General features: G+C 60.5%; 53 protein-coding genes and 2 pseudogenes (2 of these 55 only partly in view). 30 read left to right on the forward strand and 25 right to left on the reverse strand.

Going from position 1 to position 55,817, the window contains the following annotated elements; all coding sequences use genetic code 11:
• The 3 genes from CAF79_RS15385 to algW all read right to left on the reverse strand — a co-directional run.
• Positions 1 to 422: the 5' portion of a DUF4198 domain-containing protein gene (locus CAF79_RS15385; protein ID WP_085698472.1), read on the reverse strand. 298 nt of this gene lie to the left of the window's left edge; the window shows 422 of its 720 coding nt (coding positions 1–422); its start codon is at positions 420 to 422; its stop codon lies off the left edge, out of view.
• Between the two features lie 12 nt (positions 423 to 434).
• On the reverse strand, positions 435 to 2,540 hold the full coding sequence (locus CAF79_RS15390) for a TonB-dependent siderophore receptor (RefSeq protein ID WP_085698473.1): 2,106 nt from the start codon (positions 2,538 to 2,540) through the stop codon (positions 435 to 437).
• 87 nt (positions 2,541 to 2,627) lie between these two features.
• On the reverse strand, positions 2,628 to 3,785 hold the full coding sequence (gene algW, locus CAF79_RS15395; protein ID WP_085698474.1) for a Do family serine endopeptidase AlgW: 1,158 nt from the start codon (positions 3,783 to 3,785) through the stop codon (positions 2,628 to 2,630).
• A 103-nt stretch (positions 3,786 to 3,888) separates the two neighbouring features.
• On the opposite strand from algW, the gene CAF79_RS15400 reads away from it, so the two are divergent.
• From CAF79_RS15400 to cysN, 3 genes are all read left to right on the forward strand, one after another.
• Entirely contained in the window at positions 3,889 to 4,647 is a 759-nt protein-coding gene (locus CAF79_RS15400; RefSeq protein WP_085698475.1) for a Nif3-like dinuclear metal center hexameric protein, read from the forward strand.
• Positions 4,648 to 4,896: 249 nt separating this feature from the next.
• Positions 4,897 to 5,814, forward strand: coding sequence for a sulfate adenylyltransferase subunit CysD (gene cysD, locus CAF79_RS15405; RefSeq protein WP_007953546.1), 918 nt, complete (start codon positions 4,897 to 4,899; stop codon positions 5,812 to 5,814).
• Between the two features lie 9 nt (positions 5,815 to 5,823).
• The gene (gene cysN / locus CAF79_RS15410; protein ID WP_085698476.1) at positions 5,824 to 7,722 is read left to right on the forward strand and encodes a sulfate adenylyltransferase subunit CysN; all 1,899 of its coding nucleotides are present in this window, start codon (positions 5,824 to 5,826) and stop codon (positions 7,720 to 7,722) included.
• 163 nt (positions 7,723 to 7,885) lie between these two features.
• On the opposite strand, the gene CAF79_RS15415 is transcribed toward cysN, so the two are convergent.
• From CAF79_RS15415 to CAF79_RS15425, 3 genes are read right to left on the reverse strand one after another with little or no spacing between them, the layout of a single operon-like run.
• Positions 7,886 to 8,791 carry an acyltransferase gene (locus tag CAF79_RS15415; RefSeq protein WP_085698477.1) on the reverse strand — a complete coding sequence of 302 codons (906 nt, stop codon included), beginning with the start codon at positions 8,789 to 8,791 and terminating at the stop codon, positions 7,886 to 7,888.
• Positions 8,792 to 8,795: 4 nt separating this feature from the next.
• Positions 8,796 to 10,895: a phosphate acetyltransferase gene (pta, locus tag CAF79_RS15420; protein WP_085698478.1), complete on the reverse strand. Its 2,100-nt coding sequence runs from the start codon at positions 10,893 to 10,895 to the stop codon at positions 8,796 to 8,798.
• Between the two features lie 60 nt (positions 10,896 to 10,955).
• Entirely contained in the window at positions 10,956 to 11,294 is a 339-nt protein-coding gene (locus tag CAF79_RS15425) for a DUF3565 domain-containing protein (protein ID WP_227234467.1), read from the reverse strand.
• Here CAF79_RS15425 and CAF79_RS15430 point away from each other — a divergent pair.
• From CAF79_RS15430 to CAF79_RS15440, 3 genes are all read left to right on the forward strand, one after another.
• A complete protein-coding gene (locus CAF79_RS15430) occupies positions 11,263 to 11,748 on the forward strand; it encodes a peptidylprolyl isomerase (RefSeq protein WP_085698479.1) in 486 nt (161 codons plus the stop codon). The genes CAF79_RS15425 and CAF79_RS15430 overlap by 32 nt on opposite strands.
• A 122-nt stretch (positions 11,749 to 11,870) precedes the next feature.
• The gene (locus CAF79_RS15435) at positions 11,871 to 12,353 is read left to right on the forward strand and encodes a glutathione peroxidase (protein WP_007959082.1); all 483 of its coding nucleotides are present in this window, start codon (positions 11,871 to 11,873) and stop codon (positions 12,351 to 12,353) included.
• A 157-nt stretch (positions 12,354 to 12,510) separates the two neighbouring features.
• Positions 12,511 to 13,614, forward strand: a complete 1,104-nt coding sequence (locus tag CAF79_RS15440) for an NADH:flavin oxidoreductase (RefSeq protein ID WP_085698480.1) — start codon at positions 12,511 to 12,513, stop codon at positions 13,612 to 13,614.
• On the opposite strand, the gene CAF79_RS15445 is transcribed toward CAF79_RS15440, so the two are convergent.
• Positions 13,583 to 14,803, reverse strand: a complete 1,221-nt coding sequence (locus tag CAF79_RS15445; protein WP_085698481.1) for a glycosyltransferase family 1 protein — start codon at positions 14,801 to 14,803, stop codon at positions 13,583 to 13,585. The genes CAF79_RS15440 and CAF79_RS15445 overlap by 32 nt on opposite strands.
• A 42-nt stretch (positions 14,804 to 14,845) precedes the next feature.
• Positions 14,846 to 15,598, reverse strand: a complete 753-nt coding sequence (cysZ, locus tag CAF79_RS15450; protein WP_085698482.1) for a sulfate transporter CysZ — start codon at positions 15,596 to 15,598, stop codon at positions 14,846 to 14,848.
• Positions 15,599 to 15,908: 310 nt separating this feature from the next.
• Between cysZ and trxB the strand changes: the two genes are divergently transcribed.
• Positions 15,909 to 16,871: a thioredoxin-disulfide reductase gene (trxB, locus tag CAF79_RS15460; RefSeq protein WP_085698483.1), complete on the forward strand. Its 963-nt coding sequence runs from the start codon at positions 15,909 to 15,911 to the stop codon at positions 16,869 to 16,871.
• Between the two features lie 186 nt (positions 16,872 to 17,057).
• Here the strand turns inward: trxB and CAF79_RS15465 are convergent, their stop codons facing one another.
• The 6 genes from CAF79_RS15465 to CAF79_RS15490 all read right to left on the reverse strand — a co-directional run bounded on the left by CAF79_RS15465 (position 17,058) and on the right by CAF79_RS15490 (position 20,044).
• Entirely contained in the window at positions 17,058 to 17,396 is a 339-nt protein-coding gene (locus CAF79_RS15465) for a HopJ type III effector protein (protein ID WP_085698484.1), read from the reverse strand.
• The gene (locus CAF79_RS15470) at positions 17,389 to 17,685 is read right to left on the reverse strand and encodes a DUF1244 domain-containing protein (protein WP_085698485.1); all 297 of its coding nucleotides are present in this window, start codon (positions 17,683 to 17,685) and stop codon (positions 17,389 to 17,391) included. The genes CAF79_RS15465 and CAF79_RS15470 overlap by 8 nt, the downstream gene beginning before the upstream one ends.
• A 68-nt stretch (positions 17,686 to 17,753) precedes the next feature.
• Entirely contained in the window at positions 17,754 to 18,125 is a 372-nt protein-coding gene (gene folX / locus CAF79_RS15475; protein WP_007957207.1) for a dihydroneopterin triphosphate 2'-epimerase, read from the reverse strand.
• Positions 18,126 to 18,686: a GTP cyclohydrolase I FolE gene (folE, locus tag CAF79_RS15480; RefSeq protein WP_085698486.1), complete on the reverse strand. Its 561-nt coding sequence runs from the start codon at positions 18,684 to 18,686 to the stop codon at positions 18,126 to 18,128.
• 21 nt (positions 18,687 to 18,707) lie between these two features.
• Complete coding sequence (folM, locus tag CAF79_RS15485; protein ID WP_085698487.1) at positions 18,708 to 19,418, reverse strand: dihydromonapterin reductase; 711 nt, start codon at positions 19,416 to 19,418, stop codon at positions 18,708 to 18,710.
• A 56-nt stretch (positions 19,419 to 19,474) separates the two neighbouring features.
• On the reverse strand, positions 19,475 to 20,044 hold the full coding sequence (locus CAF79_RS15490; protein ID WP_085698488.1) for an antibiotic biosynthesis monooxygenase: 570 nt from the start codon (positions 20,042 to 20,044) through the stop codon (positions 19,475 to 19,477).
• 221 nt (positions 20,045 to 20,265) lie between these two features.
• Between CAF79_RS15490 and CAF79_RS15495 the strand changes: the two genes are divergently transcribed.
• Complete coding sequence (locus CAF79_RS15495) at positions 20,266 to 21,225, forward strand: MerR family transcriptional regulator (RefSeq protein ID WP_085698489.1); 960 nt, start codon at positions 20,266 to 20,268, stop codon at positions 21,223 to 21,225.
• A 3-nt stretch (positions 21,226 to 21,228) separates the two neighbouring features.
• Here CAF79_RS15495 and CAF79_RS15500 read toward each other — a convergent pair whose 3' ends face one another.
• Positions 21,229 to 21,834 (reverse strand): hypothetical protein, encoded by a 606-nt coding sequence (locus CAF79_RS15500; RefSeq protein WP_085698490.1) that lies wholly within the window; start codon positions 21,832 to 21,834, stop codon positions 21,229 to 21,231.
• A gap of 54 nt (positions 21,835 to 21,888) precedes the next feature.
• Positions 21,889 to 22,365: a PAS domain-containing protein gene (locus CAF79_RS15505; RefSeq protein WP_085698491.1), complete on the reverse strand. Its 477-nt coding sequence runs from the start codon at positions 22,363 to 22,365 to the stop codon at positions 21,889 to 21,891.
• A 152-nt stretch (positions 22,366 to 22,517) separates the two neighbouring features.
• Here CAF79_RS15505 and CAF79_RS15510 point away from each other — a divergent pair, with 152 nt between their 5' ends.
• The gene (locus CAF79_RS15510) at positions 22,518 to 22,973 is read left to right on the forward strand and encodes a flavodoxin (protein WP_085698492.1); all 456 of its coding nucleotides are present in this window, start codon (positions 22,518 to 22,520) and stop codon (positions 22,971 to 22,973) included.
• Here CAF79_RS15510 and CAF79_RS15515 read toward each other — a convergent pair.
• A complete protein-coding gene (locus tag CAF79_RS15515; protein WP_085698493.1) occupies positions 22,963 to 23,850 on the reverse strand; it encodes a LysR family transcriptional regulator in 888 nt (295 codons plus the stop codon). The genes CAF79_RS15510 and CAF79_RS15515 overlap by 11 nt on opposite strands.
• A gap of 97 nt (positions 23,851 to 23,947) precedes the next feature.
• Between CAF79_RS15515 and CAF79_RS15520 the strand changes: the two genes are divergently transcribed.
• The 5 genes from CAF79_RS15520 to CAF79_RS15540 all read left to right on the forward strand — a co-directional run bounded on the left by CAF79_RS15520 (position 23,948) and on the right by CAF79_RS15540 (position 27,891).
• Positions 23,948 to 24,334, forward strand: a complete 387-nt coding sequence (locus tag CAF79_RS15520) for a CidA/LrgA family protein (RefSeq protein WP_085698494.1) — start codon at positions 23,948 to 23,950, stop codon at positions 24,332 to 24,334.
• On the forward strand, positions 24,324 to 25,010 hold the full coding sequence (locus CAF79_RS15525; protein ID WP_085698495.1) for an LrgB family protein: 687 nt from the start codon (positions 24,324 to 24,326) through the stop codon (positions 25,008 to 25,010). The genes CAF79_RS15520 and CAF79_RS15525 overlap by 11 nt, the downstream gene beginning before the upstream one ends.
• Positions 25,011 to 25,142: 132 nt before the next feature.
• Entirely contained in the window at positions 25,143 to 25,925 is a 783-nt protein-coding gene (locus CAF79_RS15530; protein WP_085698496.1) for a class II aldolase/adducin family protein, read from the forward strand.
• Complete coding sequence (locus CAF79_RS15535) at positions 25,925 to 26,827, forward strand: alpha/beta fold hydrolase (protein ID WP_085698497.1); 903 nt, start codon at positions 25,925 to 25,927, stop codon at positions 26,825 to 26,827. The genes CAF79_RS15530 and CAF79_RS15535 overlap by 1 nt, the downstream gene beginning before the upstream one ends.
• Positions 26,828 to 26,979: 152 nt before the next feature.
• A complete protein-coding gene (locus CAF79_RS15540) occupies positions 26,980 to 27,891 on the forward strand; it encodes an SDR family oxidoreductase (RefSeq protein ID WP_085698498.1) in 912 nt (303 codons plus the stop codon).
• Between the two features lie 43 nt (positions 27,892 to 27,934).
• Here the strand turns inward: CAF79_RS15540 and CAF79_RS15545 are convergent, their stop codons facing one another.
• Positions 27,935 to 28,702, reverse strand: coding sequence for an N-acetylmuramoyl-L-alanine amidase (locus CAF79_RS15545; RefSeq protein ID WP_085698499.1), 768 nt, complete (start codon positions 28,700 to 28,702; stop codon positions 27,935 to 27,937).
• Positions 28,703 to 29,351: 649 nt separating this feature from the next.
• Here CAF79_RS15545 and CAF79_RS15550 point away from each other — a divergent pair.
• From CAF79_RS15550 to CAF79_RS15565, 4 genes are all read left to right on the forward strand, one after another.
• The gene (locus tag CAF79_RS15550) at positions 29,352 to 31,145 is read left to right on the forward strand and encodes a DUF1302 domain-containing protein (RefSeq protein ID WP_085698500.1); all 1,794 of its coding nucleotides are present in this window, start codon (positions 29,352 to 29,354) and stop codon (positions 31,143 to 31,145) included.
• Between the two features lie 23 nt (positions 31,146 to 31,168).
• Positions 31,169 to 32,536: a DUF1329 domain-containing protein gene (locus CAF79_RS15555; RefSeq protein WP_085698501.1), complete on the forward strand. Its 1,368-nt coding sequence runs from the start codon at positions 31,169 to 31,171 to the stop codon at positions 32,534 to 32,536.
• 139 nt (positions 32,537 to 32,675) lie between these two features.
• Entirely contained in the window at positions 32,676 to 35,222 is a 2,547-nt protein-coding gene (locus tag CAF79_RS15560; protein ID WP_085698502.1) for a LuxR C-terminal-related transcriptional regulator, read from the forward strand.
• Positions 35,223 to 35,404: 182 nt separating this feature from the next.
• Entirely contained in the window at positions 35,405 to 38,854 is a 3,450-nt protein-coding gene (locus CAF79_RS15565) for a dermonecrotic toxin domain-containing protein (protein ID WP_085698503.1), read from the forward strand.
• Positions 38,855 to 38,866: 12 nt separating this feature from the next.
• Here CAF79_RS15565 and CAF79_RS15570 read toward each other — a convergent pair whose 3' ends face one another.
• On the reverse strand, positions 38,867 to 39,649 hold the full coding sequence (locus tag CAF79_RS15570) for an IclR family transcriptional regulator (RefSeq protein WP_085698504.1): 783 nt from the start codon (positions 39,647 to 39,649) through the stop codon (positions 38,867 to 38,869).
• A 163-nt stretch (positions 39,650 to 39,812) separates the two neighbouring features.
• Between CAF79_RS15570 and hmgA the strand changes: the two genes are divergently transcribed.
• The 4 genes from hmgA (at position 39,813) to CAF79_RS15590 (ending at position 44,580) form a co-directional block, all read left to right on the forward strand.
• A complete protein-coding gene (hmgA, locus tag CAF79_RS15575; protein ID WP_085698505.1) occupies positions 39,813 to 41,108 on the forward strand; it encodes a homogentisate 1,2-dioxygenase in 1,296 nt (431 codons plus the stop codon).
• Between the two features lie 3 nt (positions 41,109 to 41,111).
• Complete coding sequence (gene fahA / locus CAF79_RS15580) at positions 41,112 to 42,416, forward strand: fumarylacetoacetase (RefSeq protein ID WP_085698506.1); 1,305 nt, start codon at positions 41,112 to 41,114, stop codon at positions 42,414 to 42,416.
• Between the two features lie 12 nt (positions 42,417 to 42,428).
• Positions 42,429 to 43,064 (forward strand): maleylacetoacetate isomerase, encoded by a 636-nt coding sequence (gene maiA / locus CAF79_RS15585; RefSeq protein ID WP_085698507.1) that lies wholly within the window; start codon positions 42,429 to 42,431, stop codon positions 43,062 to 43,064.
• Between the two features lie 145 nt (positions 43,065 to 43,209).
• Positions 43,210 to 44,580: an aromatic acid/H+ symport family MFS transporter gene (locus CAF79_RS15590; protein WP_085698508.1), complete on the forward strand. Its 1,371-nt coding sequence runs from the start codon at positions 43,210 to 43,212 to the stop codon at positions 44,578 to 44,580.
• Positions 44,581 to 44,630: 50 nt separating this feature from the next.
• Here the strand turns inward: CAF79_RS15590 and CAF79_RS15595 are convergent, their stop codons facing one another.
• On the reverse strand, positions 44,631 to 45,434 hold the full coding sequence (locus CAF79_RS15595; RefSeq protein ID WP_007957252.1) for a SirB1 family protein: 804 nt from the start codon (positions 45,432 to 45,434) through the stop codon (positions 44,631 to 44,633).
• 185 nt (positions 45,435 to 45,619) lie between these two features.
• Between CAF79_RS15595 and CAF79_RS15600 the strand changes: the two genes are divergently transcribed.
• A complete protein-coding gene (locus CAF79_RS15600) occupies positions 45,620 to 46,639 on the forward strand; it encodes a Glu/Leu/Phe/Val dehydrogenase dimerization domain-containing protein (protein ID WP_085698509.1) in 1,020 nt (339 codons plus the stop codon).
• Positions 46,640 to 46,822: 183 nt separating this feature from the next.
• Here the strand turns inward: CAF79_RS15600 and CAF79_RS15605 are convergent.
• A pseudogene (locus CAF79_RS15605) lies at positions 46,823 to 47,080 on the reverse strand (YebG family protein); the annotation flags it as partial.
• Positions 47,081 to 47,373: 293 nt separating this feature from the next.
• Here CAF79_RS15605 and CAF79_RS15610 point away from each other — a divergent pair.
• Positions 47,374 to 47,874: a phosphate-starvation-inducible protein PsiE gene (locus tag CAF79_RS15610; RefSeq protein WP_007957255.1), complete on the forward strand. Its 501-nt coding sequence runs from the start codon at positions 47,374 to 47,376 to the stop codon at positions 47,872 to 47,874.
• On the opposite strand, the gene CAF79_RS15615 is transcribed toward CAF79_RS15610, so the two are convergent.
• From CAF79_RS15615 to CAF79_RS15625, 3 genes are all read right to left on the reverse strand, one after another.
• Complete coding sequence (locus tag CAF79_RS15615; protein WP_085698510.1) at positions 47,871 to 48,188, reverse strand: DUF3509 domain-containing protein; 318 nt, start codon at positions 48,186 to 48,188, stop codon at positions 47,871 to 47,873. The genes CAF79_RS15610 and CAF79_RS15615 overlap by 4 nt on opposite strands.
• A gap of 199 nt (positions 48,189 to 48,387) precedes the next feature.
• Complete coding sequence (locus tag CAF79_RS15620) at positions 48,388 to 49,689, reverse strand: HAAAP family serine/threonine permease (RefSeq protein ID WP_085698511.1); 1,302 nt, start codon at positions 49,687 to 49,689, stop codon at positions 48,388 to 48,390.
• Between the two features lie 63 nt (positions 49,690 to 49,752).
• Positions 49,753 to 51,129, reverse strand: a complete 1,377-nt coding sequence (locus CAF79_RS15625; RefSeq protein WP_085698512.1) for an L-serine ammonia-lyase — start codon at positions 51,127 to 51,129, stop codon at positions 49,753 to 49,755.
• Positions 51,130 to 51,264: 135 nt separating this feature from the next.
• Between CAF79_RS15625 and CAF79_RS15630 the strand changes: the two genes are divergently transcribed.
• Positions 51,265 to 52,212, forward strand: coding sequence for a LysR substrate-binding domain-containing protein (locus tag CAF79_RS15630; RefSeq protein ID WP_085698513.1), 948 nt, complete (start codon positions 51,265 to 51,267; stop codon positions 52,210 to 52,212).
• 200 nt (positions 52,213 to 52,412) lie between these two features.
• Complete coding sequence (locus CAF79_RS15635; protein ID WP_085698514.1) at positions 52,413 to 52,820, forward strand: HPF/RaiA family ribosome-associated protein; 408 nt, start codon at positions 52,413 to 52,415, stop codon at positions 52,818 to 52,820.
• Positions 52,821 to 52,891: 71 nt separating this feature from the next.
• Here the strand turns inward: CAF79_RS15635 and CAF79_RS15640 are convergent.
• Positions 52,892 to 53,286: pseudogene (locus CAF79_RS15640) on the reverse strand (TonB-dependent receptor domain-containing protein); the annotation flags it as partial.
• Between the two features lie 132 nt (positions 53,287 to 53,418).
• On the opposite strand from CAF79_RS15640, the gene CAF79_RS15645 reads away from it, so the two are divergent.
• The 4 genes in view from CAF79_RS15645 to CAF79_RS15660 are tightly spaced (at most 1 nt apart) and all read left to right on the forward strand, a layout consistent with a single transcriptional unit that may run on beyond the window.
• Positions 53,419 to 53,724: a DUF3649 domain-containing protein gene (locus tag CAF79_RS15645; RefSeq protein ID WP_085698515.1), complete on the forward strand. Its 306-nt coding sequence runs from the start codon at positions 53,419 to 53,421 to the stop codon at positions 53,722 to 53,724.
• The gene (locus CAF79_RS15650; protein WP_085698516.1) at positions 53,721 to 55,310 is read left to right on the forward strand and encodes a PepSY domain-containing protein; all 1,590 of its coding nucleotides are present in this window, start codon (positions 53,721 to 53,723) and stop codon (positions 55,308 to 55,310) included. Before CAF79_RS15645 ends, CAF79_RS15650 begins: the two co-directional genes overlap by 4 nt.
• Positions 55,311 to 55,637 (forward strand): DUF3325 domain-containing protein, encoded by a 327-nt coding sequence (locus tag CAF79_RS15655; RefSeq protein WP_085698517.1) that lies wholly within the window; start codon positions 55,311 to 55,313, stop codon positions 55,635 to 55,637.
• 1 nt (position 55,638) lies between these two features.
• A protein-coding gene (locus tag CAF79_RS15660; protein ID WP_085698518.1) for an RNA polymerase sigma factor crosses the window boundary here: on the forward strand, positions 55,639 to 55,817 show its start. The gene runs 388 nt beyond the window's last position; the window shows 179 of its 567 coding nt (coding positions 1–179); its start codon is at positions 55,639 to 55,641; its stop codon lies off the right edge, out of view.

Here is a 55,817-nt window from a genome sequence, read left to right on the forward strand (position 1 = left end):
AATTTGATCTGATCCAGTTTGGGCAGCTTCGCTCCCGGCTGATAAATCGCCAGGCTGTACTTGAGGGTCTCGGTCGACTCAATGGCGCCCGGGACTTTACTGCGACCCTCGTTGATCCATTTTTTGTCAGCGGTTTTCGACCACATGCCATTGTTCAGGGCCACGGCCAACACAGCCGGCGGCTTCAACGGTTGCAGGCGGGCATGATCCGCCAGGCGCTGCACGCTGACGGGAATCATCTTGCCGCTTGCGTCATAGGCCCACGCTCCGCTGACTTTCTGCGGTTTGAACGCATTGTCCTCGGCACCGTGGCCGTAGACGACTTCGATATTGCCGCGCCGTTGTTCGGTCCACAAACCATGGGCCGAGGCGTGAGTGGCGAAGAGCGCGGCGATGAACAGCAGGGATTTGCCGTATTGCATGGAGACGTCCTTTTACAGGTTGAGTGTCAGGCTGACCGTGAAATTGCGCGGCTCGCCGGGGTTGACCCAGTAGTTGCTGTACGAGCGCTCGTAATACTTTTCGTCGAACAGGTTGTTCAGGTTCAGGCCGAGAGTGACGGTGTCGCTGGCCTTGTAATGGGCCAGCAGGTCGACGGTGTGATAGGCCGGCAGCTCGAAATCGCTGCCGGACTCACCCGAGCGGTCACCGACGTAAGTGAACGCCGCGCCGATATCCGAGCCGCGCAAGCGGCCGTCCTGAAACTCGTAGACACCCAGCAGGCTGCCGCTGCGTTTGGCCACCCCGAGGATGCGGCTACCGGCAGGAATCGCGGCATCACCCTTGGTGACTTCGGCGTCGATCCAGGCGAAGGCGCCGATAACCCTGACGGCGTCGGTGACTTGCCCGGTGACTTGCAGATCGAAACCCCGGCTGCGGGCCTTGCCCATGGCGCGGCTGGTGTCGGTGCCCGGGTCGAGGGCGAGGACGTTTTCCTTGTCGATATGGAAGAAGGCGAGGGTGCTGCTTAACCGTTCGTCGAACAGCTCGTTCTTGATGCCGATTTCGTAACCCACACCTTCCTCCGGATCGAAGGATTTGCCAGTCGCATCGAGGCCGTTGTTCGGTTTGAATGAGGTCGAGGCGTTGGCGAACAGGCCGATGTCCGGTGTCAGTTGATAGAGCAGGCCGGCACGTTGAGTGAGCGCATCGTGGGTCTGGCGGCTGGTGGTGTTGCGGCTGTGGTCATCGATGTTTTGCTCAAAGTGCTCCAATCGCGCCCCGATCATCCCACGCAGTTTTTCGCTGAAGACGATTTGATCCTGCAGGTTCAGCGCACGGCTTTCGACGTGTTCGAAGAAGTCCGTGCCGGAGCGTGCACCGTTGGGTTTGGGCTGGCCGTATACCGGGTTATAGATATCGATGGCGTAAGGCCTGCCGGCGATGTTGGTGACGCGCTCGTTCTTGCGGAAGTTCTCGTACTCGCTGCCGATCAGCAGTTCGTGCTGCCAGGTGCCAAGGTCGAACAGACCGCGCAGTTCCAACTGGGTGATGCTGTCGTGCCAGTTGGTATCGCGTTCGCGATAGCGGCGGTTGACTGAGTGGCCATCGGCATTCAAAGGACGGCTTTCAGAGGCGAATCCCCAGAGTTTGCCTTCCTTGTAGTGGCTGGCCAGGCGCAGTTTCCAGGCATCGTTGAGGTGGTGCTCAAGCGTGGCTTGCAGTCTGTTGTTGTGGTTGTCGATGTTGCCGTCGTTCGGTTCACCCAGGAATGTCGAACGCGAGACGCCGCTCCATTTATTGTTTGGCGCAACAATGCCGCGGTCGAAGGTCGAGCTATGACGTACGAATTCGCTCTCCACCAGCAGGCTGGTGTCCGGGTTCAACCGCCAACTGAAAGAGGGGGCGACGAATACACGTTTACTGTCGACGTGGTCGCGAAAACTGTTGTTGTCCTCGACCGCGAGGTTGATCCGCGACAGCACATCTCCCTGATCATCCAGCGGCGTGTTGACGTCCAGCGCAGTGCGATAACGATCCCAACTGCCGGCACTGGTTTGCAGGGTAGTAAACGCTTCGGGCTGCGGTTTTTTGGTGACGATGTTTACCGTGCCACCCGGATCGCCTCGGCCGTACAGGCTGGCGGCTGGTCCTTTGAGCACTTCGATGCGCTCGATGTTGGCAGCGTCAGGTGTGCTCGGGTAGCCACGGTTGGCGCTGAAGCCGTCCTGGTAAAACTCGGAAGTAGTGAAGCCGCGCACACTGTATTCGTAAAGCGTCAGGCCGCCGAAGTTGTTTTGCTTCGACACGCCGCCGGCGAATTCCAGCGCACGTTCGACGCTGGTACTACCCAGATCCTTGAGTACGGTGGCGGGCACCACGCTGATGGCCTGTGGAATATCGCGGATTGCGGTGTCGGTTTTGGTGGCGCTGGACGAGCGCGTAGCGCGGTACCCTTTGACCGGACCGGTAGGGGATTCGTAATCGGAGGTGACGCTGATGGTATCGAGTTCAAGCGTTTGCGGTTCATCGGCAAACACGGGATCGCCAAGCAGGCCAAGGGTCAGGCCGAGCAGAGAAGCCTTTTTTCGAGACGACATGTTATGTTGTTCCAATGTATTAATTGAAACAATATAACATGCCCGTTGAGAATGTCTGTTATTCGCGCCATTGGCGCGAACAAAGTCTTACTGTTCTTTCTCTTGCACCGGCGCTGGCGGCGGACGCAGGCCGATTTCAGCGGTCAGCTTCAACTCCTTGCCATTGCGCATCACCTGAATCGTGACCTTGTCGGTCGGTTTGATTCGCGCTACCTGGTTCATCGACTTACGGCCATCACCGGCCGGTTCGCCGTCGATGCTCAGGATCACATCACCCAGTTGCAAGCCGGCCTTCTGTGCCGGGCCGTCGCGGAAAATGCCCGCCACCACGATTCCCGGGCGCCCGGACAGGCCAAACGACTCGGCCAGTTCCTGGGTCAGCGGCTGCACTTCAATGCCGAGCCAGCCGCGAATCACCTGACCGTGCTCGATGATCGATTTCATCACTTCCATCGCCAGTTTCACCGGGATTGCGAAGCCGATGCCTTGCGAGCCGCCGGACTTGGAGAAGATCGCGGTGTTGATGCCGGTGAGGTTACCGTTGGCGTCTACCAGCGCGCCGCCGGAGTTGCCCGGGTTGATCGCGGCGTCGGTCTGAATGAAGTCTTCGTAGTTGTTCAGGCCCAGTTGATTGCGGCCGGTGGCGCTGATGATGCCCATGGTCACGGTCTGGCCGACGCCGAACGGGTTGCCGATGGCCAGTGCGACGTCGCCGATGCGGATGTTGTCGGAACGGCCGACGGTGATCGACGGCAGGTTTTTGAGATCGATCTTCAGGACGGCGAGGTCGGTTTCCGGATCGCTGCCGATCACCCGGGCCAGGGTTTCGCGACCGTCCTTGAGCGCCACGACGATCTGGTCGGCGCCACTGGTAACGTGGTTGTTGGTCAGAATGTAGCCTTCCGGGCTCATGATCACGCCGGAACCGAGGCTGGACTCCATGCGTTTCTGCTTCGGCGAATTGTCACCGAAGAAGCGGCGAAACTGCGGATCCTCGAACAACGGATGCGCCGGTTTGGCGATGACTTTGGTGGTGTAGAGGTTGACCACTGACGGCGCGGCGATGGTCACCGCGTCGGCATAGGACACCGGCCCCTGCTGCACGCTGGTGGTCTGCGGGGCCTGTTGCAGGTTGACGTCAAGGCTTGGAAGCCCGACCCACTGCGGGTAACGCTGAATAATCAACAGAGCGATAAGTACGCCGGCCAACAGCGGCCAGCCGAAAAAACGCAGCGCCTTGAGCATTAAGCACGTCCTGGAAAAGTTGCAGGCGGGGTCAGACCGCCCATAATGTCGCGCATTATACGAGGCCGCGCGCGCCTCTGAACGGGATTTTCAGGAGTCTTTCATGGCCGTTGCCCTCAGTACCCTGGTCGAAGAAGCCGACCGTTACCTCGGCAGTGCGAAAATTGCCGATTATTGCCCCAACGGTCTGCAGGTCGAAGGCCGTCCGCAGGTGATGCGCATCGTCAGCGGCGTCACCGCCAGTCAGGCGCTGCTCGATGCTGCCGTCGAGGCCGAAGCCGATCTGGTGCTGGTGCATCACGGTTATTTCTGGAAGGGCGAGAACCCGTGCATCACCGGCATGAAACAGCGCCGTCTGAAGACGCTTCTCAAGCACGATATCAGCCTGCTCGGTTATCACCTGCCGCTGGATCTGCACCCGGACGTCGGCAACAACGTGCAGCTTGCGCGTCAGCTGGACATCACCGTCGAGGGGCCGCTGGATCCGGACAACCTGAAGGTCGTCGGTCTGGTCGGTTCACTGAGCGAGCCCATGACCCCGCGCGACTTCGCCCGCAAAGTGCAGGAAGTCATGGGCCGCGAGCCGCTGCTGGTCGAGGGCAGTGCGATGATTCGTCGGGTCGGCTGGTGCACCGGGGGCGGTCAGGGCTACATAGACAATGCCATCGCCGCCGGCGTCGATCTGTTCCTCAGCGGCGAAGCCTCCGAGCAGACATTCCACAGCGCCCGGGAAAACGACATCAGCTTCATCGCCGCCGGCCACCACGCCACCGAACGCTACGGCGTGCAGGCGCTGGGCGACTATCTGGCGAAGCGGTTTGCCCTTGAGCACATCTTCATCGACATCCCGAACCCGATCTGAATTCACCCAAATCCTGTGGGAGCGAGCTTGCTCGCGAAGAGACAGTATCAGTCGCCATCATTGTTGAATGGCAGACCGCTTTCGCGAGCAAGCTCGCTCCCACATTGGCTTTCATCACCCGAACGGGCGGGCATATTCATATGCCCTTTCGATCTAGTTGGCGTCCTGATTAGAAGAGGTCGCTGTGCTAGGATTCGACGCTCGAACACGGCCCGCTGGCCGTTCATAAGAAAGCTTTCGTGAGTAGCCATGGTCGACAAACTGACGCATCTGAAACAGCTGGAGGCGGAAAGCATCCACATCATCCGCGAGGTGGCCGCCGAGTTCGACAACCCGGTGATGCTGTACTCCATCGGTAAAGACTCCGCCGTGATGCTGCATCTGGCACGCAAGGCGTTCTTCCCGGGCAAACTGCCGTTTCCGGTGATGCACGTCGACACCCGCTGGAAATTCCAGGAGATGTACAAGTTCCGCGACAAGATGGTCGAAGAGCTGGGCCTGGATCTGATCACCCACGTCAACCCGGATGGCGTTGCGCAGGGCATCAACCCGTTCACCCACGGCAGCGCCAAGCACACCGACATCATGAAGACCGAGGGCCTGAAGCAGGCGCTCGACAAGCATGGTTTCGACGCAGCCTTCGGCGGTGCCCGTCGCGATGAAGAGAAGTCCCGCGCCAAGGAGCGCGTCTACTCGTTCCGTGACAGCAAGCACCGCTGGGACCCGAAGAACCAGCGTCCCGAGCTGTGGAACGTCTACAACGGCAAGGTCAACAAGGGCGAATCCATTCGTGTGTTCCCGCTGTCGAACTGGACCGAGCTGGACATCTGGCAGTACATCTACCTCGAAGGCATCCCGATCGTACCGCTGTACTTCGCGGCCGAACGTGAAGTGATCGAGAAGAACGGCACGCTGATCATGATCGACGACGAGCGCATCCTCGAGCACCTGTCCGACGAGGACAAGGCGCGCATCGTCAAAAAGAAAGTGCGTTTCCGTACCCTTGGCTGCTACCCGTTGACGGGCGCGGTGGAGTCCGAGGCCGAAAGCCTGACGGACATCATTCAGGAAATGCTCCTGACGCGAACTTCCGAGCGCCAGGGCCGGGTCATCGACCACGATGGCGCAGGCTCGATGGAAGACAAGAAACGTCAAGGCTATTTCTAAGGGGCTGTCATGTCGCACGCATCTGATTTGATCAGCGAGGACATCCTCGCCTACCTGGGCCAGCACGAACGTAAAGAGCTGCTGCGCTTTTTGACCTGCGGTAACGTCGATGACGGCAAGAGCACCCTGATCGGGCGCCTGCTGCACGACTCGAAAATGATCTACGAAGATCACCTGGAAGCCATCACCCGCGATTCGAAGAAAGTCGGCACCACCGGTGACGACATCGACCTGGCATTGCTGGTCGACGGCCTGCAGGCCGAGCGCGAGCAGGGCATCACCATCGATGTCGCGTACCGCTATTTCTCCACCGCCAAGCGCAAATTCATCATCGCCGACACCCCCGGCCATGAGCAGTACACCCGCAACATGGCCACCGGTGCGTCCACCTGTGACCTGGCGATCATCCTGGTCGACGCCCGTTACGGCGTGCAGACCCAGACCCGTCGCCACAGCTTTATCGCCTCACTGCTGGGCATCAAGCACATCGTTGTCGCCATCAACAAGATGGACCTCAAGGGCTTCGATCAGGGCGTGTTCGAGTCGATCAAGGCCGACTACCTGAAGTTCGCCGAAGGCTTGAAGATGAAGCCTACGAGCATGCACTTCGTGCCGATGTCCGCCCTGAAGGGCGACAACGTGGTGAACAAGTCCGAGCGCTCGCCTTGGTACACCGGCCAGTCGCTGATGGAAATCCTTGAGACCGTGGAAGTGGCGGGCGACCGCAACTTCACCGATCTGCGTTTCCCGGTGCAGTACGTCAACCGTCCGAACCTGAACTTCCGCGGTTTCGCCGGCACCCTGGCCAGCGGCATCGTCAAGAAGGGCGACGAAGTCGTGGTCCTGCCGTCGGGCAAGAGCAGCCGCGTGAAATCCATCGTCACCTTCGAAGGTGAACTGGAACACGCAGGTCCTGGCCAAGCGGTAACGCTGACCATGGAAGACGAGATCGACATTTCCCGTGGCGACCTGCTGGTGCACGCCGACAACGTCCCGCCAGTGACCGACAGCTTCGAAGCGATGCTGGTGTGGATGGCTGAAGAGCCGATGCTGCCGGGCAAGAAATACGACATCAAGCGTGCTACCAGTTACGTGCCGGGCTCCATCGCCAGCATCGTCAACAAGGTCGACGTCAACACCCTCGAAGAGGGCCCGGCGAGCGCGTTGCAGCTCAACGAAATCGGCAAGGTGAAGATCGCGCTCGACGCGCCGATCGCCCTCGACGGTTACGACAGCAACCGCACCACCGGCGCGTTCATCGTTATCGACCGTTTGACCAACGGCACCGTCGGCGCCGGCATGATCGTCGCTCAGCCAGTGACCCACGGTACGGCCACGCACCACGGCAAAATGGCCCATGTAGCGACCGAAGAGCGCGCTCAGCGTTTCGGTCAGCAACCGGCTACCGTGCTGTTCAGCGGCCTGTCGGGCGCTGGCAAGAGCACCTTGGCGTACGCCGTCGAGCGCAAGCTGTTCGACATGGGTCGCGCGGTGTTTGTACTCGATGGCCAGAACCTGCGTCAGGATCTGAACAAAGGTCTGCCGCAGGATCGCGCCGGGCGTACCGAGAACTGGCGTCGTGCCGCGCACGTGGCGCGTCAGTTCAACGAAGCCGGTTTGCTGACCCTGGCGGCGTTCGTTGCGCCAAGTGCCGAAGGTCGCGAGCAGGCCAAGGAACTGATCGGCAAGGATCGCTTGCTCACGGTCTACGTGCAGGCCTCGCCGACAGTGTGCGCCGAACGTGATCCGCAAGGGCTGTACGCCGCTGGTGGCGACAACATCCCGGGCGAATCCTTCCCGTACGACGTGCCGCTCAACGCCGACCTGGTGATCGACACGCAGTCGCTGAGTCTGGAAGAAAGCGTCAAGCAAGTGCTGGAGCTGTTGCGGCAGCGCGGCGCGATTTAAGCACTGAAGCAGCGACAAGCTTCCAGTTTCAAGCGGCAAGAAAAAGCCCGTCGATGAGCAATCATCGGCGGGCTTTTTTTGTGCCGGGTGATCGTTCCCACGCGGAGCGTGGGAATGATCAAACGATCAACTGTGGGAGCGAGCCTGCTCGCTCCCACAGGGGTCAGTGTTTGGGTGGATATTCGCGGTGCATCTGCTCCAGCAACGCATCCTTGTCCAGCCACAGCTGATTGATCCAGCCCTGAAACTGCAATCGATACTCGCCGTCCTGGTCGTAGTTCTTGCCGATGAAGGCCGGCGGGATTTTGATTTCCTCAAAATGCACCACCACATCGCGCACATTGCCGCAGAGCAAATCCCAGAACCCTGGACGCCCCGCTGGATAATGAATCGTCACGTTGACGATCGATTCCAGCTGTTCGCCCATCGCATCCAGTACAAACGCAATGCCGCCGGCTTTTGGTTTGAGCAAGTATTTGAACGGCGATTGCTGCTGTGCATGTTTGCCTTCGGTGAAGCGCGTGCCCTCGACGAAGTTGAAGATGCCTACCGGGTTGTCGCGGAATTTCGCGCAGGTCTTGCGGGTGGTTTCCAGGTCTTTGCCTTTCTTTTCCGGGTGTTTTTCCAGATAGGCTTTCGAATAGCGTTTCATGAATGGAAAGCCCAGCGTCCACCACGCCAGACCGATCACCGGGACCCAGATCAGCTCCTGTTTAAGGAAAAACTTCAGCGGCTGGATGCGTCGGTTGAGCACGTATTGCAGCACCAGGATGTCGACCCAGCTCTGGTGATTGCTGGTGATCAGGTACGAGTGTTGATAGTCCAGACCTTGCAGGCCGCTGAGGTGCCAGCGGGTGCGGCGCACCAGGTTCATCCAGCCTTTGTTGTTACTGATCCAGGCTTCGTGAGTGTGGCTCATCAGCCAGCGCGATGCGCGGCGTGCGAGGTCGAACGGCAGCACTTTGATCAGTGCCACGAGAAACAGGAACGAGCACAGCACAATGGTGTTCAGCGCCAGCAGCAGCGCGGCGATCACGCCGCGCAAGTTGGCAGGGAGAAAAGCCAGCATCGGGTCAGATATCCAGAGGTCGGTTGGCAGCCTGAATCGCGGTCAGGGCAATGGTGTAGACGATGTCGTCGACCTGCGCGCCGCGCGGCAGATCGTTCACCGGTTTGCGCAGGCCTTGCAGCATCGGGCCGAGGCTGACGCAGTCGGCACTGCGTTGCACGGCCTTGTGGGTGGTGTTGCCGGTGTTCAGGTCAGGGAACACGAACACCGTGGCGCGACCGGCCACCTGGCTGTTCGGCGCCAGTTGCCGGGCCACGTTTTCGTTGGCGGCGGCGTCGTACTGCAACGGGCCGTCGATCAGCAGCGAGTGCTGTTGTTCGTGGGCGAGCAGGGTGGCTTCGCGAACCTTTTCGACTTCTTCGCCGGTGGCGGATTCGCCGCTGGAGTAACTGATCATCGCCACCCGTGGCGTGATGCCGAACGCGGCGGCCGAGTCGGCGCTTTGCAGGGCGATTTCGGCCAGTTCGCTGGCGCTCGGGTGCGGGTTCATCACGCAGTCGCCGTAGACCAGCACTTCTTCGGGAAACAGCATGAAGAACACCGACGACACCAGCGTGCAGCCCGGCGCCGTTTTAATCAGCTGCAAGGCCGGGCGGATGGTGTTGGCGGTGGTGTTGATAATGCCGGAAACCAGTCCGTCGACTTCATCCAGCGCCAGCATCATGGTGCCGATCACCACGGTGTCTTCCAGTTGCTGCTCGGCCATCGGCGCATTGAGGCTTTTGCTCTTGCGCAGGGCGACCATCGGTTCGACGTAGCGCTCGCGGATCAGATCCGGATCGAGGATTTCCAGCCCCGGCGGCAGGACGATGCCCTGAGCCCGGGCGACGGCTTCGACATCCGCCGGTTTGGCCAGCAACACGCAACGGGCAATCCCGCGTTCCTGGCAGATCGCAGCCGCTTGCACGGTGAGCGGCTCGCTGCCTTCGGGCAGGACAATGCGCTTGTTGGCAGCCTGCGCGCGTTGAATCAATTGATAGCGGAACACCGCCGGCGACAGGCGCATTTCCCGCGGTGTACCGCAGCGCTGGTGCAGCCAGTTGGCGTCCAGGTGACTGGCGACGAAGTCGGTGATGATCTCCGCGCGTTCACGGTCATCGACGGGAATTTCCTTGTTCAGGCCGTTGAGCAGGTTCGCGGTGTCGTACGAGCCGGTGCTCACCGACAGCACCGGCAAGCCAGCCTGCAACGCGCCACGGCACAGGTCCATGATGCGCGGATCGGGCAGGGTGTCGCTGGTCAGCAGCAGGCCGGCCAGCGGCACGCCGTTGATCGCGGCGAGGCTGACGGCGAGGATGATGTCGTCGCGATCGCCGGGAGTCACCACCAGCACGCCGGGCTTGAGCAGATCCACGGTGTTGCGCATGGTGCGCGCGCAAATGATGGTCTTGGTCATGCGCCGGGTTTCGTAGTCGCCGGCGTTGAGCACCTGGGCGCCCATCAGGTCGGCGACGTCGCGGGTGCGCGGGGCGTTGAGTTCCGGCTGGAACGGAATGCAGCCGAGCAGACGGAAATCACCGGTGCGCAGCAAGGGCGAATGCTCTTTCAGGCGCGCAGCGAAGGCGTCCATGCTCTCGTCGGTCTTGACCTTGTTGAGGATCACGCCGAGGACTTTCGGGTCCTTCGGCCCGCCGAACAGTTGCGCCTGCAACTCGACGCGGCCGGAAAGTTCGGTCAGCACTTCGTTTTCCGGGGCCGAGACCAGTATCACCTCGGCATCCAGGCTCTTGGCCAGGTGCAGGTTGACCCGCGCGGCGTAGCTGGCGCTGCGGGTAGGCACCATGCCTTCGACGACCAACACGTCTTTGCCGATGGCTGCCTGCTGGTAGAGGGTGATGATTTCTTCGAGCAGCTCGTCGAGCTGACCGTCGCCGAGCATCCGCTCGACATGGGCCAGACCCAGTGGCTGTGGCGGTTTCAGGCCGTGGGTGCGGGCCACCAGTTCGGTGGAGCGCTCAGGGCCGGTGTCGCCCGGATGCGGCTGGGCGATCGGTTTGAAGAAGCCGACTTTCAGCCCGGCCCGTTCCAGCGTACGCACCAGCCCGAGGCTGATGGAGGTCAGACCCACACCAAAGTCGGTGGGCGCGATAAAAAAAGTTTGCATGCGGATTCTCTAAGGGTGCATGGCAATGGCGATCGTCTCTGTGTGCCGATCTGCCGAGATTCAGTCGCCAAGGTTATCGCTAACCGAGGCTTGAGCGCACCAACCGCAAGCAAAGGGTTGGCCTATTTTTTCAATGCGTTGCGTGGCGTCCAGAACCCACGCCCGGGACTGCCAGGGCGGGAGGTGGCGCAGGTGCTGGGTATGGCCGCAGGACAGCTCGGCGACCCAGTGGCCGTCCTCGTCCTGATGGAATCCGGTGACGGTCACGGGCGCCAATCGATCCCGTCTGTCCGGGTTCTGTTCGCTTTCGGGCAAATCCTTGTTTAGACTTGTCCGTTCTTCATTCTTATGCAAAAGGTCTCGCCCCATGCTGATCGCCGCCAATAAGGCTGTCTCCATCGACTATACCCTGACCAACGACGCTGGTGAGGTCATCGACAGCTCCGCCGGCGGCGCTCCGCTGGTCTACCTGCATGGCGCAGGCAACATCATCCCGGGCCTGGAAAAAGCCCTGGAAGGTAAAGAAGTCGGCAACGAGCTGGAAGTGTCCGTCGAGCCGGAAGATGCCTACGGCGAATACGCCGCTGAACTGGTCAGCACCCTGAGCCGCAGCATGTTCGAAGGCGTTGACGAGCTGGAAGTCGGCATGCAGTTCCACGCTTCGGCGCCGGACGGCCAGATGCAGATCGTCACCATCCGTGACCTGGACGGCGACGACGTTACCGTCGACGGCAACCACCCACTGGCCGGTCAGCGCCTGAACTTCAAAGTGAAGGTCGTTGCCATCCGTGACGCCAGCCAGGAAGAAATCGCTCATGGTCACGTCCATGGCGAAGGTGGCCATCACCACTGATTTTCTGCGCTAAGCTCAGAGAACTGGAGAGGCGCCCGAGGGCGCCTTTTTAGTCCGCGGCTGTCCTTGGTGCCCTCGCCAAGTGGCTGTTTCGAGTAGAACACGGGAATCTGGAGTTCGTCATGAGTGCTTTTCACGACCTTAAGTTGACAGCCCTGGATGGTCAGGAGCTACCGCTGGCACCCTTCAAGGGCCAAGTCGTGCTGGTGGTCAACGTCGCCTCCAAATGCGGCTTGACCCCACAGTACGCGGCGCTGGAAAACCTTTATCAGCAATACAAAGGCAAAGGCTTCAGTGTGCTGGGCCTGCCGTGCAACCAGTTTGCCGGTCAGGAACCGGGCAGTGAGCAGGAGATCCAGGAATTCTGCAGCCTCAACTATGGCGTGAGTTTTCCGTTGTCGAAAAAGCTCGAAGTCAACGGTCACGACCGTCATCAGCTGTACCGCCTGCTGGCGGGCGAGGGCGCGGAGTTTCCCGGTGACATCACCTGGAATTTCGAGAAATTCCTGCTCGGCAAGGACGGTCGGGTACTGGCCCGCTTCTCGCCGCGCACGGCGCCGGATGATCCTTCGGTGATTACGGCGATTGAAAAAGCCTTGAGTTGAAACACGAAAATCGCAGCCATTGAGCTGCGATTTTTTTCGCCTGCCTTTTGACCCTTAATCATTCAGATCAATAGTGCTATCGGGCGTTTGAAACTCCCCATATTATCGCCGTCATATGAATTGCGTGCCCGTCGATCAATTTTTCGTGGAGCTTCCCATGCCCGTGCAAGCCCTGTTCAAACCGTTCCAGCTCGGTGCCCTCGAACTGCCGACCCGCGTGGTCATGGCGCCGATGACCCGTTCGTTCTCTCCGGGCGGCGTGCCCAATTCCAAAGTGATCGAATACTACCGTCGTCGCGCGGCGGCCGGTGTCGGCCTGATCATTACCGAAGGCACCACCGTCGGCCATCAGGCATCCAACGGTTACCCGAACGTGCCGCACTTCTACGGCGAAGCAGCCTTGGCCGGCTGGAAGAAAGTCGTGGATGCGGTACACGCCGAAGGCGGCAAGATCGTTCCGCAACTCTGGCACGTCGGCAATGTGCGCCGTCTGGGCACCGAGCCGGACGCGAGCGTGCCGGGTTATGGCCCGTCGGAAAAACTCAAGGACGGTCAGGTCGTGGTGCACGGCATGACCAGACAGGACATTCAGGACGTGATCGCAGCCTTCGCCCAAGCGGCGAAAGATGCCCAAAGCATCGGCATGGACGGCGTGGAAATCCACGGCGCCCACGGTTACCTGATCGACCAGTTCTTCTGGGAAGGCAGCAACCAGCGCACGGACGAATACGGTGGCAGCTTGGCCAACCGTTCGCGTTTCGCCATCGAGCTGATTCAGGCTGTGCGTGCGGCGGTGGGCGAAGGCTTCCCGATCATCTTCCGTTTCTCGCAGTGGAAACAGCAGGACTACACCGCGCGTCTGGTGCAAACCTCTGAAGCGCTGGGGGAATTCCTCAAGCCGTTGTCCGACGCCGGGGTGGATATTTTCCACTGCTCGACGCGCCGTTTCTGGGAGCCTGAGTTTGACGGCTCCGACCTGAACCTGGCCGGCTGGACACGCAAGCTGACCGGCAAACCAACCATCACCGTCGGCAGCGTCGGCCTCGATGGCGAGTTCCTGCAGTTCATGGTCAACACCGACAAGGTCGCGCAACCGGCCAGTCTGGAGAAACTGCTGGAGCGTCTGAACAACGACGAGTTCGATCTGGTGGCAGTGGGGCGTGCGCTGCTGGTCGATCCGGACTGGGCGCAGAAAGTGCGCGAAGGCCGCGAGCAGGACATTCTGCCGTTCAGCCGTGAGGCGTTGATGACGCTGGTTTGATCGATGTGGGAGGCTTGTCGTGCAGGTTGCGGCAAGCCCCCAGCAAATGGTTTTCAAACTGTTCGACGATGGCCGCCCAACCCTGGCGGCTGGCGTGCTGGCGTGCGTTCAGGCGTACGCAGCGCAACCTTTCGTCTTCTTCCAGCAGCCATGCGGCTGCCTCGCAGAACGCCTCTTCATCTCCGGGCATTGCCAGTACGCCGTTGTATCCATGGCGAATATGCTGGGCCGCCGCGGCCTGATCGTAAGACACCACCCCAAGGCCTGAGGCCAGCGCTTCCAGCACGACGTTGCCAAAGGTCTCGGTCAGGCTCGGAAACAGAAACACATCCCCCGACGCATAGTGCGCCGCCAGCGCTTCGCCCCGTTGCGAGCCGCAGAAAATCGCCTCGGGCAGTTCGTTTTCCAGTGCCATTCGTTGCGGTCCGTCGCCGACCACGATCAGCTTCAGGTTGCGCTGTGGATAAGTGCCGGCGAGCTTTTCGAAACTGCGCTTGAGCAAGCCGAGATTTTTCTCCGGCGCCAGGCGTCCTACGTGAATGACAGCAATGTCCCGTTCGCCAAGACCCCATTGCTCACGCAAGGCATTCAGGCGTTTGGCCGGGTGGAACAACTGACTGTCGACACCCCGGGACAGCAGCGCCAGGCGCTCGAAGTGCCGACGCTCCAGCTCCAGGCGCTGGCTGACGCTCGGCACCAGGGTCATGGCCGAACGATTGTGAAACCAGCGCAGATAGTGGGTGAGCAAGCGCGTCAGCAAGCCCAGCCCGTACGGGTGGGTGTATTGCTGAAAGTTGGTATGAAAACCACTGACCACGGCAATCCCCAGGCGCCGTGCCGCGCGTAACGCCGACAGCCCGAGCGGACCTTCGGTGGCGATATAGAGCACGTCGGGGCGATGGCGCGTCCAGCGTCGCAACAGCTTGTGCATCGACGACTGGCCCCATTGCAGCCCCGGATATCCCGGCAACGGCCAGCCCCGGCACAGCAGCAGGGCGTCGTCTTCACTGCGCTGCGGATCGTCAGCCTGACGCGGTCGCACCAGTTCCACCCGATGCCCGCGTGCGCGCAAACCGTCGCACAAGCGGCCAAGGGTATTGGCCACGCCGTTGATTTCCGGTGGGAAGGTTTCGCTGATGAGGGTGATATGTAGAGCTGTCGTCATGGCCTCAGTGTCGGCTGAGGCCATGTCGTGGTTGTGACGTTCCGATGATGGATTTGTGACGCGGTCTCAGCGTTGCATCACCAGATTCTCGGCCCCGCGCTCACGCACCCAGAACAGCGTCGCGCCAGCCACGGCGGCCGGCATCATCAGGATGTTGACCAGCGGAATCAGCAACACCAGATAAACGATCCCGCCGAAGCTCATGCTCTGCCAGCGCTTCTGGCGCAGCCAGGCGAGCATCTCGTTCCAGCCCAGCTTGTGGTTGTCCGCCGGGTAGTCGATGTACTGGATCGCCATCATCCACACCCCGAACAGCAGCCACAACGGCGCGGCGACGATGTTCACCACCGGGATGAACGACAGGATGAACAGGCCGATCGCGCGGGGCAGGAAATAACCGAGTTTGCGCATTTCCCGTGCCAGGGTGCGCGGGATCATGGCGATCAGTTCGCCCCAGCTGAAGGCCGGGAAGTCGTCGGTGCCGCGCACCACCACTTCAACCTTTTCCGCGAGGAAGCCGTTGAACGGCGCGGCGATCACGTTGGCCAGCATCGTAAAGGTGAAGAACACCATCAACGCCACCAGCACCACGAACAGCGGCCACAGGATGTAACTGAGGAAACTCAGCCATTCAGGCAGCGACGGCATCAGCGTGTCGACCCACAGGCTGAACTGGTGACCGGCCAGATAGATCAATCCGACGAACAGCACCAGGTTGATGGCCAGCGGCAGCAGCACGAACAGGCGCAGGCCGGGACTCAAGACCAGTTTGAGGCCTTCGCGCAGGTATTGCGGGCCGGACAGAACAGGGGCGGGCATAAGGTGCTCCGAGCAAGGGAAAACGCGCCGACCTTACCGACTTTGCAGAACCTGTGAAAGCGCGGCAGCGGGATCGACATTCACTGTAACAAAGACATCCATCTCGTCAGTGTGAAGGCATAGAGACCACCTATGAGCTGGATTGTTAAACCGTATTTCCTTAATCTTGCCCCCCTCGATACGCTGCACCCAACTTTTTACAGGACTGTCGAGCTCACGCCTTCCCCAAGGTTATCCACAGTCCTTTTTTATTCCCGCCGGCAGTCCGGCGTCCGGCCAGGTGTCTTGGCCGGTCAACAGGAGCAGGTTCATGTCTGAAGTCCGTCATTCGCGAGTGATCATCCTCGGTTCCGGCCCTGCCGGTTACAGCGCTGCCGTCTACGCTGCCCGTGCCAACCTCAAGCCGCTGCTGATCACCGGCATGCAGGCCGGCGGTCAATTGACCACCACCACCGAAGTCGACAACTGGCCGGGCGACGTCCACGGCCTGACCGGCCCGGTGCTGATGGAGCGCATGCGCGAGCACGCCGAGCGTTTTGAAACCGAGATCGTCTTCGATCACATCAACGCCGTGGACTTCGCTTCCAAGCCCTACAGCCTGACCGGCGACAGCGGCACCTACACCTGCGACGCGCTGATCATCGCTACCGGCGCCAGCGCCCGTTACCTGGGCCTGCCGTCGGAAGAAGCGTTCATGGGCAAGGGCGTTTCGGCCTGCGCGACCTGCGACGGTTTCTTCTATCGCAACAAGCCGGTGGCCGTGGTCGGTGGCGGCAACACTGCTGTCGAAGAAGCCCTGTACCTGGCCAACATCGCCAGCAAGGTCACCCTGATCCACCGTCGCGAAACCTTCCGCGCCGAGAAGATCCTGATCGACAAGCTCAACGCCCGTGTGGCCGAAGGCAAGATCGAGCTGAAACTGAACGCGACCCTGGACGAAGTGCTGGGCGACAACATGGGCGTGACGGGTGCGCGTCTGAAGAACAACGACGGCAGCTCCGACGAAATCAAGGTCGACGGCGTATTCATCGCCATCGGCCACACCCCGAACACCTCGTTGTTCGAAGGTCAGCTGGAATTGAAGGACGGCTACCTCGTGGTTCAGGGTGGCCGTGAAGGCAACGCCACCGCGACCAGCGTCGAAGGAATTTTCGCTGCCGGCGACGTGGCCGACCACGTTTACCGTCAGGCCATCACCTCGGCCGGCGCTGGCTGCATGGCGGCACTGGACACCGAGCGTTACCTGGACGGTCTGCAGAACGCTTCGTTCTAAGATCGCAGACACAAAAAAACCGGCCAATTGGCCGGTTTTTTGTGCCCGATTTTCAGAAACCACACAGTTCCAGTGTGGGAGCGGGCTTGCTCGCGAATGCGTCGTGTCAGGCAGTATTTTGGGTGACTGACACACCGCTTTCGCGAGCAAGCTCGCTCCCACAGGGGATTGTGATTGGCTTTGGAATCAGCGGCGGGTCAGCGGTTGCGCATCGAATTTCACGCCCGCCAGACCGTGCTGGATCAGTGCACGGATATTGCCGTGATCGCTGCCTTCAGGCGTTGCCACGACCGAGCGGTAGTGTTCGCCGAACGCCAGCAGCGCTTCTTCATCGCTCAAGCCTTCCAGCAGCGCCAGACCCAGGGTCTTGCACGAACCTTCGTTCTGCCCGGCTGCGTTTTCCACGCCGCCGTTGTTGAACGCCTGAGGCTGGTAGTCGTAACCGGCGGCGATGAAGGCCAGGGTTTCGGCAAAAGCATGTTCGCCGCTCTTGAGGCTGGCGCGCAGGGTGTTCAGATCACTCATTGGGTTTTCCCTTGGCGAACGCCGCTTGCTGTTCGGCGCTGGCTTCATGCTGATATTGGGCTTTCCAGTCGGCGTACGGCATGCCGTAAACCACTTCACGGGCATCGTCGAGGCTGACCTCGATCTGGCGCTCGTCGGCGGCTGCCTTGTACCACTTCGACAGGCAGTTGCGGCAGAACCCGGCGAGGTTCATCAGGTCGATGTTCTGCACGTCCTTGCGGCTGTCCAGGTGGGCGACCAGCTGGCGGAAGGCGGCGGCTTCGAGTTCGAGGCGTTGTTGCTCGGTCATGATGGGCTCTGTGCAGTCAAATCGTGGCGCGGATGATAAAAGCCTGACGCCCGGAGCGCCAGACACGTTCAGCGGCTGGCGGCGAGGGTGATCGACACCGATTCGGCAAAACGCAAGGCATGCGGCTTGTCGACTTCGACTTCGGCGTAAAGCACCGATTCGTTGGCCATCACCAGATCCAGCAGCTCCTGGGTCAGGCGTTCGAGCAGCGCGAAACGGTTGCCTTCCACGTGGGCGATGATCGCCTTGGTGATCGTGCGGTAGTTCAGCGCGTGGTCGATGTCGTTGTCACGCACCGCTTCCTGCGCGGCGTACAGGATGGTCAGGTTGATCAGCACATCCTGCTTGTTGAGGATTTCGTCCTCGTTGATCCCGATAAAGGTGCGCAGGCGCAGATCCTTGACCCGGATGCGCGCCATTCCCGGCTGAAGTTGAGGCATTTACTTGCTCCGTCCAATCAATTGCAGGAACTCCTGACGGGTGTTGCTCGACTCGCGGAAGGCGCCGAGCATGACCGAGGTGTTCATGGTCGAATTCTGTTTCTCGACACCGCGCATCATCATGCACATGTGTCGGGCTTCGATGACCACCGCGACACCGGCGGCATCGGTGACTTGCTGGACCGCCTCGGCGATCTGGCGGGTGAGGTTTTCCTGGATCTGCAGGCGACGGGCGAACATGTCCACCAGTCGCGCGATCTTCGACAACCCCAGCACCTTGCCCGTCGGAATATAAGCCACATGGGCCTTGCCGATGAAGGGCAGCAGGTGATGTTCGCACAACGAGTACAGCTCGATGTCGGCGACGATGATCATCTCGTCGCTGTCGGAGGCAAACAGCGCGCCATTGACGATTTCCTCGACGCTCTGTTCGTAGCCGTGACACAGATACTGCATGGCCTTGGCCGCCCGCACCGGTGTGTCGAGCAATCCTTCGCGGTCAGGGTCTTCACCGAGACCGATCAGGATCTCGCGGTAACTCTCGGGCAGGGAACGGGTCATGGAGCATCCTCGCGGGGCGTATTACTTGACGTGCCGCCCGCCATTGACGGTCAGGGTCGTGCCGGTGACGTAAGGGTTGTCGAGCAGATAACGCAGGCTCTGATAAATCACTTCGCTGCCGGGTTCGATGCCCAGCGCGGACTTGGCCAGCGCTTTGGCGCGGTACGCTGCGTCGTCGTCGGGATTGAACAATAGCAGGGCCGGCGCGATGCCGTTGACCTTGATTGAGGGCGCGTAGCGCGCCGCGAAGGACAGCGTGAGACTGTCGAGCCCGGCCTTGCTGGCGCAATAGCCGATGTGTTTGCTGCTGCCCTTGCGGGTGACGTCATCGCTGATGTGGATGATGTCGGCAGGACTCGAACGTTGCAGCAATTCGGCGCAATGCAGGTTGATCAGGTACGGCGCCAGCATGTGGACGTTAAACATGCGGCAGAACGCTTCGGCTTCGCCGTCGTCGGTTTCCGCCAGCCACTGCGAGGCGTTGTGCACGATAGCGCGCAGGCTGTCGGTGTGGGTCTTCAGTTCGGTGATGAATGCGAGGATCGAGGCTTCGCTGGAAAAGTCCGCGTGCAGCCCGAGGGCGCCCAGATCCCGCAAAGACTTCACTCCCGGTCGTTCGCTGCGGTAGGTGAAGATCACCCGATGGCCGTCGTCCAGCAGACGCTGCGCACAATGCAGGCCGACCCGCTGGCCGGCGCCGGTGATGAGGATGGGAGCTGTGGGAAAAGTCATGTACGGCTCGCGTCGAAGTCAGAGCAAAAACTATAACAGCGACGCGAGCGACGGCTTCAGCGATTTTGCGTAGAGGGCGCGGCGGGCAGTGGGCGTGCAGGCGCCGGGTTGAGCCAGCCGGCCAGCAGGCGGGTCGACAGCGGAATGAAGAAGTAGACCATCAACGGGGTCAGGCACAGCGTGCTGACGAAGACCCGGGGAACCAGGCTCATTTCAGCGAGCAGCGGACCCAGCACGAAATTGAACAGCAGCGACACCGGGAAGAACGCCAGCCAGATTGCCACGGCCTGTTTCCAGCGCGGGGGACGATGACCGGCAGCACCGAACCAGCCTTCAATGCCGCTGACCCGATGTTCCGTCGGGTGGGCAAACAGATCGCTGCCACGGGCCAGCCATGCGGTGCGCGATGCCGAGTGTTCCCAGGCATGCAGGGTCTGTTCGTCGACGAAGCGGAATATGATCTGGAATTCATCGTCGCCGGGAGGCGGGGCCAGTACGCCGGAGCCGAGGTAACCGGGGAAATCGGTGGCCAGTTGTTCGCCTTCTCGCAACCAGGCGATCAGATCCTGATAACGACCATGGGTGACGCGACGCGCGACCATCAGCGTGACGGGGGAAGTAGACATTGTGTATCTCCGTATTGCATGTGCGTCGCTCCGGGTAGGAGTCTCGCCTGACGCAGCGCCGGGTAGAGGGCTGCGTTTTTCGACAAGCAAGGATTATTCCTCATCTTCGTGACAAACCAGAGACTTTCGTCTCATTTCACCGCTTGAACCGCTCGATGGCATCCGGAGTAGAATGGGATCCAACTACGCTCACACTCGCCAACGAGGACGTACCCGCGCAAATGCCTGTCATGACTGACGTTCGTCCTGCTTTCCCGGCCTCTGTTGCGCTGGAGCGCGAAGAGCTTTTCCCTATCCGCGAAGTAGCGCGGCTCACCGGCGTGAACCCGGTTACGTTGCGCGCCTGGGAGCGTCGCTACGGTTTGATCCAGCCGACACGCACCGAAAGTGGGCATCGGTTGTATTCGATGACCGATATCGAGCGCGTTCGCAGCATCGTCGACTGGATCGATCGGGGTGTCGCCGTGAGCAAGATCGGCAGGATCCTGGCCAAGACCGAGCCGATGAAAGTCCTGGCTCCGTTCGTATCCGATGACAATATGCAGACGGATTACCTGCAGTGGCAGGAACAGGTTCGGCACGCGGTCGGTTCATTCGACGATCAGGCGCTGGATCAACTCTACGGCCAGATTTTCTCCTCCTACGCATTGCCTGTCGTGTTTCAGGACATCCTGATGCCGTTATGGCTGCAAATGCTGCAGCGCCAGGACGCTTTCGGACAAACCAGCGAGTGGCTGTTCCTTGATGGTTTTCTGCGAGCGAAGGTGCTGCAGCGCATCGTCATGCTCCGCGGCTCTCAACCGCGCAGGGTGATCGTCAGCGCACTGGCCGGTCAATGTCGTGAGCTTGAACTACTGGTGGCGGCGCTGTTTCTCAGCGGCAATGAAGCGGGTGTTCGTGTACTCACCACCGGCCAGCCGTTCGATGAACTGACGCTGGTGTGCGAAAAGACCAGGCCTCAGGCGCTGGTGCTGTTTTCCAATCATGCGCCGACTGCCGAGCTGCCACGACGTTTGAATCGTCTGGCCTTGAGCCTGGATTGTCAGTTGATGCTGGCGGGCGATGCCGCCGACCTGGCGCAGGACAGCCTCGCCGGATCAGCGGTTGGCTGCCTGGGCAATGACGGATCGACCATGCGTCAACGCATGAATCAGTTTCTGGCGGGGACGCTGGATACCTGAGACTCAGGTGTGCATGGCAGGGTGGGTCAAACGATGCTGTTGCAGGATGAACTGGCGCAGACGCTCGGTTTCGTCGGCATCGCTCTGGCTTAGCTCGTAAGCATAAAAGCCGCTTTCGGTTTCCCGCTCGAACGTCCCGCGCAGGGAAATCCGCTCATAGCCCGACGGGCTGAACCACAAGGCAAAATGCTTAGGTGGTTTGGTCTTGTTGCGCACTTCCAGCAGCACACCCTTGTGCGAAACCTCGTGAACCCACAGCGTACCGGGCTGGCCCTTGGCATTTTCCAGTGCCACCGGCTCTTCCAGAGTCAGGCGCCATGGACGCACCATCGGTCCGTCTTCATAGATGCTCGGTACACCCAGGCGCAGGTGCAGGGCGTGGAACTCGTCTTCCACCAGATGCAACGGGAAGGTCATCTGCTGATTTTCGAAGTTGGCCTGGATGGTGACTTGTTCATGGGCCGCCAGGCGCGTGAGCAGGTCACGGATCTGCGAACCACCGTTGACCAGCAGGCTCGACGTCGCATCCCGCACATTGAGTTGCGGGTTGTGTTGCATGGTCTGGATGAAATCCAGCTCATCCTGGGTCAGGAGGGCGTCACGCTGCATGGCTAACTCGAAATGAATAATTACAAAGTCATTGGTGATTGTAGTTAGTGACAATTAGTTCGCTGTTTTGTTTGCGCCGTTCGTCGCTTTCAGTTCAGCGAGCTCGGCTTCCAGGGCCGCGACCCGGGCCTCCAGTTGCACAACGCGCTGCTGGGCCTTGACCTGAACCGTAACGTCCTTTTGCACGCCGACGAAATAGGTCAGCCCGTCGTCGGCATTTTTCACGGTCGACAGCGACAGTTCGTTCCAGAACGGCGTGCCATCCTTGCGGTAGTTACGCAGGATCTCCCGGCATGAGCCGCCTTCGCTCAATACGTCGCGAATCAACTTCAAACTGGCCTGGTCACGATCTCCGGCCTGCAGGAAGCGGCAGTCCTGATAAAGAATCTCTTCACTGGTATAGCCGGTCATTTTTTCGAAGGCCGGATTCACGTAGATCAGGATGTTGTCCTGATCACCTTCCTTTTCTGCCACCACGATCCCTTCGTTCGACGCGTTGATCACCATTTGCAGCAAACTGGCACTGATCATCTATGAAGCCTTTAAGGATTTCGGTGGCAGGCATTCTAGAAGATCGATCGGGGCTGTCTACCGGCCACCAGCGCTTATCGAGAGCCAATCGCGACAAGGCGCCGCTGGCTGTTACTATCGCCGCTCTTTTTTTCAGTTTCAGGATCAGATTGATGAAAGTCGCCATCCTCTCCGGCTCTGTGTACGGCACGGCCGAAGAAGTCGCTCGCCACGCTCAGAGCCTGTTGAACGCCGCCGGTTTTGAAACCTTCTACAACTCGCGCGCCAGCCTCGCTGATCTCCAGGCCTTTGGCCCTGAAGTCTTGCTCGGCGTAACTTCGACCACCGGCATGGGCGAGCTGCCGGACAACCTGCAACCGTTGTACTCGGCCATTCGCGACCAATTGCCGGCGGCCTGGCGTGGCTTGCCTGGTGCCGTGATCGCCTTGGGCGATGCCAGTTATGGCGACACCTTCTGCGGCGGCGGCGAGCAATTGCGCGAGTTGTTCGGCGAACTGGGCGTGCGCGAAGTGCAGGACATGCTGCGCATCGACGCCAGCGAAAGCGTCACGCCTGAAACCGATGCCGAACCTTGGCTGGAACAGTTGATTGCCACGCTCAAGGGCTGATTTCACGTTCGCGCAGCAGCGCCAGCCAGGTCTGCGCAGCCTTCGACAGATAGGCGCCCCGGCGCCAGATGAAAGCGATGTCCCAGCGCAAGTAATCCGGCGCGTTCAAGGTAAGGCGCACCACGCCTGGCCGCACCAGTCCGCGCGCCACCACGCTGGGCAGCAACACCACGCCTTGTCCGGCGGCGACCAGCGCCGCGAGAAAATCCGCCTGCCCACTGCGCCCGCCTTCCTTCGGGGTGAAGCCCATCTGCTGGCAGGCCTGAAGCAAACGATCGTTGAGCACGAAACTGCGCTGATACAAAAGGAACGGCGTATCGGCCAATTCCTCCAGGCCAATTTCGCCTTTTACCGCCAGTGGGTGATCCACCGGAAGCAGCGCATCGAGCGGTTCATCGCAGAACGGCTGAAAGTCGAACTGCGGATCTTTCGGCAGCAAGCTGCCACCCAACTCCAGCTCCCCGCTGAGCACAGCCTGTTCGATGTTGCGACTGCCACCCTCTATCAGTTGAACGCTGATGTTCGGATATCGCCGTCGGTATTCGGCAAATAGCCCGGCAAACAACGCGTCGCTGCCCAGTAATGGCAGCCCGAGACGCAGCTCGCCGCGTGCCAGATGACTGAGATCATCCAGCTCGCTGAGCAATTCATTGCGCAACCGCAGCATGCCTTCGGCCCGTTGCAGCACCACGCTGCCGGCGGCGGTCAGGCGTATTTGCGAGCCCAGCCGTTCAAGCAGCGGGGTGCCGAGACTTTGTTCGAGCTGGGCAATCTGCTTGCTCACCGCAGACTGACTGATGTGCAGGTTTTTTGCGGCTTGAGTGAAACCGCCCTGATGCATGACTTCGACAAAGCTTTTGAGCTGTTTGAATTCCATGGCCTGATTCCAGATTGGAATGGCCTTGAGTCTAACAATTCGCTTCGGAGATGGAAGTCCGGTTCGTAAAATAGGCACCTGTGAAAGGAGCCCCCCGATGAAATCCTCGACCGTTAAATACTTTTCCCGCCTGCTGGCCGAACTGGCCGTGCTGCTCGGTCTCTACCTGCTCGGATGCCAGATCGCAGCGTGGCTGCCCTGGCCGATTCCCGGCGGGGTGATCGGCATGGCATTGCTGCTGCTGGCTTTTGCGTTCGGCTGGGTCAAACCGGCGGCGCTGCAAATGGGCGCGGGATTGCTGATGGCCGAGATGCTGCTGTTCTTCATTCCGGCGTTGATGAGCCTGCTGGATTACGGCGCGTTGCTGCACGATGACGGCTGGCGGATCTTGTTGGTGATCGCGGCCAGCACATTGATGGTGATGCTGGTGACCGCGTTCACCGTAGAGCTGGCCGTGCGCCTGAGGCGGTCCCATGAAGCTTGAGCTGATGCCGATGTTCTGGCTGGCGTTCACGTTGCTGGCTTATCTGTTCAGTCGCTGGCTGTATCGCCGGACCGGGCGCTACGTGTTGTCGCCACTGATTCTGGTCCCCGCGTTGCTGCTGGCGCTTGCCGTGCCGCTGCACACCGCTTACGCCGAATACTCGAGCAATACCCATTGGCTGATGCTGGTGCTTGGTCCGGTCACCGTGGCATTTGCGGTGCCGATCTGGCAGCAGCGCCAGTTGCTGGTGCGGCATTGGTCGGCATTGCTGCTGGGCATGCTGGCCGGCAGTGCGGCGTCGATCGCCACTTCGTTCGGTCTCGCGAAAGCACTGGCGCTGGACAGTCCGGTGGCGCTGTCGCTGGTGCCGCGCTCGATCACCACACCGTTTGCCATGCCGCTGGCCCAGGACCTCGGTGGCGTGCCGGAACTGACAGCGGTGTTCGTGATGTTCACCGGGGTGTTCGGCGCGATGCTCGGTGGTGTGCTGCTCAAGTGGTTGCCGTTGCGCAGCGCTTTGGCACGCGGTGCATTGTTCGGCGTCGGTGCGCACGGCGCCGGGGTCAGCCGGGCCCATGAAGTGGGTGGCGAAGAAGGCTCGGTCGCGGGCCTGGTGATGGTGCTCACCGGGCTGCTCAATCTGTTCGCCGCACCTTTGTTGGCGTCGTTGCTTTGACATGGATCCAAGCTGTTTGCGTTGCTGACTCGTTCAGTCATCAAGCTGGCTGCCAATGCAACTACGCGACCGTCCGGGGCTGACTAGACTGCTGACACACGCAAAAACAATAAGAACGCAGAGGTGCATACAGTGAGCGTAGCCCCCGTCCCTTCGTCCATAAACGTCAAAGACCAGGTCAGTGCCGCGGAATGGCAGACCCGGGTCGATCTGGCCGCCTGCTATCGTCTGGTCGCGCTGCATGGCTGGGATGATCTGATCTTCACCCACATTTCCGCCAAGGTGCCCGGCACCGAAGATTTCCTGATCAACCCGTTTGGCCTGATGTTCCATGAGATCACCGCCTCGAGCCTGGTGAAGGTCGACCAGGCCGGCAACAAACTCATGGACAGCCCTTACGAAATCAATCCCGCTGGCTACACCATCCACAGCGCCGTGCATGAAGTCCGCCACGACGTGGCCTGCGTGCTGCACACCCATACCGCTTCCGGTGTCGCGGTGTCGGCGCAGAAGCAGGGTGTGCTGCCGATCAGTCAGCAATCGTTGTTCGTGCTGTCGAGCCTGGCCTTTCACGCCTATGAAGGGGTGGCGCTTAACCATGAAGAGAAAGCGCGGTTGCAGGCGGATCTGGGCGACAACAATTTCCTGATGCTGCACAACCACGGTCTGCTGACCTGTGGCGGCACCATCGCCGATACCTTCCTGATGATGTTCACCTTCCAGCGCGCCTGCGACATCCAGGTCATGGCGCAGACCGGCGGGGCCGAACTGATTGCCATCGAACCGCAGATTCTGGCAGGCGCCAAGGCGATGATCGCCGGTGTCACCAAAAGTGCTCAAGGCATGGGTGGCGCGCTGGCCTGGCCGGCGCTGCTGCGCAAACTCGATAAACAAGACCCGGGGTATAAACTCTAATGCCTCTTGCCGAGATTCCGCTGAGTGCCTGGCGCAAACGCAGCCAGGCGTTTGTCTTCCATGGTCAGCCGATCCGCTACTGGACGGCCGGGCAGGGTGAACCGCTGCTGCTGATCCATGGCTTTCCCACGGCCAGTTGGGACTGGCATTACTTGTGGCAACCACTTTCCCAGCGCTACCGGGTGATTGCCTGCGACATGCTCGGCTTCGGTGACTCGGCCAAACCGCTCAATCACACCTACAGCCTGCTGGAGCAGGCCGATCTGCAACAGGCCTTGCTCGCGCATCTGCAGGTCGAGCAACCGGTGCACATTCTGGCCCACGACTACGGCGACAGTGTTGCCCAGGAATTGCTGGCCCGTCATTACGAAGACCTGATCGAAGTCGCCAGTTGTGTGTTCCTCAACGGTGGTCTGTTTCCGGAAACCCACCGGCCACTGCTGACGCAAAAACTGCTGCTCAGCCCGCTGGGCTGGATGATCGGCCGGGCCTTCACCCGGGATGCGCTGGTGAAAAGTTTCCATCAGATTTTCGGCCCGGACACCCGGCCCAGCGAAAGCGAGATGGATGATTTCTGGAGCCTGATCGAGTGCAATCGCGGGCAACGCGTCATGCACAAGCTGATTCACTACATTCCCGAGCGTCGGGTTCAGCGTGATCGCTGGGTCGCGGCGATGCAGCGCGGCGAGGTGCCGCTGCGGGTGATCGATGGTGAAGTCGATCCGATTTCCGGGGCGCACATGGTCGAGCGTTATCGCGAGCTTATCCCCGACGCGGACATCGTGCTGTTGGCGGGTATCGGCCACTACCCGCAAACCGAAGCGCCGGTACAGGTGCTCAAACACTATCTCGCATTTCGCGATCACTTCGTGTTGCCACCGCGCAAGGCGGCGTGCTCCTGAGTTCTTGCCGGAGGCGCCTGGCGCCCCGGCACGTTTTCATCATCCCCCAGCCTTATCGCGCACCATTCAGCCCCAGCCGTGTTCGTTGTGACCGAGCGCGTCGTGCCTGACACTCGGGGACACTGTCCCTCAGGCCTGCTGGAGTTGCCCCGATGAATGATTCTGTGCGTTTCGAAGATAAAGTCGTGATCGTCACCGGAGCCGGTGGTGGCCTGGGACGCGCGCACGCCTTGCTGTTCGCCAGACAGGGCGCCAAAGTGCTGGTCAACGACCTCGGCGGCTCGACTCAGGGCGAAGGCGCCAACGCTTCGGCGGCCGACCGCGTGGTGGCGGAAATCCGCGAGGCCGGCGGCATCGCCGAAGCCAACCATGACTCGGTCACCGACGGCGAAAAACTGGTGCAGAACGCGCTCGACGTATTCGGCCGCGTCGACGTGGTGGTCAACAACGCCGGGATCCTGCGCGACAAGACTTTCCACAAAATGGAAGACGCCGACTGGGATCTGGTCTATCGCGTCCATGTCGAAGGCGCCTACAAGGTGACCCGCGCCGCGTGGCCGCACCTGCGCGAGCAGAACTATGGGCGAGTGATCTTCACCGCATCGACCTCGGGCATTTACGGCAACTTTGGCCAGTCCAACTACGGCATGGCCAAACTCGGCCTCTACGGCCTGACTCGCACCCTGGCCATCGAAGGCCGCAAGAACAACATCCTGGTCAACGCCATCGCCCCCACCGGCGGCACCCGCATGACCGAAGGCCTGATTCCGCCGCAAGTGTTCGAACAACTCAAACCGGAACTGGTCAGCCCGCTGGTGGTGTACCTGGCCAGCGAGCAATGCCAGGAAACCTCGGGCCTGTTCGAAGTCGGCGGCGGCTGGATGGGCAAAGTGCGCTGGGAGCGCAGCCTGGGCGCCGGGTTCGATCCCCGCGTCGGTTTTTCCCCGGAAGACGTCGCGGCGCACTGGCAGCAGATCTGTGATTTCGAAGGCGCGGCGCATCCAAAGGACAACATCGAGGCGCTGAAGGAAATGATGGCGAACCTGCAGAAATATTCGCTGTAAACCGTACCGGCAAGGTCAAGAAACGACCTTGCCTTTCAAGTGTTCAAGGAAAGTATTTGGCCACGAGTGCCGCCAGGTTTGCCGCCGTCTGTGCGTCCATTTCTCCTTCGCAGGCTTGCGGGCGAAAGTGCAATTGAAAGGCACGCACGAGTTGCCGATAGCCCGCCTCGTCTGTGGCCCTGGATGTGTCGTAGCCATAGGTCTTGAACTGTTGCAGCAGGTTGGCCCGGGATGGAATGCCTGATTCGGTGAACTGCTGCAAAAAGCGGTTCCGGGTGTCCTCGTCATACCAGGCGCCAACGCCCTTCAAATACAACGCGTACCACGGAAACATCGGTCCGGGATCACTCTTGCGGCCGATGGCAATGTCCGAATGGCCGAGCACCTGGGTCGGCCCGATATCCGGATAGCGCGCAAGAATGTTCAATGCCAATTCTTCGATCGCACGGATCTGTTCAGGATGGTACGGCGGAAAGTTGAAGAGGCCGTCCTTGAATGTCGCCATGTTGACGATTTCCACGCCGATGGACGTGTCGTTGAGGTTGCTGCGATTACCCCACTGACTGATCCCGGCATGCCAGGCACGCTGGGTTTCATCCACCAGACCGAAAACTTCCTGAGTGCTGTGACCGGCCCGCTGATAGCTGGGATCAGTGATGTCCGGCACCAGATAGTGCGCACTGACACTCGGGCCGGTCAGGGCGGCAATCGAGCCGGCGAAGTCGACGGCGGTGTAGTGAAAGACAAGAAACCGAATCCGTCCGTTGAAACTGTGGATGGAGCGGTATTGGTTATAGCTGATGGTTTTCAACGAGCAATCCTTCCAATGGATAAAGTCAAAACCAGCCCTTTGTGTTCGCTGGTCTGGCAATGATCTTAATTGAGAAGCGCGATCGCGAAGTTACAGAGACGTGTAGCCGATTTCGGGAAATTGTGTAGTTCGGGCACTTGTAGATCGCATTGCCCAGTGCAGAGGAAGCTGTCGGTGCGCCAGCGACATTTGCCAGGTCGCGCCCATAAAAAAGGCCGCTGCAAACGCAGCGGCCAAGGTAAGACGTTGGATCAAGGAGCTACAAATCAACGTCAGTGAACACCGGGGCGATGGATCGAGGAAATGCTTCTGTCCATCAGAAATCGGTTGCCGACGACTCGGTCGCGGACTTTGTGCTTGCGGGCGGTGCGCCGTGAAAGCCCGCTCAGAATAAGCGCTCGAGACCAAAGTAAAAATAGCGAAACCGGACATGCACTGTTACGGGGCATGTAACAGTGCAGTGATTCGAAGGGCCATCATCCGTCACGTTGATGGTGGTGCATCCAGCCTGTTCATGGCGGGCGCAGAGCCTTGCCGCAGGCGGGGATTCATCCTTTCGAGCGACGGCGCGAATACCTCCTTGGTGCGCTTATCGTCCCCGTGTAGCGGCAGTAGGGTGGGGCCTTCTGTCACTCACCGGGGAAGACGCATGACAAAAACAACAATGCGCGCCATCTTCACACCGCAGGCGCTCGCCGCTGCGGTGGCCTTGGGCTGCTGTGCCCAGGCGCACGCGGTCGCTTTCAATATCGGGGAAATCGAAGGCACCTTTGATTCTTCGCTGTCGGTCGGCGCGAGCTGGGGCATGCGCGATGCCGACAAGTCGCTGGTGGGTACGGTCAACGGCGGAACCGGCCAGTCGTCCACCGGTGATGACGGGCGTTTGAACTTCAAGAAAGGCGAGACCTTTTCCAAGATCTTCAAGGGCATCCACGACCTCGAACTGAAGTACGGCGACACCGGTGTGTTCGTGCGCGGCAAGTACTGGTACGACTTCGAGCTCAAGGACGAAGACCGCGAGTTCAAGCCGATCAGCGACAAGGGCCGCAAGGAGGGCGCCAAGTCCTCCGGCGCGCAGATTCTCGATGCGTTCATCTATCACAACTATTCCATCGCCGATCTGCCGGGCACCGTGCGCGCCGGCAAACAGGTGGTGAGCTGGGGTGAAAGTACTTTCATCGGCAACTCGATCAACAGCATCAACCCGATCGACGTTTCGGCGTTTCGCCGGCCGGGTGCGGAGATCAAGGAAGGGCTGATTCCGGTAAACATGCTGTTCGCCTCTCAGGGGCTCACCGATCAACTGACGGTCGAGGGCTTCTATCAACTGGAATGGGATCAGACCGTCCTCGACAACTGCGGCACCTTCTTCGGTGTTGACGTGGCGGCGGACGGCTGCAACAACGGCTACACCGTCGGCAGTCCGGCGATCGCCCCGTTTGTACCGCTGACGGCAGCCTTCGGTCAGCCGATCCAGGTGACCCGCGAAGGCGTGATCGTGCCCCGTGGCGGCGACCGCGATGCGCGGGATTCCGGACAATGGGGTACGGCACTGCGCTGGCTCGGCGATGACACCGAGTACGGCCTCTACTTCATGAATTACCACAGCCGCACGCCGACCGTCGGCACCAGCACCGCCGGGCTTTCGACCCTCGCGGCGCTGCCGGGCATGGTCGGGATCGCAAACGGTCTGGCACCCGGCAGCGGTTCGGGGCTGGCGCAAAGCGTGATGCTTGGGCGCGGCCAGTACTACCTCGAATACCCGGAAGACATCCGCCTGTACGGCGCGAGTTTCTCCACCACGCTGCCGACCGGCACCGCCTGGACCGGCGAGATCAGCTACCGGCCCAACGCGCCGGTGCAGGTCAACACCAACGACTTGACCCTGGCGCTGCTCAATCCGATTGCCGGCGGTGCCGCGTCGCCGCTGGTGACCTCGCCGGGCGCCGACAACAAGGGCTACCGGCGCAAGGAAGTGACGCAGATCCAGAGCACGCTGACGCACTTTTTCGATCAGGTCTGGGGTGCGGAACGCCTGACCCTGGTCGGCGAAGCGGCGGTGGTGCGGGTCGGTGGGCTGGAGTCGCGCAGCAAGCTGCGTTATGGCCGTGACTCGGTCTACGGTCAGTACGGTTTCGGCGGTGACACCGACGGTTTCGTCACCTCCACCTCCTGGGGCTATCGCGCCCGGGCGATCCTCGATTACGCCAACGTGATCGGCGGGATCAACCTCAAACCCAACCTGTCCTGGTCCCACGACGTTGCCGGTTATGGCCCCAACGGTCTGTTCAACGAAGGCGCCAAGGCCATCAGCGTCGGGGTGGATGCCGATTACCGCAATACCTATACCGCCAGCCTGAGTTACACCGACTTTTTCGGTGGTGACTACAACACCCTCGAAGACCGTGACTTCGTGGCGCTGAGTTTCGGTGTGAACTTCTGATCTGCCCGAGAAGGATGAATGCAATGCGCAAGATGATTCTGCAATGCGGTGTCCTGGCCCTGAGCCTGCTGGCCGCCAACGTGATCGCGGCGGTCTCGCCGGAAGAGGCCAGCAAGCTCGGCACCAGCCTGACGCCGCTGGGCGCCGAAAAGGCCGGCAACGCCGACGGCTCGATTCCGGCCTGGTCCGGCGGTATTGCGAAAAACGCCGGTGCGGTCGACAGCAAAGGCTTTCTGGCGGACCCGTTCGCCAGCGAAAAACCGCTGTTCACCATCACTGCTGCCAACGTCGACAAGTACAAGGACAAGCTGTCCGACGGCCAGGTGGCGATGTTCAAGCGCTACCCCGAAACCTACAGGATCCCGGTCTACCCGACCCATCGCACCGTGGCCGTACCGCCGGAAATCTACGAATCGGCCAAGCGCAGTGCGCTCAACGTCACTAGCATCAACGACGGCAACGGCCTGGCCAACTTCACCGGCAACCGTTACTACGCATTTCCGATTCCGAAGAACGGTGTTGAAGTACTGTGGAATCACATCACCCGGTATCACGGCGGCAATCTGCGACGGATCATCACTCAGGTGACCCCGCAGACCAATGGCAGCTACACACCGATCCGCTTCGAAGAAGAGATCGCCGTGCCGCAACTGATGAAGGATCTCGATCCGGAAAAAGCCGCCAACGTCCTGACCTTCTTCAAGCAGTCGGTGACCGCCCCGGCGCGTCTGGCCGGTAACGTGCTGCTGGTGCACGAGACCCTCGATCAGGTGAAGGAACCGCGTCTGGCGTGGATCTACAACGCCGGGCAACGCCGAGTGCGTCGTGCGCCGCAAGTTGCCTATGACGGGCCGGGCACCGCTGCCGATGGCCTGCGCACCTCGGACAACTTCGACATGTTCTCCGGTGCGCCGGATCGCTACGACTGGAAACTGATCGGCAAAAAGGAAATGTACATTCCGTACAACAGCTACAAGCTCGACTCGCCGAGTCTCAAGTACGACGACATCGTCAAGGCCGGGCACATCAATCAGGACCTGACCCGCTATGAACTGCACCGGGTCTGGGAAGTGATCGGCACGGTGAAACCGAACGAGCGGCACATCTACGCCAAGCGCCACATGTACATCGACGAGGACAGCTGGCAAGTGGCGCTGGCCGATCATTACGACGGTCGCGGGCAACTGTGGCGGGTGGCCGAGGGACACGCGCAGTATTACTACGATCACCAGACCCAGGCCTACACCCTTGAAGCGCTCTACGACATCATCGCCGGTCGCTACATTGCTCTGGGGATGAAGAACGAAGAGAAGCACAGCTTCGAATTCGGCTTCGAAGCCAAGGCTGCCGACTACACGCCGTCAGCCCTGCGCGCCGAGGGCGTACGGTAAGGGTTTTGATACATCGGCAAGGCGAAAGGCGACCGTACGGTCGCCTTTTTTATGGGCGCCAATCAGCTTGCTGAATACTCGTCAACAAGCGCCGGAGAGAGGTCTAGGGTGAGCGTACAACGATAAGAAGGCGCACCCGATGACCGCCATGACACCCAGTTTGGACCGACCGGATTTTCTCCCGAGACTGTCTCCCCATCATCTGCCGCGCCCGCGCCTTTGCGAGGCACTCTTCGATTCGACGGCCCGGGTCAAACTGATCTGTGCGCCGGCCGGCAGCGGTAAAACCGCGCTACTCACCGAGTGCCTGCTGCAAGCGCCGGTCAATTGCACCGTCTGCTGGTTGCCGCTGGCAGGGGCTGCCTTGGGTGTCGGCGAATTTTGCGAACGGCTTGCACGTGCGATGGGACTGACGGCCTCGGACGAGGCTTCGTTGCTTTATGAACTGGCGCGAAGGTCCTCGGAAACCTGGGTGTTGATCGACGATTACTGCCGCAATCCTCAGCCGGCGCTGGACGCATTGCTCGACCGGATGCTGGCGATCAGCAGTCCGGCCGTGACATGGTGGATCGGTACGCGGCGGCGGCCACCCTGCAACTGGCCGCGTCTGCTGCTCGATGATGCCCTGTACGAATGTGAAGGGGCGATGCTGGCGCTGACCCGGGACGAAATCGCACAACTACTGCGCCACTTGCCGCCAGACCAGGCCGACAGCGTGGCGGCTCGTATTCATCAGCGCAGCGGTGGCTGGTGTGCCGGAGTACGGATGCTGATGATGCAAAAATGCGACTGGTCGCAAAAGACCTTGCCCCAGCAGCGCATGGATACCTTGCTGGACTACCTGCAACACGAACTGTTCAGCGGCCTGAGCCCGGAACTGGCCGAAGCCTGGCGGGTGCTGGCGCATTTGCCGCGTTTCAATGCCAGCCTTTGCGATCACCTGTTTGGTGCCGGAGACGGGGCGCAATGGATGCGCAACCTGCAGACGCTGGGATGTTTTATCGAACCCTGGCGAGGATCTCCGGACTGGTTGCAGGTGTGTGCGCCACTGTCACGCCTGATGCGTGACGAACCGTGGCCTGCCGGGCGTTCCTGGCATCGCCGGGCCTGTCAGTGGTTTGCTGCCGGGCAACATTGGAAATGTGCTTTCGAGCAGGCGCTGCTGGCCGAGGAGTACGAGGTCGCTGTGAGTCTGTTACAGCATTTCAGTTTCGAGCATCTGTTCGAGGAACAGACGGTCGTGCTGTTGCTGCGTCTATATGAACAGCGCGGCGAGGAACTGTTGCTGGGTTCGGCGCAACTGGTCGGGTTGATCACGGCTGCATTGTTGTTCGCCGGTCGTTTTGTCCAGGCGGCGGATTGCATCGGGCAGCTGTCGCGTTTTTTGCCGCCACCGTCGGCTGGCCAGCAACGGCAATTGATTGCCCGCTGGCAGGCTCAGCAAGGCTGGCTGTTGCACCTGCAAGGACGGATGGAAGAGGCGCGTGATCACTTTGAACAAGCCTTGAGCGATCTGTCGCCGAAGGCCTGGACAGCGCGCCTGCTGTGCCTGTCGGGACGTACACAGCAGGCGCTGCTGTGTGGCGATCTGGAGCTGGCGCATTCGATCAATCGTGAAGCACTTTGCCTGGCCCGGGCTGAAGGTTCATTGCTGTTCGAGGCGTTGCTGGAGCTTGATCATGCCCAGGTGCTCGAACAGCGTGGTGGGGCCGCCCGGGCCGAAGAGCTGCTGGCCAATCTCTGCGAAATGCTCGGATTGTCCATTGAGCGGCCGACGCCGCTGCTGGGCCGTATCGCCCTGCGACGCGGGCGACTGGCGCTAAGCCTGGGACAGCAGGAACGGGCAGCCGAGTTCTTTCAACAGGGGCTCGACGACTGTCTGCGCAGCTTTGACAAGCGTGTGCTTTACGGCTTTCTGGGGCTGGCTCAACTGGCTGCCGATCAGAGGGATTTCCCACAAGCCTTCATGCGTCTGCGCGATGCGGAACGGTTGATGCAGCAGCGGCAGATTCCGGACACGGTCTATCGCAGCATCCTGTTGCAGGTCAGCAGCGAATTCTGGCTGCAACAGGGGCGGCCAGAACTGGCCCGGGAGGCCTTGACTCGGGTAATTCGGCACTTTCGTGGCCCCAACGCACGGCAGGCACCGCCGGCGACGCTGGAGCTTGTCCCGCGCATCGAGTGTTTGCTGATTCTGGCCGAGACCCGGTTGCATCAGGCACCTCAACCAATGGCACGTTTGCAGCGACTGTTCGAACAGGCCAGATCCCGTCGGATGATCCTTCTTGAAGCCGAACTGTTGCTGGCGATGGGGGAGGTGGCCTCGTTGCTCGATGAAGGCGAATCTGCCCGGCTTTACTTTGAAAGAGGCCGGGCATTGGCAAGCCATTTCAAGTTGTCACGATTATTGTTGAAGTTTGAAGAGCAAGTGCCGGATGCCTGGGTTGATTTGGTACAGCAAAAGAAACTTTCAGATAAAAGTGGCGATGAAAATTCATTGAGTTTGCGAGAGTCTCAGGTCCTGGAATTGATTGCTTCGGGAAACTCCAATCAACAAATAGCGGACAAGTTGTTCATCTCATTGCATACGGTTAAAACTCATGTCAGAAGAATTCACGCCAAGTTGGGCGTGGAACGTCGGACGCATGCCGTGGCGCGGGCAAGAATGCTGGGGTTGTGCAGTTAATTGTCAGTTAGTTGTCAGCTAATTGTCAGTTAATGAAATTGTAGATCAGGTTGGCGACCGGAGTTTTCAATACTTTGTAAAGTGTGGTGGGTGTCTGTGTGGGTGCTTCTCAAGCTAAGTTAATTACACGTTTCGGGTGATGTTGTATTGCCTGGTAGAATGTGTATTGCCGGAGTTTGTTTATGAGTGCCATGGAAAAGATTTCGATTGAAACAAGTCTGGGTAAAGTTGATCAGGGTTTTGTAGAGTTTGAACGTATGCTGGGAGGGTTGCCTTCGTTCAAGTCGTATTTGCAGGAGCTAGTGTTAAACGAACTTCAGAAATTGCTGCCGGATATTTACATCAGCAAGACTTACGTCACTGCCCGAAGTCGGGAAATCGTCAATCCGCAACCGACCGGGCTGGTCATGGACGTATTCATGCAGTGCCTGGCGCGGGGCCGGGCACCCGTGTATGACGCCAGCCAATACGGCGTCTACGACTGGCCTGACTCCACGGATGACGAGGATCGAATCCAGGGTCTGGATGTGGCTGCCGTCGGCTCGGTGATCGCCAATGTGTTGGGCTCGCTGGCACAAAAATACTCGCCCTTGCTGGCGCAATATTGGGCCGCATCTTCGGGCAAGGATGACAAGGGGCGCAAGCTGCCGTCGCGCAGCCGTCAACTACAGGATGCCTATGCCGCGCTGTTCTGGCAGGAATTGAGTGCGACAGTGCAGTTGCAAGGTGTGCTACCGGAAGTAGAGGAAAGTTTTGCCGTCTTCATAAGGGGCGCATCCATGACGCCGGCCTACAGTGTTTCTCTGCAACTGGAAAACGGCCGATTCGCGACGCTGGCCGGTTGCTTTGTCACTTACCTCTCTGGCCGCTCGGTCTCTGAACTGATACCGGGCGAGAACGAATGGGTCGTTCTTTTCACTCACGTGAACGGCCTGGAAACATTCCGCACATCGGCCATGATGCAGCGTGTTCTGGAGCAGCGCCTGAGCAACCCGGACAGCCGGCTGCAACTGCTCAAGGGCATTGCCCTGGAAGACGCCGCTCAGGTCAGGCAGGTTCCGGACATCCGTTACCTGAACATTCAGGGAGAACTCTTCCACACCCTCACGGCCGGGTTGCTAGAACAGCAGCAGAGAGACGTGACCTGGCATCTTCGCCAACTGGAAAAAAACGGCGCGGATCTGCAGGCCGTCATTCAGTCCATCGAATCGGTGCATCGTCAGCAGACAGTGAGCGATACCGCAAAGGGACGCATTGCCCACCTCCTGATCCTGATGAACAAGAAAAATCGGCCGCAATGGCTCAAGGACGCTCCCGCCGCCCATCAGGAAGTTTTCGCCTCGATGGAAAACGGATTGTTGAGAAGTCAGGTGGCATTGCATGAGTCGATGGGCGGGGTGTCTTCATTCCAGGAATATGTGCGCGGTGTCGTCGAAACTCATATTTCCGCAGACGATACCCAACGTGTGGATCCTGATACGGTCTGGGTGACGGTGCAACATTCGCTGCCGATGGGCAGCCGGCGTATCGAGCATATCGAGCGTAAAACCCTGACCCAGCTGTTCATGTACGGCGTGCATGACAAGGGGGCTGCGTACTCGATCAAGTTCGAGGCGTTTCACAACAACCCGCGACTGACCGCGTCCAATATCGAACGCACCATCCGCCAGCTTGATCTGCGGGTGCAATACGCCAATGAACGCAATGACCGCTTTGGACGGGCGTCGGTCAGAGAAGCCATGTGTAAAGTGCTGGCACAGCAGATTGCCGTCAGTAACTTCGCCGCGATCCTGCAAAAACACATCAGCCCGCAGGCCCAGGATATGGTGCAGCGGTATCTGCTCGGGAAACCGGAAATGGAGGCAACGGGAGTTGCTTTCCGGCCTTACTACAAACCGTTCAGGGACATGCTTGCGTTTCGCGCGAAAGGCGCGGCGCCTGATCACTCAAGGCATGTCCTTTATGCACCCGGCGCACCGACAGGGCAGCAGTGGTTCGAGTTCACCGATCTGACGGCATTGAAGCGACAGTTCATTGCCTGGGGATTCGAGCCGCGTGACCGTGACTTCCTGACCGGTCAGGCATTCAGCGAAAATCGTGCGGAATTCGAGAAGGACTACCTTTCCTTCAGCGAACCGGGCCCGGTATTCCAGCCATGGTGGTGGGGGGACGTGACACTGGTGCAATGGACTCAAGGGCTGGATGATGGCCCGCTGATGGGGGCCATCCACGGGATCATCGACTGGGAAGTCGCTGAGGAAAAAGTGGCTACCCCCGTCTGGTACCGGAACGCGGCGGCGCAGGATCGTGAGCTGCTCACCCGGCTGAATACGGAGTTCAAGGCGATCTACGAAGTGTCAAAAGATGAGCTGAATATCCCCACAATGGTGTCGTTTTCGCGAGACCTGGTGATGGAAAGGCTGAACCGTCATCTGCGAGGGGCTGACCCGAAACACCCATTGATCGATCCTGATCAAGTGAACGTCAAGGTGCGTGGGCAGGAGTGGATGACGCTTACTCAACTGTTCATTCAATGGCAACTCTGGCCGAGCGATGGTCAGGTGGCATTTGCCTCCAGAAATGGTGCTTCGCTGGGAAATCTGAATGCGAGCGTTGTGAGGGCCTTGATCAGCCTGAAACCGGCCATGGCGTATGAGTGGCATCTGGTTGACCATTTCGCCAATTCCCCGAAGCAGAGCCTGAAGGCGAAGCTCTTCTGCAAGGTCAAGCAAAACGAAATGCTCAAGGCTGCAGTGACCCAAAAGATGCAGGGCTCCCTGTCCTCCGAGCAATTCAATTGGTTGGCGGGACTGGTCGAGGGGCTGGATCATGACCGCCCTCATGAGCTGGAACCGTTCAAACCCGGAACCACCCCGCAGGAAGGTATTTATACGCTGACCCTTGAGGGGCGACGCATCGAGGGTGCCTACACGTTCGGACGCCGTGTGGCGGGGAAGTTGCAACTGCTGGTCTACATTCCCAAGGCACCGGACGGTTTGAGCTTTCGTCCGCTCGCGTCGCTGACACTGGGACTCAAGGGCGGCAGCCTGGGCAATCACGTCATTGCACTGGCAAGGCTGGAGCACCGAGCTGTCGTGCAGAATTTCGTCATTCGTTGTCAGAAAGCTGCAAACCCCCTCCCTGCACCTGCATTGATCAACAGTTACGCCGTGACTCATTTCAAGTTCGAGTTCGACAGCATGGTTTCGCGGGTGCTCAGCGATGTCGATCATCAAACGACCACGCCTGCCGAGCGTTTCTGGAACACGGTGCTGGTGGTCACGGAGCTGGCGGTGGATATCGTCTCGCTGTTTGTACCGCCGGTGGGACTGGTCGCCAGTATCGTACGGATCACAAGGTCGATCGTTCAGGGCATCGTTGCCTACAGCCTGGGGGATGACGACGCAGGCAGGAACCATCTGGCCTCGGCCTGGAGAAGCTCCATCCTCTTGTACGTCGGCGTGATCGCCGGTGTTGGCGGATCGGTTTCGGCGGTGGGCGCGTTGACACGGGTCAAGGATATCGCGGACATCGTATCGACCGCGACCGGCGTGCCGGTCGGGATCGGTTACATCACCGCAGCGGTTTCTCCCCATGTGATTGCGGACAGCAAGACCCATATCGTCGGCTGATCATTCAATCTTTCAAGCTGGCTGATACCCCATCCGCCAACTCACGGCCCGCGTCGCCGCCAGCAACCGCTGCGCCGCCGGGCCGTTTTCGTCGGCGTGGAACAACGAGGTCGGGCCGACGATGGTCAATACCGCCGCGACCTGCCCGAGGGCGTTGAACACCGGTGCCGAGAGAGCATCGACGCCAGGCATCAGCAAGCCGTGGACATGATGCAGACCGCGTTCGCGAATCTGTCCGCACAACGCCGCATAGGCTTTTTCGTCCGCCAGCGGATGGCCGCCGACGGCGATTTCCTGCTCGCGCAATTCATCGGTTTCACGATGCGGCAGGTACGCGCCGAAGACCAGACCAGTGGATGAACTGAGCAGCGGCAACACCGAGCCCAGTTGCGTCACCACGGTTACCGCGCGCACCGCCGGTTCGATGTGCACCACGGTCGCGCCCTGATTGCCCCATACCGCCAGGAAACAGGTTTCGTTGAGTTCGTCGCGCAGCTCGGCCAGGGGCAGGGCGGCGACTTTCAGCACGTCCATACTGTTGAGTGCCGCCAGGCCCACGCGCAGCGCTTCACGACCCAGGCCGTAATGGTTGGTGGCGGTGTTCTGCTCGGCGAAGCCGCTGGCGATCAATGCCTGCAGATAACGATGAACCTTGCTCGCCGGCATCTGCACATGTTCGGCCAGACGCGACAGCGAAGTGGACGGCGACAACTCGGCCAGGGCCTTGAGGATGTCGGTGCCGACCTCGGCGGAGCGGACTTTCTGTTTGCCGTTGCTGTCGCTGGTTTTTTCCATGGTGCTGCCGTGTCCCGGAACGAATGGGCGTCTTTATAGCTTGACGCTGGATAGCGAGCAAATTACGTTATGCGTAATTGAATTACGATAAAAATAACCCCGGCGTGCCAAGACCTCCGATCCAGAGCGTCCGGCCATGCCGACTCCCTGTTCAGGAGGCTCCATGAACCTCGATTCAGCCCTGGCTTACCAGTCCGGTTTCGGCAACGAATTCAGCTCCGAAGCGTTGCCCGGCGCGCTGCCCGTCGGCCAGAACTCTCCGCAAAAAGCCCCTTACGGTCTGTACACCGAACTGTTCTCCGGCACCGCGTTCACCATGACCCGCAGCGAAGCGCGGCGTACATGGATGTACCGGATCCAGCCGTCGGCCAATCACCCGGCTTTCGTCAAACTGGAGCGGCAACTGGCAGGTGGTCCGTTGGGTGAAGTGACCCCCAATCGCCTGCGCTGGAACCCGCTGGACATCCCGGCCGAACCCACCGATTTCATCGATGGTCTGGTGAGCATGGCGGCCAATACCGCTGCCGAAAAACCGGCCGGCATCAGCATCTATCACTATTGCGCCAACCGTTCGATGGAACGCGTTTTCTTCAACGCCGACGGCGAGCTGCTGCTGGTGCCGCAACTGGGTCGCCTGCGCATCGCCACCGAACTGGGTGTGCTGGAAGTGGCGCCGCTGGAAATCGCCGTGCTGCCACGGGGTTTGAAATTCCGTGTCGAACTGCTCGATCCGCAAGCGCGCGGCTACGTCGCCGAGAACCATGGCGCGCCGCTGCGCCTGCCGGATCTGGGACCGATCGGCAGCAACGGTCTGGCCAATCCGCGGGACTTCCTGACCCCGGTCGCCGCCTACGAAAACCTGCAACAACCGACCACCCTGGTGCAGAAATTCCTCGGTCAGTTGTGGGGCACCGAACTCAATCACTCACCGCTGAACGTGGTCGCCTGGCACGGCAACAACGTGCCTTACAAATATGACCTGCGCCGCTTCAACACCATCGGCACCGTCAGTTTCGATCACCCGGACCCGTCGATCTTCACCGTGCTGACCTCGCCGACCAGCGTCCACGGCCTGGCCAACCTCGACTTTGTGATCTTCCCGCCGCGCTGGATGGTGGCCGAGAACACCTTCCGTCCGCCGTGGTTCCACCGCAACCTGATGAACGAATTCATGGGCCTGATCCAGGGCGAGTACGACGCCAAGGCCGAAGGTTTTGTGCCCGGCGGCGCATCTCTGCACAGCTGCATGAGCGCCCACGGCCCGGACGGCGAGACCTGCACTAAAGCGATCAATGCGGACCTGAAACCGGCCAAGATCGACAACACCATGGCCTTCATGTTCGAGACCAGCCAGGTGCTGCGCCCAAGCCGCTTCGCCCTCGACTGTCCGCAACTGCAATCCACTTACGACGCCTGCTGGGCTTCGCTGCCCGCCACGTTCGACCCGACCCGGAGATAATCCATGACTCAGAATTCCATCACCCGCAGTTGGGTCGCTTCCGCCAATGGCCACAGCGATTTCCCGCTGCAGAACCTGCCGCTGGGTGTGTTCAGCCTCAACGGCTCGGCGCCGCGCGCGGGCGTGGCGATTGGTGAACACATCTTCGATCTGCAAGTAGCGCTGGAGGCCGGGCTGTTCGACGGCGTCGCGCGCCGTGCTGTCGAAGCCATGCGCGGCGGTCAGTTGAACGCCTTCTTCGAACTCGGCCGCGACGCCCGCGTTGCATTGCGCGAACGTCTGCTGGAGCTGTTCAGCGAAGGCAGCACCCATCGCGGCAACATTGAAGCCCAGGGCGCAACACTGCTGCCGCTGGCCGCCGATTGCCAGCTGCACCTGCCGGCGCGCATCAGCGACTACACCGACTTCTACGTCGGCATCGAACACGCGCAGAACGTCGGCAAACTGTTCCGCCCGGACAACCCGCTGCTGCCGAACTACAAACACGTGCCGATCGGCTACCACGGTCGTGCATCCACCGTACGCGCCTCCGGTGCCGACGTGCGTCGCCCGAAAGGCCAGACCCTGCCAGCCGGTGCGACCGAGCCGACCTTCGGCCCGTGCGCGCGTCTGGACTATGAGCTGGAGCTGGGAATCTGGATCGGTCAGGGCAACGAGATGGGCGAGCCGATTGCCATTGGCGATGCCGCTGAACACATTGCCGGTTTCTGCCTGCTCAACGACTGGTCGGCCCGTGACATTCAGGCCTGGGAATACCAGCCGCTTGGCCCGTTCCTGTCCAAGAGCTTCATCACCAGCGTCTCGCCATGGGTGGTGACTGCCGAAGCGCTGGCGCCATTCCGCACCGCACAACCGGCGCGTCCGCAAGGTGATCCGCAGCCGCTGCCGTACCTGCTCGACAAACGCGATCAGGAGGGCGGTGGTTTCGACATCGAGCTGGAAGTGCTGCTGCTTACCGAGAAAATGCGCGAGCAGAATCTGCCGGCCCATCGCCTGACCCTGAGCAACACGCGCTACATGTACTGGACCGTTGCGCAAATGGTCGCGCACCACAGCGTCAACGGTTGCCAGTTGCAGGCCGGTGACCTGTTCGGTTCGGGCACCTTGTCCGGCCCTGAAAACGGTCAGTTCGGCAGCCTGCTGGAAATCACCGAGGGCGGCAAAAAACCGATCGAGCTGGCGTCCGGCGAAGTGCGCAAATTCCTTGAAGACGGCGACGAAATCATCTTGCGTGCTCGCTGCGCCCGCGAAGGTTTTGCCTCGATCGGTTTCGGCGAGTGCCGTGGCACCGTGCTGGCGGCACGCTGACAGGAGCGGGTCATGGATCTTTACACCTATTACCGCTCCACCTCGTCGTACCGGGTGCGGATCGCGCTGGCACTCAAGGGCCTCGACTATCAGGCGCTGCCGGTCAATCTGATCGCAGCGCCTGGCGGCGAGCATCGGCAACCGGCGTATCTGGCGATCAATCCCCAGGGCCGGGTGCCGGCGCTGCGCACTGACGAAGGCAAGTTGCTGATCCAGTCGCCGGCAATCATCGAATACCTGGAAGAGCGTTATCCACAGGTGCCGTTGCTCCCCGAGGACCTCGTTGCCCGTGCCCAGGTGCGCGGTGTGGCGGCGGTGATCGGCTGCGACGTGCATCCGCTGCACAACGTCAGCGTGCTCAATCGCCTGCGCGGGTTGGGGCATGACGAGCCGCAGGTCAACGAGTGGATCGGCCACTGGATCAGTCAGGGGCTGGCGACGGTGGAGCAATTGATCGGCGACAGCGGTTTCTGTTTTGGCGAGTGGCCGTGTGTGGCTGACGTTTACCTGATTGCGCAGTTGTACGCGGCCGAGCGGTTCAACGTTTCGCTGGAGGCCTATCCACGGATTCGCCGGGTCGCCGCGTTGGCCGCTGAACATCCGGCGTTCATTGCGGCGCATCCGGCGAATCAGCCGGACACGCCGTAACCCCTGTGGGAGCGAGCTTGCTCGCGAAGAGGGAGGGTCAGCGCCAGCAATGTCGCCTGACTGACCGCTTTCGCGAGCAAGCTCGCTCCCACAATAGATCTGCGCTGTGACCAAAAAATCATAAAAACAAAACAGGTACCTTGCGATGCACAACCAGATTGCCAGCTTCCGGGCGGCACTCGACGCCCGTCCTGTGTCCCGCTTTCAGTGGTTGCTCCTGATTCTTCTCGCCTTGCTGCTGGTCACCGACGGCTATGACGCCCAGGTGCTCGGTTACGTGGTGCCGGCACTGGCGCAGGACTGGGGCCTGGAAAAGTCCGCGTTCGGCCCGGTGTTCAGCGCCAACCTGCTGGGTCTGACGCTTGGCTCCCTCGCGGTGACGCCTCTGGCCGACCGCTTCGGCGTTCGACGGATTCTGCTCGCCTGCGTGCTGATCTACGCCAGCCTCACCGTGCTGATGGTGTTCGCCGATTCCCTGAATACCCTGATGATCGCGCGCTTCATCTGCGGTATCGGCATGGGCGGCGCGATGCCCAGCGCCATGGCGTTGATGTCGGAATATTCACCGCCGCGCCTGCGTACGCTGATGGTGACGCTGGCGGCTTGCGGCTTCTCGTTCGGCGGTGCGGCCGGTGGTTTTGTGGCGGCCGGCTTCATCGACCGTTTCGGCTGGCAAGCGGTGTTCCTCGCCGGTGGTGTCACGCCGTTGCTGCTGTTCCCGTTTCTCTGGTGGATGTTGCCGGAATCCTTGCCACGTCTGCTGCGTGACGCGCCGCCCTATGCGCGCCTGCGCAAGGTCACCGCACGCATGCTGCCGGAGTGGCAACCGCCCGCCGCATCGGTCGAGCAGAACGAACGCGAGCAGGGCAGCAAGCTGACCGTGGTGGAATTGTTCCGCAACGGTTATGCGCGTCCGACCTTGCTGATCTGGGCAACCTTTTTCGTAAGCCTGATCCTGCTGTATTTCATGATCAGTTGGCTGCCGTCGCTGCTGCTGGAAAGTGGCCTGAAACTCAACGAAGCGAACCTGGTGACGTCGATGTTCCTGTTCGCCGGTACGCTCGGCGCGATCTGCATGGCGTGGTTCGCCGATCGATTGAAAAGCAAGGTGCGACTGTTGTCCGGCGTGCTGGCTGGCGCGGCGGTGTGCACGATTCTGCTGGGCCTGAATCACGACAACCCGCGTTATCTGGTGGCCTGTGTGTTCGCCGCAGGGTTCTGCATCATCGGCGGGCAACTGACGCTCAATGCGTTCGCCAGCAATTTCTATCCGGCCCAGGTTCGCGCCACCGGCACTGGCTGGGCATTGGGAGTCGGGCGATTCGGCTCGATTCTCGGGCCGCTGTTCGGCAGCCTGTTGCTGGCGATGCACATTCCGGTGGAGCAGATTTTCTTCTTCTGCGCGATTCCGGCGGTGATCGCGGCGTTGCTGATCATTCAGGTGCGTTCGCCTTCGCAGGTTGCGCAAGATCCTGTGGGAGCGAGCTTGCTCGCGAAGAACGATAACGCGGTTTGACTGATCGACCGCGTCGCCTGATTCGCGAGCAAGCTCGCTCCCACAAGGGATCAGTGGACGACTGAGTTGGGTGGCAGATGCCCCAGCCGTTCCGTCAGGCGAAGTCGCTGAATCGGGTCGTCACTGAGCAACAGTGCGTGCTCCAGATCGAAACGCTCGGCGTTCGGACAATCGAGGCGCTGGTACAGACTGGCCCGGGCCAGGTAATCGGCGGCGCTGGCGTTGCCCAGTTCGAGCACGCGCTCGGCATCAATCAGCGCCGCGATGAAATCGTCGTGGGTCAGGTGCAACTGGCGCAGGTTGCGTGACAGACGCTGAAGCATCTGCACCGGCTCGGCAGTCAGCAGGTGGTCGGCGTTGAGTTTCATCTGATGGCCGTACTGGCGATGCAGCAGTTCGCGGCAATCGTTCGGATACAGGCGCCGTCCGCCGCACGGATCGAGCAGGTGATCGGCTCCGGGCACTTTCAGCAGGAAGTGCCCGGGGAAGTTCACGCCAACCAGCGGGATCTCCAGACCACGGGCCAGTTCCAGGGCGATCAGTGCCAGCGCCAGCGGCTGGCCGCGTTTGGTCTGCATGACTTTGTGCACCATCGCGGCCTGCGGACGCAGCGGTACGAAATCATCCTGGGCAAAACCGAGGTCAGTCATGCGCCGCAGCAACGGTTGCGCCAGTTCGCTGACCGGAAGCAACGGCAAGCCATAACTGACTCGCTGCTGCAGTTCCTTGAATTCCTGCAACAGCGCTTCGGGATCGGCTTGTTTGTCGTGTTCGGCGGCCATCCACAACGCGGCTTCGAACAGCGCGGGCGGTGAACGGTGCAGACAATCGAAGAAACGTTGGCGCGGACTCATCAAAATCTCCGGAGCATGCCTCGTTTTAGCCCCGTCTTTGCCATTCGTCCAGTGTCGGGGCTGCTCTGCCATCGGGTTATGCCGCAACGTATTGGTCGCTGTCGGGCCTTATTCCCGTGCGCTTCAGCAATTTTTGGGCGCAAGCCTATACTGGCGTCTACCAGAAGTGATTCGGGAGCCTGCCGATGTTTGCTCTCATGCAAAGCACTCGCCTGGAATCGCTGCACCTTAGCGTTGATCCGGTGTCCGGATTGAAGGCGGTCATTGCCATCCATAACAGTCGCCTCGGGCCAGCCCTGGGCGGTTGTCGTTATCTTGCCTACCCGAACGACGAATCTGCGGTCGAGGACGCCATACGCCTGGCCCAGGGCATGAGCTACAAGGCCGCGCTGGCCGGTCTTGCTCAGGGCGGCGGGGTGGCCGTGATCGTGCGGCCGGTCCACGTGGAAAACCGCGCTGCATTGTTTGAAGCCTTCGGCCGTTGCATCGATCAGCTCGACGGGCGCTACATCACCGCCATCGACAGCGGCACCTCGGTGGCGGACATGGATTGCATCGCCCAGCAGACTCAGCATGTCACCAGCACTACTTCAGCCGGCGACCCGGCGCCGCATGCCGCGATGGGCGTGTTCACCGGGATTCGCGCCACGGCCATGGCACGGCTGGGGAGCGACAATCTCGAAGGCTTGCGCGTGGCAATTCAGGGGTTGGGCAATGTCGGGTTTGCGCTCGCGGAGCAGTTGCACGCAGCGGGCGCCGAACTGCTGGTCAGCGACATCGACCACGGCAAGGTGCAACTGGCGATGGAACAGCTCAACGCCCATCCGATTGCCAACGACGCATTGCTCAGCACGCCGTGCGACATCCTCGCACCGTGCGGCCTTGGCGGTGTGCTTAACAGCCACACGGTCACCCAGTTGCGCTGCTCGGCGGTGGCGGGCTCGGCCAACAATCAGCTGACGCATCTGGACGTCGCCGATCAACTGGAACGGCGCGGCATCCTGTATGCACCCGATTACGTGATCAATGCCGGCGGGCTGATCTACGTTTCCCTCAAGCACCGGGGCGAAGAACTGACGACCATCACTGCGCACCTGTCGAAAATCAGTTCGCGGCTGACGGAAGTGTTTGCCCATGCCCAGGCGGAAAAACGTTCACCGGCGCGGGTGGCGGACGAACTGGCGGAAAAGGTGTTGTACCGCTGAGGTTTGTCCGGGCATGAAAAAGCCCCTGAGTCTTTCAACTCAGGGGCTATTCAATTCCGAGGCTATTCAATTCAAAGGCGTCAATTCAGATGCCGATTACTTCGCAGCCTTTGCCGCCTTGGCAGGTTTGGCCGGCGCTTCTGCCGGTTCAGCCACCTCTGCAGGCTCGGTTGCCACAACCGGTGCCGCTGGTGCGTTGATCAGCTCCGACAATGCGTCAGGCTGGCTCTTGAACGCCCGGGCGAACACATCGCGGTTCTTCGCCATGAAGATCCCGACTTCTTCCACTTGCTGCTCGCTCAACGAAGGAACGGCTTTTTCCAGCACTTCGGCCAACAGTTCGGCCAGTTCGAGCATTTTGTCATGACGGTCAGCTTCGGCTTTATCCATGAACAAGCGCTCCAGATCTCGGCTGCTGCGGTATACCACTTCGACGGCCATTCACCACCTCACATGCCTTCACATTAAGTTGTCTTTGCGACTACTGTATCTATATACAGCGAAAAGGATAAGCGAATCCCTGCGCTTTGGGTAGTGGCTTTTCAATGTAGACCGGATTCGGATTTTGTCAGCCCTGCGCCTGCGCGCAGGTGCGACCAAACGCCACGGCGCGGGTTTTGCGTCACCTCGCCATCATGGCGTGGCCTCTTTTCTGCATGCATCTGCGTACGTGCGCAATAACCGTCACGTCCAGCACGCAACATCCGCTCGAACCGGGCTAAGGAACCTTCATCGTGAAAATCAACTGGGCCGAGAAACTGCGGCAAAACGTGCATCAACTGGCCGAGTCCCTGGGCAACCTGTTCGTCGAGACTTTCCACTACCTGGCGCTGTTCGCCATTGGTGCGGTGACCGCGTGGGCGGCGGTGATGGAATTTCTCGGGATGCTCGAGGAAGGGCACATCAAGATCGATGACATTCTGTTGCTGTTCATCTATCTGGAACTGGGGGCGATGGTCGGGATTTATTTCAAGACCAACCACATGCCGGTGCGATTCCTGATTTACGTGGCAATCACGGCGCTGACGCGCCTGCTGATCTCCAACGTCTCCCACCACAATCCGCCAGACATGGGCATCATCTACCTGTGCGGCGGGATTCTGCTGCTGGCGTTTTCGATCCTGGTGGTGCGTTACGCCTCATCGCAATTCCCTTCGGTGAAAATCGAGAACCCGCACCGCAAGATCGGCACGGGTTCCAGTGAACATCCGGAAGTGGAGAAGGGCGAACTCTAGAGGCCGGCAGCTGGCCGGGGCTGATGTCTGGCCTGACGCGGTGGCGGAGTGATTCCGTCGCCGCGGGTCATGGCGTCGAGGATCGCCATGGCGCTATGGCCCTGCTCGATGGCGATGCCGAACTGAATGCTTTGCACCAGGCGCTTGAGGCGCTTGGGGTCGTTGCGCTGTTCGGCGCTGATCATCCGTTTGGCGACGATCCGGCCGCCGTTGGAAAGGGTCAGCATGATGCTGCCGTCGAGCCCCTGAATGCTCAGGTTGATCTGATAGTCCGGCGCGAAGGCATCGGTAATGATCTGAAAAGGATTGTCCATGATGCGTCACCGCCTGATTGAACGTGCAGTTGTTGACCGGCCTTGATCGGGTTGGTTCGCCAAACCTGACCATCGGCCCTTCCGTGGTCCCGTCTCCTTCAGCGATGTAGCAAGGGACATGCCGGGAATATTGTCGAACAATGAAACCGGTCAAAAAGAAGGCGAGCCTATGGCTCGCCTTCTTCGTTTGCGGCCCGTTTCAGGGCAGAACCGAGTAGATGATCGCTGACAGTGCAATCAGACCGATCAGCACCACGAACACGTTGGACGCCTGGCCCGAATACTGGCGCAAGGCTGGCACGCGGCGGATGGCGTACATCGGCATCAGGAACAACAGGCAGGCAATCACCGGGCCGCCGAGGGTTTCGATCATGCCGAGGATGCTCGGGTTGAAGGTCGCCACGGCCCAGCAACTGAGGATCATGAACAGCGCGGTTGCACGGTTCAGCCAGCTCGCCGACATCACCCGGCCACGGCTGCGCAGACTTTTGACGATCATGCCCTGGAAGCCTTCGCTGGCGCCGATGTAGTGGCCGAGGAAGGATTTGGTGATCGCCACCAGCGCGATCAGCGGCGCAGCGTAAGCGATGACCGGGGTCTGGAAGTGGTTGGCCAGGTACGACAGGATCGAGATGTTTTGCGCCTTGGCCGCTGCCAGATCCGCCGGCGACAGCGCCAGCACGCAGCTGAAGCAAAAGAACATCACCGTGACAACCATCATGCCGTGAGCCATGGCGAGAATGCCGCTGCTTTTGCGCTCGGCCTGATCGCCATAGCGCTGTTTCTGGTCGACGGCGAAGGCGGAAATGATCGGCGAATGGTTGAACGAGAACACCATCACCGGGATCGCCAGCCACAGGGTCTTGAGGAACACCGACATTTCCATCGGTTCCCGGGCGCTGGCGAAGAATGCACCGTTCCAGTTCGGAATCAGGCTGATGCCGAGCAACAGCAACGCGGCGACGAACGGATAGACCAGCACGCTCATGGCTTTGACGATCACGCTCTGACCGCAACGGACGATGGCCATCAGACCGAGGATCAGCGCCAGCGACAGCACCGCGCGCGGCGGCGGGGCGATGTGCAATTGATGTTCAAGGAAGCTGCCCAGGGTGTTGGTCAGCGCCACGCTGTACACCAGCAGGATCGGGAAAATCGCAAAGAAATACAGCAGCGTGATCAGCTTGCCGGCGCCGATGCCGAAGTGTTCTTCCACCACTTCGGTGATGTCACCGGAGCGGCCCGACAGCACGAAGCGGGTCAGGCCCCGGTGCGCGAAGAAGGTCATCGGGAATGCCAGCACCGCCAGGATCAGCAACGGCCAGAAGCCGCCGACACCGGCGTTGATCGGCAGGAACAAGGTGCCGGCACCGATGGCCGTGCCGTACAGGCCGAGCATCCAGGTGGTGTCGAATTTGCTCCAGCCCTTGTGGGCGATTTCGTTGTTGCATGTGCGGTCTACAGCGGGATTTTCGGCAGCAGGTGTGCGTACATCGGTCATCGTTTTTGCCTCGTTATTATTCTTGCTCGGGCTCACGTGTTACGGGCGGTCAGGGAGCGCTCCTCAGCACTCCACCCAGCTCACGGCCAGGCCGCCCCGTGAAGTCTCTTTGTATTTGTCATGCATGTCGGCGCCGGTATCGCGCATGGTGCGGATCACCCGGTCGAGGGAAATGAAGTGTTTGCCGTCGCCGCGCAGGGCCATTTGCGTGGCGTTGATCGCCTTCACCGCAGCGATGGCGTTGCGCTCGATGCATGGCACCTGCACGAGCCCGCCGACCGGGTCGCAGGTCAGGCCGAGGTTGTGTTCGAGGCCGATTTCGGCGGCGTTTTCCAGTTGTTCCGGGGTGGCGCCGAGCACATCGGCGAGCCCCGCAGCAGCCATCGCACAGGCAGAGCCGACTTCGCCCTGGCAGCCGACTTCGGCGCCGGAGATCGAAGCGTTTTTCTTGCACAGGATGCCGACCGCTGCCGCGCCCAGAAAGAACGCGACTACGTCATCGTCGGACGCGTCCGGATTGAATTTCATGTAGTAGTGCAGAACGGCCGGGATGATCCCGGCGGCGCCGTTGGTCGGCGCGGTGACCATGCGCCCGCCGGCGGCGTTCTCTTCGTTGACGGCGAGGGCGAACAGGTTGACCCACTCCATCGCCGACAGGGTCGAACTGATCACGTTCGGCTTGCCGATTTCCAGCAGGCTGCGGTGCAATTTCGCGGCACGACGCGGCACATTCAGACCGCCAGGCAGGACGCCTTCGTGACGCAGGCCCTGCTCGACGCATTCGCGCATTACCGACCAGATGTGCAGCAGGCCCTGACGGATTTCGGCGTCGCTGCGCCAGGCCCGTTCGTTGGCCATCATCAGTTCGGAAACCCGCAGGTTGTGCTGCTTGCACAGCGCCAGCAGTTCGACGGCGCTGGAGAATTCGTATGGCAACTCGACGTCGCCGGCCGGCACTACACCGGATTCGGCTTCGGCCGCTTCGATGATGAAACCGCCGCCGACCGAGTAGTACGTTTGCTCGAACAGTTGCCCGGATGCACCGAAGGCTGTCAGCGACATGGCGTTCGGGTGGTAGGGCAGGCTCTCGTCCAGCAGCAGGAGATCGTGCTGCCAGTTGAAGGCGATCGAACGTTCACCGGCCAGAGACAGTTGGCCGGTTTCGCGCAGTTGCTGGATGCGCGGTTCGATGGTCGACGGATCGATGCTGTCCGGCCATTCGCCCATCAAGCCCATGACCGTCGCGCGGTCTGTGGCATGGCCGACACCGGTGGCCGAAAGCGAGCCGTACAAGCGGATTTCCACTCGCTGCACATCATTCAGCAAACGCTGGTCGATCAGGGCCTGGGCGAAGGTCGCGGCGGCGCGCATAGGGCCGACGGTGTGGGAGCTGGACGGGCCGATGCCGACTTTGAATAGATCGAAAACACTGATAGCCATGCTAAACCCTTACAAGCAATGGAGTAGGAATCGCTGCCATTTTTTGTAGGACAAGCGCAATGTCGGCGATACTGCCTGCCTCGCTTCAGCGTGACTAACGAAACTTCCTAAGTAAGCCTTTAGCAGGACTAAACCATGAGTCGTCAATTGCATGCCCAGACTTACGTCTGGCTGCAGGTGTTTTCCTGTGCCGCGCGGCACCTGTCATTCACCCGTTGTGCCGAAGAACTGCACATCACGCCGGGAGCGGTGAGTCAGCAAATCCGACAGCTGGAAGAGCGCCTGGGCTTTCGTCTGTTTCACCGTCGTGCGCGGGGCGTGGAGCTGAGTGCGGAAGGGCAGCGACTGGCGATTACGGTCAACGAGGCTTACGGCAGCATCGATGCGGAATTGCGTCGTCTTGATGCAGGGATGATCAGCGGGATTCTGCGGCTGCGCTCGATTCCGTCGTTCCTCAGCAAATGGCTGACCCCGCGCCTGCCGCGTCTGCAACAGCGTTACCCCGACATACAGCTGCGGCTGGTGGCCGAGGACAGCAGCGTGCCGTTACATGAAGGGGATTTCGACCTGGCCATCGACCTGAACGACGGCAGCTATCCGGGACTGTTATCCACAGCCTTGCTCGATGAGCAGATTTTCCCGGTGTGCGCGCCGGGCCTTCTGCGTGGGCGACCACCGCTGCATGGGCCGGCGGATCTGGTGCATTTCCCGCTGTTGCACGACATCACTGCCTGGCGCGGCAGCTACGAATACGCGGAGTGGGAGTTTTATCTCAATGCCATCGGTTTCGAGGGCGCCGATGTGCGGCGCGGGCACACATTCAATCGCAACCACCTGACCATCGAAGCGGCGATTGCCGGTATGGGCGTGGCGATTGCCCGGCGCACGCTGCTCAACGACGAGTTGGAGCGGGGAACGCTGATTGTGCCGTTCGGGATTTCGGTGCCCAATCACAAGCGCTATGTCTTGCTCTACTCGCCGGGGGCGTTGAGCCATCCGGGTGTGCGGGCGGTGCATGACTGGCTGGTGGAAGAGGCGGGGATTTTTCGCAGCCTGCACCCGTTGGGTGATGGCCAATTGTGAGCAGATTTTTCGGGGTGGCGGGGCGATGCAACTCCCGACCTTACCAGCGCTTTGTTCGGTTGTCCGGCTTTTTTTGCGTATGAATATTTATCTTTTTTAAGGGGTTGAAATGTTCGTCCGGCGGGCCGATTGTTGTAATCAAGAGGTCACGAAATCCTGTTCCAGGCCTCTTGCGAGCTAGCTGAAATAAGGGATGAACTATGCAAATCCAAGTCAACAGCGACAACCATATTCAAAGCAGCAAACGACTGGAGGAGTGGGTACGCACCACAATTGAGAGCACGCTCGACCGTTATGAGGAAGACCTGACCCGTGTCGAAGTCCATCTGAGCGACGAGAACGGTGACAAGCCGGGTCCCCATGACTTGCGCTGCCAACTGGAAGCGCGGCCAAAAGGCCATCAACCGATTTCCGTCACCCACAAAGCCGATTCGCTGGAACAGGCGATCGATGGTGCAGCCGAAAAACTGGAGCACGCGCTGGAGCACCTGTTTGGCAAACTGCGCGGCAAACCGCGAGCCGCTGTGGTGCCATTCACAAGCAAAGCCAATGACAAGCTGTTGGCGGAAGAGTTTGACGAAAACGAACAGTCAGCGATCAACAGTTGATGCGCTGATTTTCCAAGCCACCCAATGAGAAAGGGCCTGCAATTGCAGGCCCTTTCTGTTTTCAGCAGGGATCAGAAAGCAACGGAAGTCTGCAGGTACACCGTGCGCGGCTCACCGACATACTTGCCTTTGTTGTCATCGAACGAACGGGTGAAGTACTGGGTGTTGAAGATGTTCTTCACACCCACCGCCACGTTCAGGTCCGACAACTGCGGGCCGAAGTCTTGGCGTAAGTGGCGTAGACATCGAAGCCGGCCAGCGCCGGGCTCAAGTCGTCGAGAGCGTAATTGACGCTGGTCTCGATGCCCTGATGCCGGGTTTCACCACGGGCGATCACCGAGTCGTTGGTCTGGTTGCTTTCGTACTGGTTGTCGAAGTTGATCAGGAATGCGCCGATCTCCGCTCGCAGCGCACCGTTGTCGTAACGGGTACCGACTTCCCAGGTGCGGGCCTTTTCCGGTTTCACTTATTCGCATTGTTGGGCTGTCAGTGATGCCCGGCAATCAGACTCTTTTGCGTATGAGAATATTTATCATTAATATCGCATGCCTGCCGTCCCGGTCTGTTGACCGGGCGTTAACCGTTTCAGGGTCGAAACATGAAAGCCAAACTCGCCACTCTCCCCATGTCCTATCGTCTGGCCGTCACTTCCCGAGTGCTCGCGGCGGTGTTTGGCGGCTATCTGGTCGCGGCGCTGGCCAGTGTCACGCTGACACTGTGGTTGCCGCTGAACCGCGCCGAAGCGGTTGTCACCGGCATGACCGTTTCGTTTCTGGTCTATCTGGTGGCGGTGCTCTGGTGTTTTGCCTGTCGTACGGCGTGGTCGGCGTGGGTCGGTCTGCTGGTGCCGAGCGTGATCCTGGCGACCGTGTCCGGGGCTGCGCGCGGTCTGGGGCTGGCATGAAAGAAGGCTTTCGGCAGGCGATGGCCTGGCTGCACACCTGGACCGGGCTGGTCTTTGGCTGGCTGTTGTTCGCGATTTTCCTGACCGGGACCCTGGCCTATTTCAAGGATGAAACCAGTCACTGGATGCAGCCGGAGATCGCCGCCCATCCATTGGATGCCGAAAAAAGCCTGACGCTGGCCCAGCAGTATCTGCAACAACAAGCCCCCGATGCCACACGCTGGATCATCGGTTTGCCCGACGCCCGCGATCCCGGCCTGAGCGTGGGCTGGCAGCAGTCGCCCGCCAGGCCCGGCGAACGCGGCGCATTCATCCGCAAGACCCTCGACGCAGAGACCGGTGCCGAAATACAGGCCCGGGAAAGCATGGGCGGCGAGTTCTTCTATCGCTTCCATTTCCAGCTGCAAATGCCTTACCCGTGGGGCCGCTGGCTCTCGACCATCGCCGCCATGGTGATGTTCGTCGCGCTGATCACCGGGATCATCACCCACAAGAAAATCTTCAAGGACTTCTTCACCTTCCGCCCACGCAAGGGCCAGCGTTCGTGGCTCGACGGGCACAATGCGGTGGGCGTGCTGGTGCTGCCGTTTCATCTGATGATCACCTACAGCAGCCTGGTGATTTTCATGTCGATGGTGATGCCGGCGAGCATTCTGGCTTCGTACGGCGACAACGTCCGGGCGTTTTACGACGAGGTATTTCCCGCCTCCAATATTCCCGAGCGAGCCAATCAACCGGCGACACTGGCACCGCTGGCGTCCCTTGTGCTGGCGGCCAGCGAGCAATGGTCGGGCGGGCATGTCGGACGTATCAGCGTCAACAATCCGGGCGACGCCAATGCCTCGGTGGTGATGTCCCGCGCGAGCTCTGACCGTGTGGTGAACGACTCCGGTAGCGCCGTAACCTTCAACGGTGTCAGCGGACAAATCATTGGCAGCGTGCCTGAGCAGCCAATGGCGATGGCGATTGCCGGCAGTTTCTACGGGTTGCACATGGGCCACTTTGCCGGGCCGGTGTTGCGTTGGCTGTATTTCATCTGCGGTCTGGCGGGCACGGCGATGATTGGTACCGGGCTGGTGATCTGGCTCGGCAAGCGTCAGCTTAAACACGCCAAAACCGGTGTGATGCCTTTCGAATTGCGGCTGGTTGAAGTGTTGAACATCGCCAGCATGGCCGGGCTGGTGGCAGCGATTGCCGTGTTCTTCTGGGCCAATCGTCTGCTGCCGGTGAGTCTGGCCGGGCGTGCCGATTGGGAAGTGAACGCGTTCTTTATCACCTGGGGTCTGAGCGTGGCCCATGCGATGTTGCGGCCGGGGCGCAAGGCCTGGGTCGAACAGCTGTCGCTGGGGGCCGCGTTGTTTGTCGCGGTGCCGGTTCTCAATGGCCTGACCACGCCTTATCACCTCGGCGTGACAGTGCCCGAAGGCGACTGGGTCTTGGCCGGTTTTGACCTGACGTGTCTGGGCAGCGGACTCTTCCTGGCCTGGGCCGCCCGGAAAATGCAGCGCGCCGGGCACTCCGTCAGCGTGATAAAACCGGTCCGCGAAAAGACCCGGCCGATCACCCTTGAGCAAGGGGCGAATTGAATGTTGCTGGCGCTGTTGCTTTGCTATTGCGCATTCACCGCGCTGTGCCTGGCGATGCCCCGGCATCACGAAGAACTGCTGGGCCACAAACCTTCAGCTCGCCTTCGTCAAGGTCTGAAACTGGCGGGCTGGTTGTTGTTGGGGTTGTCGCTCTGGGCGGCGGTTTCCATGAAAGGCTGGAGCTTCGGCCTGGTCCACTGGTGCGCGGTATTGATGCTCAGTGCGTTGACGCTGGTGCTGTTGTTGCCCTATCGCCCGCGTCTGGCATTGACCATGGCCGGACTGAGCCTGCTCGCCAGCCCGGTCGCTGCGTGGGTCTTGAACTGACATGCTGATCGGCCATCCTCCCGAACACCGCGACGACGAACCCCATGGCGCCCGTGCGCATTTTCTTCAGGTGTTCCTGTCCCAGCGTTCGCAGATGGAAGCGCTGGTGAACCGGCGCGTCGGTTGCCGGGCGACGGCGGCGGATCTGGTGCAGGACCTGTTCCTGCGTTTCTGGCGTCG

Source organism: Pseudomonas sp. B26(2017), from assembly GCF_002113045.1.
Lineage (GTDB): Bacteria > Pseudomonadota > Gammaproteobacteria > Pseudomonadales > Pseudomonadaceae > Aquipseudomonas.

Excerpts from the sequence above, each read along its gene's own strand:
- CAF79_RS15390 (WP_085698473.1), bottom strand. The coding sequence starts at position 2,540 with ATGTCGTCTCGAAAAAAGGCTTCTCTGCTCGGCCTGACCCTTGGCCTG.
- algW (WP_085698474.1), bottom strand. The coding sequence starts at position 3,785 with ATGCTCAAGGCGCTGCGTTTTTTCGGCTGGCCGCTGTTGGCCGGCGTA.
- CAF79_RS15400 (WP_085698475.1), top strand. The coding sequence starts at position 3,889 with ATGGCCGTTGCCCTCAGTACCCTGGTCGAAGAAGCCGACCGTTACCTC.
- cysD (WP_007953546.1), top strand. The coding sequence starts at position 4,897 with ATGGTCGACAAACTGACGCATCTGAAACAGCTGGAGGCGGAAAGCATC.
- cysN (WP_085698476.1), top strand. The coding sequence starts at position 5,824 with ATGTCGCACGCATCTGATTTGATCAGCGAGGACATCCTCGCCTACCTG.
- CAF79_RS15415 (WP_085698477.1), bottom strand. The coding sequence starts at position 8,791 with ATGCTGGCTTTTCTCCCTGCCAACTTGCGCGGCGTGATCGCCGCGCTG.
- pta (WP_085698478.1), bottom strand. The coding sequence starts at position 10,895 with ATGCAAACTTTTTTTATCGCGCCCACCGACTTTGGTGTGGGTCTGACC.
- CAF79_RS15430 (WP_085698479.1), top strand. The coding sequence starts at position 11,263 with ATGCTGATCGCCGCCAATAAGGCTGTCTCCATCGACTATACCCTGACC.
- CAF79_RS15425 (WP_227234467.1), bottom strand. The coding sequence starts at position 11,294 with ATGGAGACAGCCTTATTGGCGGCGATCAGCATGGGGCGAGACCTTTTG.
- CAF79_RS15435 (WP_007959082.1), top strand. The coding sequence starts at position 11,871 with ATGAGTGCTTTTCACGACCTTAAGTTGACAGCCCTGGATGGTCAGGAG.
- CAF79_RS15440 (WP_085698480.1), top strand. The coding sequence starts at position 12,511 with ATGCCCGTGCAAGCCCTGTTCAAACCGTTCCAGCTCGGTGCCCTCGAA.
- CAF79_RS15445 (WP_085698481.1), bottom strand. The coding sequence starts at position 14,803 with ATGGCCTCAGCCGACACTGAGGCCATGACGACAGCTCTACATATCACC.
- cysZ (WP_085698482.1), bottom strand. The coding sequence starts at position 15,598 with ATGCCCGCCCCTGTTCTGTCCGGCCCGCAATACCTGCGCGAAGGCCTC.
- trxB (WP_085698483.1), top strand. The coding sequence starts at position 15,909 with ATGTCTGAAGTCCGTCATTCGCGAGTGATCATCCTCGGTTCCGGCCCT.
- CAF79_RS15465 (WP_085698484.1), bottom strand. The coding sequence starts at position 17,396 with ATGAGTGATCTGAACACCCTGCGCGCCAGCCTCAAGAGCGGCGAACAT.
- CAF79_RS15470 (WP_085698485.1), bottom strand. The coding sequence starts at position 17,685 with ATGACCGAGCAACAACGCCTCGAACTCGAAGCCGCCGCCTTCCGCCAG.
- folX (WP_007957207.1), bottom strand. The coding sequence starts at position 18,125 with ATGCCTCAACTTCAGCCGGGAATGGCGCGCATCCGGGTCAAGGATCTG.
- folE (WP_085698486.1), bottom strand. The coding sequence starts at position 18,686 with ATGACCCGTTCCCTGCCCGAGAGTTACCGCGAGATCCTGATCGGTCTC.
- folM (WP_085698487.1), bottom strand. The coding sequence starts at position 19,418 with ATGACTTTTCCCACAGCTCCCATCCTCATCACCGGCGCCGGCCAGCGG.
- CAF79_RS15490 (WP_085698488.1), bottom strand. The coding sequence starts at position 20,044 with ATGTCTACTTCCCCCGTCACGCTGATGGTCGCGCGTCGCGTCACCCAT.
- CAF79_RS15495 (WP_085698489.1), top strand. The coding sequence starts at position 20,266 with ATGCCTGTCATGACTGACGTTCGTCCTGCTTTCCCGGCCTCTGTTGCG.
- CAF79_RS15500 (WP_085698490.1), bottom strand. The coding sequence starts at position 21,834 with ATGCAGCGTGACGCCCTCCTGACCCAGGATGAGCTGGATTTCATCCAG.
- CAF79_RS15505 (WP_085698491.1), bottom strand. The coding sequence starts at position 22,365 with ATGATCAGTGCCAGTTTGCTGCAAATGGTGATCAACGCGTCGAACGAA.
- CAF79_RS15510 (WP_085698492.1), top strand. The coding sequence starts at position 22,518 with ATGAAAGTCGCCATCCTCTCCGGCTCTGTGTACGGCACGGCCGAAGAA.
- CAF79_RS15515 (WP_085698493.1), bottom strand. The coding sequence starts at position 23,850 with ATGGAATTCAAACAGCTCAAAAGCTTTGTCGAAGTCATGCATCAGGGC.
- CAF79_RS15520 (WP_085698494.1), top strand. The coding sequence starts at position 23,948 with ATGAAATCCTCGACCGTTAAATACTTTTCCCGCCTGCTGGCCGAACTG.
- CAF79_RS15525 (WP_085698495.1), top strand. The coding sequence starts at position 24,324 with ATGAAGCTTGAGCTGATGCCGATGTTCTGGCTGGCGTTCACGTTGCTG.
- CAF79_RS15535 (WP_085698497.1), top strand. The coding sequence starts at position 25,925 with ATGCCTCTTGCCGAGATTCCGCTGAGTGCCTGGCGCAAACGCAGCCAG.
- CAF79_RS15540 (WP_085698498.1), top strand. The coding sequence starts at position 26,980 with ATGAATGATTCTGTGCGTTTCGAAGATAAAGTCGTGATCGTCACCGGA.
- CAF79_RS15550 (WP_085698500.1), top strand. The coding sequence starts at position 29,352 with ATGACAAAAACAACAATGCGCGCCATCTTCACACCGCAGGCGCTCGCC.
- CAF79_RS15555 (WP_085698501.1), top strand. The coding sequence starts at position 31,169 with ATGCGCAAGATGATTCTGCAATGCGGTGTCCTGGCCCTGAGCCTGCTG.
- CAF79_RS15560 (WP_085698502.1), top strand. The coding sequence starts at position 32,676 with ATGACCGCCATGACACCCAGTTTGGACCGACCGGATTTTCTCCCGAGA.
- CAF79_RS15565 (WP_085698503.1), top strand. The coding sequence starts at position 35,405 with ATGAGTGCCATGGAAAAGATTTCGATTGAAACAAGTCTGGGTAAAGTT.
- CAF79_RS15570 (WP_085698504.1), bottom strand. The coding sequence starts at position 39,649 with ATGGAAAAAACCAGCGACAGCAACGGCAAACAGAAAGTCCGCTCCGCC.
- hmgA (WP_085698505.1), top strand. The coding sequence starts at position 39,813 with ATGAACCTCGATTCAGCCCTGGCTTACCAGTCCGGTTTCGGCAACGAA.
- fahA (WP_085698506.1), top strand. The coding sequence starts at position 41,112 with ATGACTCAGAATTCCATCACCCGCAGTTGGGTCGCTTCCGCCAATGGC.
- maiA (WP_085698507.1), top strand. The coding sequence starts at position 42,429 with ATGGATCTTTACACCTATTACCGCTCCACCTCGTCGTACCGGGTGCGG.
- CAF79_RS15590 (WP_085698508.1), top strand. The coding sequence starts at position 43,210 with ATGCACAACCAGATTGCCAGCTTCCGGGCGGCACTCGACGCCCGTCCT.
- CAF79_RS15595 (WP_007957252.1), bottom strand. The coding sequence starts at position 45,434 with ATGAGTCCGCGCCAACGTTTCTTCGATTGTCTGCACCGTTCACCGCCC.
- CAF79_RS15600 (WP_085698509.1), top strand. The coding sequence starts at position 45,620 with ATGTTTGCTCTCATGCAAAGCACTCGCCTGGAATCGCTGCACCTTAGC.
- CAF79_RS15615 (WP_085698510.1), bottom strand. The coding sequence starts at position 48,188 with ATGGACAATCCTTTTCAGATCATTACCGATGCCTTCGCGCCGGACTAT.
- CAF79_RS15620 (WP_085698511.1), bottom strand. The coding sequence starts at position 49,689 with ATGACCGATGTACGCACACCTGCTGCCGAAAATCCCGCTGTAGACCGC.
- CAF79_RS15625 (WP_085698512.1), bottom strand. The coding sequence starts at position 51,129 with ATGGCTATCAGTGTTTTCGATCTATTCAAAGTCGGCATCGGCCCGTCC.
- CAF79_RS15630 (WP_085698513.1), top strand. The coding sequence starts at position 51,265 with ATGAGTCGTCAATTGCATGCCCAGACTTACGTCTGGCTGCAGGTGTTT.
- CAF79_RS15635 (WP_085698514.1), top strand. The coding sequence starts at position 52,413 with ATGCAAATCCAAGTCAACAGCGACAACCATATTCAAAGCAGCAAACGA.
- CAF79_RS15645 (WP_085698515.1), top strand. The coding sequence starts at position 53,419 with ATGAAAGCCAAACTCGCCACTCTCCCCATGTCCTATCGTCTGGCCGTC.
- CAF79_RS15650 (WP_085698516.1), top strand. The coding sequence starts at position 53,721 with ATGAAAGAAGGCTTTCGGCAGGCGATGGCCTGGCTGCACACCTGGACC.
- CAF79_RS15655 (WP_085698517.1), top strand. The coding sequence starts at position 55,311 with ATGTTGCTGGCGCTGTTGCTTTGCTATTGCGCATTCACCGCGCTGTGC.